This window comes from Cellulomonas fimi, from assembly GCF_012952065.1.
GTDB lineage: Bacteria > Actinomycetota > Actinomycetes > Actinomycetales > Cellulomonadaceae > Pengzhenrongella > Pengzhenrongella fimi_A.
On the sequence record NZ_JABCJJ010000012.1, the window covers coordinates 1 to 57,671 of the forward strand.

Genomic DNA, 57,671 nt, shown 5'->3' on the forward strand with positions numbered 1-57,671 from the left:
GGACAAGACCAAGCAGCGCGCCCTGACCCAACTCCGCCAGCTCGGCTACGACGTCACCCTCAACCCACTACCCGCCACCGGCTGACGCCCGTAGCGCCCGTGGCCTGGCAGCCATCTTCATGTCAGGGGGCGCTTCCGTCATGAGCAGTACCAGTCGCCTGCGCGGGCAGCCTGCGCGAAGGAGGCCGGGCCGGTTCGCCGTCTGCCCTGCCGCGTCCGGTCCGCCGTCTGACCACGAACGGACCGCAGCGTTGACCTACGCCACCGGACCAGATCGAGCGCCGAAGTGACTGACACGCCGCGCCTCGTGTCGCTATGGTCTGCCACACGGGTCACAGGCGCTACGACTTGCCTGGTCGACGGCATGGGTCTGGGGCGACGTCTCATCGAGCGTCACCCGGGACCGGATCTTCCTGCACCAGTTCCAGTACTGACAGCGCCCCGCACACCTGGAGGACATGCTCGTGAGCACCACGCCCAGGCGACCGGCAGGCCCGGTACGTCGACCGGTCGGTCGCTTGGCGGCGCTCGCTGCCGCAGCGCTTCTCGCGCTGACGGGCTGCTCCGACAACGGGGCCTCCGCCCCTGAGCCGACCGCCACGCTCGACGCGCGCCTGCTGGAATCCGCTCGAGAAGGTGGCGCCAGCGACGAGCAGCTCGCAGTCCTGCAGGGCGGGCAGGTCACGTTCCAGCAGTACCAGAAGGCGGTGAACCAGACCGTCACGTGCATGCGCGACGCCGGGATCGAGGTCATCGGCGACGCCGTCACCCAAGCGCGTGGCTTCCCTGAGATCTCGTACTCGTTCGGGAACTCCTCAGCCGGCCGCACCGCAGAACAGACGCTCGCGATCGCCGATGAGTGCATCGCGACGCACAGCATGTACGTCGAGCAGGCGTACCAGACGGCGCCCGGATCGCTCGAGCAGCAGGAGGCGGCGTTCGCGCCCTACCGTGACCCGATCGTGCAGTGCGTGCGCGAGAAGGGCGGCGACGTGCCTGGCGACGCCACGGCCGGTGAAATTCTCGTCGCCTCCGCGTCGGTCGAGGTGCAGACCGGCGTCAGTTGCACCAGCCAGGCCGGGTACGACGGCGGATGACGTCACGACGCCCGCGTGCACGCCGAGCGCTGGCCGTCTTCGGCGTCCTGACCCTCCTGGCCGCCGCATGCACTGGTGCGGGCTGGTGGGCTCAAGCTCGCACCGCCTCCCCGCTGACGTCCGACACCCCGGACGGCCCGCTGCTCGTACCGGTCATCGCCGCCGAACGTGTCGCCCGCTACGGCGTGGGCATCGCGGTCACCTACGCCGACGGTGCGCTCGTCACGGTGAACACCGGCGGAACGGTTACGGGCGTCGCCACCGGCCCCGGTGACGTGCTGGCCGTCGGCGACGAGATCGTCCGCGTGGACGACGCCCCCGTGCTGGCGTTCGTGGCCGACGCTCCCCTGTGGCGCGACCTGGCACCTGGGGCCGAAGGGGAGGACGTCGCGCGGCTGCAACGGTTCCTCACCGACGTCGGCGTGTACTCCGGGCGCGCCGACGGCAAGTTCGGCGAGCGCACCGCTGAGGCGGTCCGCCGGTTCAACACCGCCCACGGCCGCAAGGACGCTGGCACGACGTTCACCCTGGCGAGCGTGGCCTGGGTCGGCGCGGCACCGTTCACCGTCGCGACCGTGGAGGCCGCCACCGGCGCGATCCTGGTGCCTGGCAGTCCGGTCGTGCAAGGGCCGCGCCAGGCAGCCACCCTGACCGTCACCGAACCGGCTGGTGGTATCCCCGCGGGTGTCAGCTACGACCTGGCCGTGGCCGACACCGTGACCGCGTACACCCCCGGCAGTGGCACCATCGCTGACCCCGCGGCGATTGCAGCGATCGCCGCGTCCTTGGGGACCAGCGGTGAGGGTGCCGGTCAGGTCGTCACTGCCGACCCTGAACCGGCCGTGCGCGTCCCCGCATCAGCGGTCATCGTCGACGAAACCGGCATCTCGTGCGTGTACGACGACCCGGCCGGGACGCCGGTGCCGGTGACGATCCTGGGCGGCACGCTCGCCCACGCCGACCTGGCCGCCGACCTGAGCATCCAGCAGGTCCTGGTCAACCCGATGCAGGTGCTGGAGGAGCCCACATGCGGCTCGTCACCGACGCCCTGACGTTCGCGCATCCCGGCCACCCGACGTTGCTCGACGGAGTGCATCTGGACGTGCGGGTGGGCGAGTCGGTCGCCGTGGTCGGCCCGTCCGGGTCCGGCAAGACGACCCTCCTGGCCCTGCTCGGCGGGCTGCTGCGCCCCCAGAGCGGGCGAGTCGTCCTCGACCGCGGCGGCGAGGAGCTTCCCGTCGCCGAACACGTCTCCTGGGTGCTGCAGACCGTCAATGTGCTGGCCGACCGATCCGTCATCGACAACGTCCTCGTCGGGGCGTTCGCCGACGGACTGGACCGTGGAACCGCAGCCGCCCGGGCACGGACGGCGCTGGCTGCCGTCGGACTCGGGGGGACCGACGAACGCCCCGTGCGCACACTGTCCGGCGGGGAGGCTCAACGCATCGTCATCGCACGCGCGGCCGTCAGCGACCGACCTGTCCTGCTCGCGGACGAACCGACCGGGCAACTGGACCAGGACACGTCAGCTCACGTGATGGACGCGCTGCTGACCTCCGCCGCGGACAAGATCACCGTCGTGGTCACCCACGACACCGCGGTGGCGGCCCGGTGCAGCCGCGTGCTGGTCCTCGGCGCCGGTCACCTCGCGACGAGGACGCGATGACCAGGACGCGACCTCACGCGCGATGGAAGGTCTCGGTCGCTGTCGGCGAGGGGCTTCGCAACTGGCGTCACGGCCGGTGGCTGACCGTGCTCGCCACCGCCTTCACCGTTGCAGCCCTCGCCGCACCCACGATCGTCGACGGCCTCGGGATCGACCGGCTCGTCCAGGACGAACGCGCGTGGGAGCAGGCCGGCGGACGGGTGCTCGTGGTGAGCAACGACGAAGCCAACGGCATCGACCGTGCAGCGTGCGAATCGGCCGCGCGCATCGACGGTATCAACGCCGCGGCATCCCTGACCCGCCTACCCCAGCGCGCCGGGGCGGCTAACGCCCCCGACGCCGCGCTGCCGCTGGTCGCTGCCGGGGAAGGCATCGGTCCACTGCTCGGACTTCCCCCGGCGACCGGCCTCATCCTGCCTCCCGACATCGCCGACGGCCTCGGCGTACAGGCCGGCGACGACGTCCGGCTCACCGCGTCTACGGACCTGTCCGCCCCCGCCGCCGCGCTGCCCGTACCCGACGGCCCACTGCCTGTGGGCGCCGTCACCGAGACCACCGTGCTGGGTGAGCAGTACGCGTACGCCGTGCTGCTGCCCACCAGTGCATCAGGGAAGGCCAGCACGTGCATGGTCCGCGTCAAGGCCGGGTACCTCGACGCGGCACGCGACGCACTACCGGCCATGCTCGGCGACGCCGGCCAGGACGCCGTGGTCGCCGACCGACTCATCGGCGGCACGTACGCGCGCGACTTCTCCGCCGAGTACGCCCAGCGAGGACTCAAGCAAGCGCCGTGGCTGTCCGGAACGGCCGTCAGCCTGCTGTGGCTGTTGCTGGTGTGGATCCGACGCGGACGCGACGGGCTGTACGCCACGCTTGGAGCCGACCGCGCCACCCGCACGATCATCCGCACCACCGAAGGTCTGACCCTCACGCTCACCTCGGCCGTGGTCGCCACCGGTGTGGTCGCCGGCACGCTCGCCGCCATGACGACCAGCCCAGAGGCCGTCATCACCGACATCACGCGGCACCTGACGATCGCAACCGCCGTCAGCATGCTCGGCGTCCTGACCAGCACGCTGATCCCGCTGCGCTCCCCGCTGGCAGCACTCAAGGACCACTAGACGGTAGAGGAGTTGTGGCTTCACGCCGTGCGGCACGACGACGGCGCGGGTCGCGCCGACATGACATCCGTCATGCCTGATCGGTGAGGACCTCAGCCGAACCCGTGGCCGCTCGCACTGCCGCCGCTGCCGAACGGGCGGCAGCGTGGAGGTATGCCCTCACGCGACCCGCACCCCACCGACCCGCATCCCACCGACCCGCATCCCACCGACCCGGTCATCAGCGTCACCGGCCTGCGCCGTCAGTACCGTGCGGGCGTACAGGCGTTCGAGGCCGTGCGTGGCGTCGACCTGCACGTCCGCCGGGGCGAGCTGTTCGCGCTGCTCGGCACGAACGGTGCCGGCAAGACCTCGTTGCTCGAGGTCGTCGAGGGCCTCGCGCCCGCCACCGCAGGCGAGGTCCGTGTCCTCGGGCTGAACCCCTACCGCCGACGCGCCGACGTCCGGCCACGCATCGGGATCATGCTCCAGGAGGCCGGCTTCCCCGCGGACCTCACGACCCTCGAGACCGCCCGCATGTGGCACGGCACGCTCGGCGAGGCCCGGAGCGCGCAGGAGTCGATCGCCGTCGTCGGCCTCGCGGGCCGGGAGGACGTCCCGGTCGCCTCGCTCTCGGGCGGCGAGCGCCGTCGGCTCGACCTCGCCCTCGCCGTGATGGGCCGCCCCGAGGTGCTGTTCCTCGACGAGCCCACCACGGGTCTCGACCCGCAGTCCCGTCGCGCCGCCTGGGACCTGGTGCGCGGCCTGCTGGCCGACGGCGTCACGATCGTCCTCACGACCCACTACCTCGAGGAGGCGGCCGAGCTCGCGGACCGCATCGCGATCCTGCACGAGGGTCGCGTCGCCCGGACCGGCACGCTCGCGGAGATCGTGGCGAGCGAGCCGGCCAGCATCCGGTACCGCACGTCCACCGCGGCTCTCGCCGACCTCGACCTGCTCTCCGGGCTGCCCGCGCTGGCCGGGTGGCCCCGCTCCACCGGCGGGGCCGTCGAGCTCGAGAGCGTGGACCTACAGGTCACCCTGTCCGCCGTGCTGGTCCGCGCTCAGGACGCCGGTGCCGAGCTGACCGACCTCGACGCGAGTCCCGCGTCGCTCGAGCGGGCGTTCCTCGCGGTGGCAGCGGAGACGCTCCCGTGACCCGCACCCCCGCACCCCACCCCGAAAGGCCTCGACCCATGACCACCGTGCCGGCTCCGACCGCCCGTCCCCTCGCCGCGGGACGCCCCGCAGCTCGCGCCACGCGCGCCGCCCGCGTGCTCGCGCTCGTCCGCGCGGAGATGCTCCTCCTCCTGCGCAACCGCACGACCCTGCTGAGCGCCGTCGTCCTCACTCCGGTGGGGTCGGTCTTCCTCGCGGGGAACATCCTCGTCCCGCCGGACGGGGGCGCCCCCACCGGGGGTGGCGTGGCCACCGGGTCCGACCCGGCGCTCGGCTCCGCGGTCCTGATCATGCTCCTGATGTTCGCGCTGACGATCGTCGTCTACGCGAACATCACGACGACCCTCGTGAGCCGTCGCGAGGAGCTCGTGCTCAAGCGCCTCCTCAGCGGGCAGCCGTCCCGCGCCGAGATCATCGTCGCGTGCGCGTCTCCCGCGGTCCTCGTCCTGGTCGTCGAGCTCCTGCTCGGTGCCGTGGCCCTCGCCGTGTGGTTCGACCCGGTCCGGTTGCGCGACGCCGGGTCCCTGCTGCTCGGCGTCGTGGGCGGCGTCGTGCTGTTCGTGCTGCTCGCCGTCGCGAGCTCGGGCCTGACGCGAACCGTCGAGTCGGCGCAGCTGACCACGATGCCCATCATCCTGGTCGCGATCATGCTGTCGGGGGCTGTCGTGCCCCTCGAGGCGCTGCCGGACGTCGTGGGCCGGGTGGCGGCGTGGACGCCGATGCATCCCGTCGTGGCGCTCACGCAGCACGGGCTGGGGGTCACGGAAGCCGCAGGGGGCTGGTCGGACCTCGCGCAGCCGCTCGCCGCCCTCGCGCTGTGGCTCGCGATCGCCGCGTTCGGGGCCCTGCGGTGGATGCGCTGGGAGCCGCGGCGCTGAGGACCATCTGGCGCTTAGGACCACCTGGAAGAGTGGGTCCCCGTGAGCACCCCCGCGCGAGGCCGACGCCGCACCGACCCCGAGCGGTTCGACGCCTACACCCGCTGGTCGCTCTACCTGCTCGTGGCCTCCGCCGCCTTCGTCCCGCTCCTTGCGGTCGGCAGCGGGGCCGACCAGCGAGGTGGCGACTCGTCGTCGTCCCTGGCGATCTACGCGGCGGGCACCCTGGTCCAGATCGTCCTGGCGATCGGCGTCACCTCGAAGAGCATCACCCGGTACCTCGGTGGCCCGGAAGTCCCGCGGCGCTGGCTCGTGAGCCTGGCGGGGACGACCGCCGCGCTCACGACGGTCGCGATGGTCGCCCTCCCGGACGGCGATGGCCTGTCGGGTCGGGCCGGCGCCCTCGTCCTGACCCTGGGCCTCCCGGTCGTGGCACTCGCACCACTGCTGCCGCCGGCCGCGATCGCGCTCGCCTCGCTCGGCGTCTCAGGCATCACAGCCGCGGTGTCGGCGTCGGGCGGCTCCGCGCCACCGGGACCGCCCGCCGGCTAGCCGGCGGCGTTCGTCACGACCGCCGTCCTCGTCGGTGCCATGGCGGCCAGCTTCCGCGCGTCGGCCTGGACGCTCGGGGTGGTCTGGGAGCAGGACCGTGCGCGCACGGTGCACGCCCGGCTGGCCGTGGCCGAGGAGCGGCTGCGTTTCTCACGCGACCTGCACGACGTCGTCGGCCGCACGCTGTCGGCGATCGCCGTCAAGAGCGAGCTGGCCGCGGAGCTCTCCCGCCGCGGCCAGGACGGCGCGGTCGAGCACATGCAGGAGGTGCGGGCCCTCGCGCAGGACTCGCTCAGGGAGGTGCGCGGCGTGGTCGCCGGCCTGCGCACGGCGGACCTGGCCGCCGAGCTCGACGGCGCGCGTTCGGTGCTGCGGTCCGCGGGCGTCGAGACCCGGGTCATCGGCGACGGCGCGGCGCTGCCGGTCCCGGTGCAGGAGGCGCTCGGCTGGGTCGTGCGCGAGGCGGTCACCAACGTCGTGCGCCACGCCCACGCGCAGACCTGCACGATCGACCTGGACGTCCTCGACGGGAACCCTCCCGTCGCCCGGCTGACGATCACCAACGACGGCGTCGGGCACGCACCGCGTGGTCCTCGCGGCTCGGGGCTCGCCGGGCTGAGCGAGCGCCTCGCGGCGGTCGGGGGCGAGATCGAGGCGACCGCCGACGACGACCGGTTCGTCTTGCGCGCCACCGTCGCCCTCGACCGGCCCGGACCGGGCACCCTGGGTCCACGATGATCCGGATCCTGCTGGCCGACGACGAGACCCTCATCCGTGACGCCCTCGCCGGGCTGCTCGGGCTGGAGGATGACCTCGAGGTCGTCGCGACGGCGGCGTCGGGCCCGGAGGCCGTGGCCGCCGGGCGCAAGCACTCCCCCGACGTGGCCGTGCTCGACCTCCAGATGCCGGGCGGGCTCGACGGCATCGAGACGGCGCAGCAGCTCGCCCAGCACGTGCCGGGCTGCCGCGCCGTGATCGTCACCAGCCACGGCCGGCCCGGGTACCTCAAGAAGGCGCTCGCCGGGGGCGTCGCCGCCTTCCTGCCGAAGACGGTGTCCGCACGTGTGCTCGCCGACGTGGTCCGGCTGGTCCACGGAGGCGGTCGCTACGTCGACCCCGAGCTCGCGGCCGAGGCGATCAGCGCGGGCGAGTCCCCGCTGACGCCGCGCGAGTCCGACGTCCTCGAGCTCGCCGCCGACGGCGCGCCCGTCGAGGAGATCGCGGCGCGGGCCCACCTCAGCCCGGGCACGGTGCGGAACTACCTCTCCGCCGCGGCGGTGAAGCTCGGCGCGGCGAACCGGCACGAGGCCGTGCGCACCGCCCGCCGGCACGGCTGGATCTGAGCGCGCGCCCGCGCGTCACCGCGTGAGCTGGTGCGCCCCGGTGATGTCCGTGATGCTCAGGTGGCGGGTGCTCAGGTGGCGGGTGCTCAGGTGGCGGGTCGAGCCGACGACCACCAGACGGCAGCGCCCCTCGGGCTGACGAGTGCGCCGTCGGGCGGCGCTCGACCCGGTCGTCCGGACCTCTCCGCGGACGATGGCTGAACGACGACGGCGTGCCTGCTCAGCCGTTCTGCATGTCGACGAACCGCGAGTAGTGCCCCTGGAACGCGACCGTGATGACGTCGGTCGGGCCGTTACGGTGCTTGGCCACGATCAGGTCGGCCTCACCGGCGCGCGGCGACTCGCGCTCGTAGGCGTCCTCGCGGTGGAGCAGGATCACCATGTCGGCGTCCTGTTCGATGCTGTTGTGGACAGCGATCCCGTTGGCGATGAAGTTGTGCGTCCCGACGACCGTGGCGTCGAAGACCTCCTGCTGCCCCTCGTCGGTGATCTCGACAACCTCGTCCCAGAGCACGTCGTTCACCGCGAGCACCTCGAGGCTCTCCTCCCCGAGCAGCTCCGCGATGCGGCCGAGGCGCGCGCGCGAGGGTGCGTGCTTCCATACGGCGCTGCCGGAGAACTGGCTGCCCATCGCCTCCGCGAACTGACGGTGCGTCATGCCCTGCTGGGCGAGCACCCCGCGGACGTCCTGCCAGACCTGACGAGGGATCGTGTCGACGTTGGTGTTGGCCTTGGTCGCGCGCACGATGTCGAGCAGGCGCGCCGCCTGCACTCCGCGCGCGCCGTGCACCCCGATCTCCTGGAGGAAGCGGCGCTGGTCGTCGACCCCGGAGATGTCGAGCGTGTATCCCGGTCGGTACTGCGCCTGGGGCGGGGTCGTCCGCACTCGTGCGGAGATCCCGAACCGCAGCAGCAGGCGCGCAAGACCGTCGACCAGCGGGCGCGACGTCGACGCGTAGTACACACGACCCCCACGGCCGTTCTTGTTCACGGTGACCGAACCGTCGGTGGACCACAGGTGGTTGATGAAGAGGGCGATCTGTCGCTTCGGCAGATGGAAGACCGGCGTCGGGATGAACTTCTCGTGGCTCCGCCGGCCGAAGAGCCCCAGGTCGTCGAGCCACTCGGCGACCGGGTTCCGTCGACCGTGCGTGAGGTGATACGGAGCCGGGAGTCGCAGCGTGGCGCATCGGGCGGCCGCGTACTCGTCGCGCACCGCGGTAATCCCGAACGACGTCGCCGCCTCGCTCACGGCGGCGAGGTTCTGCTGGTCGATCGAGGCGTAGCGGATGGGCTGTCGCTTGACGAAGGACCCATCGCCGAGCAGGTGGGCCAGCATCACGACGCGCCGGTCGTCCCACTCGGCCAGCTGCTCCGGTCCTGGCACGTGCCGCGGCACCGCGATGCGAGACCCTGGGGCCAGCTCGCCGAGCGGCGTCCATCCCTCGTAGGTGAGGAACGGGTGGTTGGCCGTCGCCGTGATCTCCTTACCCGAGGCCAGGCGCATCCGGAACACCTGTTTGGTGCCCGTCGAGAAGACGTGGGTGAGGTGCCGCCGCACGTACATCAGTCGTTCGTCGAGCGCCCACACGGGCACGTCAGTCGCGCGGAGCGCGTAGAGCTCACCCATCGTCGTCTCGGCACCGGTGTCTGCGCGGAGGATCCGCGTGCCGGCGGTCAGGCAGCCGGACTCACGCAGGTCGCTCATCGCGGGTCGCTTGTCGGTCCGCTGCTCGGGGCCACGGTTCAGCTGGCTGATCGCGATCACCGGGACCTCGAGCTCCTTCGCGAGAAGCTTCAGCGCACGCGAGAACTCCGAGACCTCCTGCTGACGGGACTCGACGCGCTTGCCCGAGCTCATGAGCTGCAGGTAGTCGATGACCACGAGCTTGAGGTCGTGCTTCTGCTTGAGCCGCCGGCACTTGGCGCGGATCTCCATGAGCGACATGTTCGGCGAGTCGTCGATGAACAGCGGCGCCTCGGAGATCTTGCCCATGGTCCCGGCCAGCCGCTGCCAGTCGTCCTCGCCCATGGTGCCGTTACGCATCTTCTGCAGGTGGATGCGCGCCTCGGCCGAGAGCAGTCGCATCGTGATCTCGTTCCGGCTCATCTCCAGCGAGAAGACGACCGACGTCTGGTTGTGCTTGATTGAGGCAGAACGTGCAATATCTAGACCCAGGGTCGATTTGCCTATGGCCGGACGCGCCGCCAGGACGATCATCTGCCCCGGGTGCAACCCGTTCGTCAACTTGTCGAGGTCCACGAATCCCGTCGGCACACCGATCATGCCCTCGCCGCGGTGGCCGGCGGCCTCGATCTCGTCGACCGTCGACCCGATCACCTCGCCCAGGCGCAGGTAGTCCTCGGCGGTGCGGCGCTCGGTGACGGCGTAGACCTCGGCCTGGGCGTTGTTGACGATGTCGTCGACGTCGCCGCCCTCGGTCGCGTAGCCGAGCTGGACGATGCGCGTGCCCGCCTCGACGAGGCGGCGCAGCACGGCGCGCTCGCGCACGATCCGCGCGTAGTACCCCGCGTTGGCCGCGGTCGGGACCATCGAGATGAGCGTGTGGAGGTAGGGGGCGCCGCCGATGCGACCCATCTCCCCGCGCTTGGTCAGCTCGGCGGCCACCGTGACGGCGTCGGCGGGCTCGCCGCGTCCGTAGAGGTCGAGGACCGCGTCGTAGATCGCCTCGTGCGCCGGCCGGTAGAAGTCGGTGCCGCGCAGCTGCTCGACGACGTCGGCGATCGCGTCCTTGGAGATCATCATGCCGCCGAGCACGCTCTGCTCGGCGGCCACGTCCTGCGGGGGCGTCCGGTCGAACCCGCCGCGAGGACCCGCCGAGTACCCCTGCTCGAGCTCGTCGATCGACAACCGGCCCACCCCAGTGCTTCCTGCTAGACGTCGTACGTGTGTTCTACCGGAAGGGCCTGACACGACTGCGAGCGGCACCTGCGCCCGGCGCCTACGCGAGGTTATGGCCCCGCCACGCCCCGCCACAAAGAGCCCTGTGCGCGAGCCTGTGGGCGAGATGTGGACGCCCCGCCTGGCCGCTGTGCACAGGGAGTGGACATCCCTGTGGATACGCTGGCGGGCCGTGCGTGAACCCGGCTGTGAGCGGCGCGGACGTCGGACACAGGCTGTGGACGGGAGAAACTTTGGCGACGGATCCAAGGCGTGGACGTGACGCGCGCCTGCTGGACAGACGCATCCTCGCGCTCGCCGTCCCCGCCCTCGGTGCGCTCGTCGCCGAGCCCCTGTTCGTCCTCGTCGACTCGGCGATCGTGGGTCACCTCGGCACCGCCCAGCTCGCCGGGCTCGCGCTGGCGTCGACCGCGCTGGTCACCGTCGTCGGGCTCTGCGTCTTCCTCGCCTACGCCACCACCGCCGGTGTCGCGCGACGGCTCGGGGCCGGCGACCAGCGCGGCGCGATGACGCTCGGGGTCGACGGCATGTGGCTCGCCCTCGCGCTCGGCGTCGCGCTCGCCGCAGCCACGTGGCTCGCCGCGCCCGTCATCGCGTCCGCCCTCGGCGCCACGCCCGAGGTCGCCCCGCACGCCGTCGCCTACCTCCGCTGGTCCGCCCCCGGGCTGCCGGGGATGCTCGTCGTCCTGGCCGCCATGGGAGCCCTGCGCGGCCTGCAGGACACCCGGACACCGCTGTGGGTCGCGGCCGGGGGCGCCGTCGTCAACGCGGTCCTCAACGTGGTGCTGGTCTACGGGGTGGGGATGGGGATCGCCGGTTCGGGCCTGGGGACGGCAGTCGCCCAGGTGGGGATGGCCGCGGTGCTGACCCGCGTCGTCGTGCGCGGTGCGCGGGCCGCCGGGGCGTCGCTGGCGCCTGCGGTCGGCGGGCTGTGGTCGAGCGCGCGCGCCGGGGGGCCGCTGTTCGTGCGGACGCTCTCCCTACGGCTCGCGATCGTGCTGACGGTGGCCGTCGCCGCCGACCTCGGGGCCGTGCCGCTCGCCGCGCACCAGGTCGTCAACGCCGTCTGGGGGCTGATCGCCTTCGCGCTCGACGCGCTGGCCATCGCGGCGCAGGCGCTCGTCGGGCACTCGCTCGGCGCGGGCGACGTCGCGCGGACCCGCGCCGTGCTGCGCCGCACGCTCGCGTGGGGGGTGGGCGCCGGCGTCGTGCTCGGCGTCGTGGTGGCGGCGAGCGGGTGGTGGCTCGCGCCGCTCTTCACCGCCGACGCCGAGGTCCGGTCCGCCGTGGCGCTCACCCTCGTGGTGGTCGGGGTGCTGATGCCGCTGGCCGGCTGGGTGTTCGTGCTCGACGGCGTCCTCATCGGCGCGGGCGACGGTCGGTACCTGGCCGTGGTCGGGATGGTGACGCTCGCGGCGTACGTGCCGTGCGCGCTGGCGGTCCGGGCCTGGGCCCCCGACGGCGCGGCCGGGCTCGCATGGCTGTGGGTCGCGTTCGCGGGCGTGTTCATGGCGGCGCGCGCGGTGACGACGGGGCTGCGGGCGCGCGGCGGCACCTGGATGGTCACGGGCGCCTGACACCGGGTCGACGACGACGGTGGCGAGACAGCAACGTCCGCGAGTCAGCAACGTCCGCACTCCGTGGGGCCCTGACCCCACGGAGTGCGGACGTTACCGGTCAGGCGCCTGCGACTACCTGGAGGGCGATCGTCGCGGTGACCTCGGGGTGCAGGCGGACCTGGACCTTGTAGTCGCCGAGGGCCTTGATCGGCTGCCCGACCTCGACCTTGCGCTTGTCGACGGCGGGGGCGCCGGCGGCCTTGACCGCGTCGGCGATCTCGGCCGTGGTGACCGCGCCGAACAGGCGGCCGCCGTTGCCGGCCTTCGCCGTCACGACGACGGTCTTCGACTGCAGCGAGTCACGGATCGCCTTCGCCTCGTCGAGCGTCTCGATCTCGCGCGCCTTGCGCGCCTTGCGGATCGACGTGATCTGCTTCTCGGCGCCCTTGGACCAGGCGGTCGCCAGGCCGCGCGGCACGAGGTAGTTACGGGCGTACCCGTCCTTCACCTCGATGACGTCGCCCGGGGCACCGAGGCCGGTGACCTCGTGCGTCAGGATGAGCTTTGCCATGGGTCGACCTCCTTCTCAGCGTGCGGACGACGAGTACGGCAGGAGTGCCATCTCGCGCGCGTTCTTGACGGCGCGCGCGATCGCGCGCTGCTCCTGGACCGAGACACCGGTCACGCGGCGAGCGCGGATCTTCCCGCGGTCGGAGATGAACTTGCGCAGCAGCGCGGTGTCCTTGTAGTCGACGACGGTGATCTTCGCCGCCTTGAGCGGGTTGAGCTTCTTCTTGGGCTTGCGAACAACGGCCTTGGCCATCGTGGGGCTCCTTGTCGGTGCAACGTGCGGAGCCCGGGGCTTTGCCGTGCCCCGGGATGGGTGATGAACGGGCTGGCGCCCGGTGTGCTCAGGTCAGAAGTGACCCAGGTGCGAGCTGGCTCAGGTCTGAGGTGACTCGATCAGAACGGGGGCTCGTCGGAGAACCCGCCGGACGATCCGCCCTGGGCCGGCGTGGCCCACGGGTCGTCCTGCTGGCCGCCGCCACCGCCGCCACCGAAACCGCCACCGCCGCCGCCGGACGCGCCGCCGCCGAAGCCGCCACCACCGCCGCCACCGCTGCGCTGGGCGCGGGTGACCTTGGCGCTGGCGTAGCGCAGCGACGGACCGATCTCGTCGACCTGGAGCTCGACGACCGTGCGCTTCTCGCCCTCGCGGGTCTCGTAGGAGCGCTGGACGAGCCGGCCCTGGACGATGACGCGGGTGCCCTTCGTCAGGGACTCCGCGACGTTCTCGGCCGCCTCACGCCAGATCGAGCAGCGCATGAACAGCGTGTCGCCGTCCTTGAACTCGTTGCTCTGGCGGTCGAACGTCCGGGGCGTCGAGGCCACGGTGAAGTTGGCGACCGCCGCACCCGACGGGGTGAAGCGCAGCTCCGGGTCCCCGGTCAGGTTCCCGATCACCGTGATGATGGTCTCACCAGCCATGCCAGCTCCTCGATGTTCTCTGGTCTGTGTGAACTGAGTCGGTGTGAACGCGTCCGACGTCAGGCGTCGGCGCGCAGGACCTTCGTCCGCAGCACGACCTCGTTGAGGCCCAGCTGGCGGTCGAGCTCCTTGGCGGTCGCCGGGGTGGCCGTGAAGTCGACGACCGCGTAGATGCCCTCGGACTTCTTCTGGATCTCGTACGCAAGACGACGCTTGCCCCAGATGTCGACCTTGTCGACGCTGCCGCCGTCGTTCTTCACGACGGACAGGTACTTGTCGAGCGACGGAGCGACGGTGCGCTCCTCGACCTCGGGGTCGAGGATGATCATGAGCTCGTACTGACGCATGCGGTAACCCACCTCCTGTGGACTATGCGGTCACGGTCTCTCCGTGACAGGAGGGCTGTTGCGTCGCTGGGCCCGGCCCCCGTCGATCTGCGACCGGGGTTCGATGGGCACAGCAGCCCGCCACGATACCGGCACGCCGGTCGTGGCGGGAAATTGCGGTCCGCCTGTGGACGACGCCGGAGCCAGTCCGGTGCTAGCCGTTCCCCTGGCCGTCGCCCCGGCCCGGCGGCAGGACGATGCCGCCGGCGTTGCCGTTCCCGGGCGGCTCCTGCGCCGCACCCTCCGTCGGCGTCGGCGTCGGCGTCGGTACGGGGGGTGGGGTCGGCTGGGGCGCGGGTGGACCCGAGGACACGACGATCGACACCGTGGAACCGGCGGGGACCTCCGTGCCGCCGCCCGGGCTCGCGCTGATCACGCGCCCCTTCTCCACGCGGGCGTCGGCCTTCTGGGTCACCGCCGGGGTGAGACCCGCGTTCAGGACGGCGGCCTCGGCGTCGGCCTGACGCATGCCGGCGAGGCCGCCTGGCACCGCGACCGTGGTGGGCTCGGCCGGAGCGGTCTCCTCCGGCGTCGGCTCCTCGGTCGGCGTCGGGGTCGACGTCGCGGTGGGAGTGCGGCGGTTGACGTTCGCCCGCTCCGGGAACGCGACGACCTCGGCGTACTGCGGCAGCTCCAGGACGGGCTCCATGTACGTGGCCCACAGCTTGGCGGGCCACGTACCGCCGGTGACCTCCCGGACGTTGCCGAACGGCGTGATCGTGTCCTGGCCGGGGTTCGGCTGCTCGGCCGTCGCCGGCGTCGGCTGGTAGAGCGCGACGACCGTGGCGAGCTGCGGGGTGTAGCCCGCGAACCAGGCCGACTTGTTCTCGTTCGACGTCCCGGTCTTGCCGGCGATCGGCCGGCCCAGCGGCGCCACCCAGCGCTTGCCCGAGCCGTCCTCGACCACCTTGGTCAGGGCGTAGGTGGCGTCCGCCATCACGTCGGGCTGGAAGACCTGCTCGCGCGCGCCGGCGCCCTCGTACGCGACCGAGCCGTCCTTGAGGTAGGTGACCTGGCGCACGATGAACGGCTGGCTGAGGAAGCCCTGCGCGGCGAACGTGGCATACGACGACGCGAGGTCGATCGGGTGCACCGTGTCGGTGCCGAGCACGTTGGCGGGGTTCGTGCCGATCTCGGTCGTGATCCCGGCCCGCTTCGCGACCTCCGCCGTCTTCTCCGGCCCGACCTGCACGTTGAGCTGGGCGTAGATCGTGTTGACCGAGTTCGCGGTCGCGTCGACGAGATCGAGGTCGCCGAAGTCCTGCCCGCCGAAGTTGCCGACCGAGCCGCCCCAGCCGTCGATCTCCCTCGGGCTGCGCCCGTTGAACCGCTCGGACAGCGGAACCCCGTTCTCGAGAGCGGCCACGAGCGCGAAGGGCTTGAACGTCGAGCCGGCCTGCGCGGCGTCCTGCGTCACGGCGTTGCGGCTCTGCGTGATGAAGTCGGGTCCGCCGTAGAGGGCGACGATCGCGCCGTCGGCCGGGTCGATCGACGTGAGCGCGACCTTGGTCGCCTCGCTCGGGGGCTCACCGGCGAGGGTGCCGTCACGCAGGCTCGCCACGGCGGCCTCGGCCGCGGCCTGCGCCGGCTGCTGGATCGTCGTCACGACCTCGAGGCCCACGGTGTCGATCTGGTCGTCCGTCAACGACGCGCGGTCGCGCAGCTCGCGGCGCACCATGTCGAGCAGGTAGCCCTGCGGTCCGGCGTACGTCTGCGACGTCGCGACGGGGAGGGTCTCGGGGAACACCTGGGCGGCGCGGTCGGCCTCGCTGAGCCAGCCGCCGTCGACCATGTTGTCGAGGACGCGCTCCCAGCGCTGCTGCGTCTTCTCGGGGTCGACGGCGGGGTCCCAGTTCGACGGCGACGGGATGATCCCCGCGAGCATCGCGCCCTGCGAGACGGTCAGCTGCGCGGCCGGCACGCCGAAGTACGCCTGCGCGGCCGCCTCGATGCCGTACGTGCCGCGGCCGAAGTAGATGGTGTTGAGGTAGTTGCCGAGGACCTGGTCCTTGTCCTCGCTCTGCGCGATCTTGACGGCCATCAGCGCCTCGCGGAACTTGCCGACGTAGTCCGTCGTCGTCTGCCCCGCGTAGTACCGCTCGACGTACTGCTGGGTGATGGTCGAGCCACCCTGGGTCTCGCCGCCGCGGATGTTGTTGAGGAACGCGCGGGCCATCCCTCTGGGGGAGATGCCGGCGTTCTCGTAGAACGTCTCGTCCTCGGAGGCGACGACGGCCTGCCCCACGTGCGGCGGGATCGTCGCGGGGTCGACGATCTTGCGGTCCTGCTGCGCGAAGGTGCCCATGACGGGGCCTGGGGTGCCGTCGGGGTTGTTCGCGTAGCGCACGGTGGTGACCTGCGCCTGCGCGAACTGGTCGGGCTCCGGGATCTCGGTCGTCGCGTACGCGGCGACGACGAGGCCGAGGAGGAGGAACCCGAGCGTCAGGACGATGCCGAGGACGAGGCGCCAGGACGGGAGCCACCGGCGGAAGCCGGCCTTGCCGGCGCGGGGGTAGTCGATCAGCCGCTTCGAGCCCGAGCCCGAGCCCGAGCCCTGACCCGAGCCCTGCACCTGGCGACGGCCCTGCTGCGCCGTGGCTCGCGTCGTCGTGCCCGGGCCCGGGGCGGAGCCCGTGCGGGACGATGCCGAGCGACGTGCTGGTCGAGCCGGCTGGTTCGCGCCTGCCACGTGGTGCCTTCCGCTGACGAGTAACGCTGACGAGTTGCGCTGACGAGTTGCGCTGACGAGTGGACTGATCACTGTCGCAGCAGGGCCTCGCGCGGCGCGCGGCGGCTCCCGCTGCCCGGACAGTATGCGTGAGTCTCCCGTGCCGGCGCGGCCCGTCCTGCCCACCCGGCGAGACCTCCACACGATACCCACGAGGCCTCTACCCGCCGTCCGGTTGCGGCGGGTGCACCGGGCGACATAACCTCCCGATGTATCAACTCGATACATCGGGTGGAGTCCGGCGGCAGATCCGGCTCCGCCGAGACCCATCCGGCAGCGGAGGAGGACCCGTCGTGCGCGGACGTTCCGACGTGCTGGAGCCAGCGATCCTCGGCCTGCTGACCGAGGCCCCGATGCACGGGTACGAATTGCGCAAGCGGCTCAACCTGGTGCTGGGGTCGTTCCGGGCGCTGTCCTACGGCTCGCTGTACCCGTGCCTCAAGTCCCTGGTCGCCCGCGGCTGGATCGTCGGGTCCGAGTCGCCCGCGGCGCCCCCGCACGCCCTCTCGGGCAAGCGGGCCCGGATCGTCTACCAGCTGACGGCCGAGGGCAAGGAGCACTTCCAGCAGATCCTCGCCTCGTCGGGGCCGTCCACCTGGGAGGACGAGAACTTCGACGTCCGGTTCGCGCTCTTCGCGCAGACCGACGCCGAGACCCGGCTGCGGATCCTCGAGGGTCGTCGCAGCAGGTTGACCGAGCGGCTGGAGACGATCCGCCAGTCGTACAACCGGACCCGTGAGCGCATGGACGAGTACACGCTCGAGCTCCAGCGCCACGGGCTGGAGCAGGTCGAGCGTGAGGTCCGCTGGCTCGACGGCCTCATCGACAACGAGCGCAGCCCCCGCCGCGCTCGTCCTCAAGACACCGGTCGTCCGACCGATGCCATCCCCGCCGACGGCGTCACGCGTCGCGGCTCTGAGTTGAAGGAGCGAGGATGACCTCCATCCGCGTCGCCATCGTCGGCGTTGGCAACTGCGCCTCGTCGCTGGTCCAGGGCGTGCACTACTACGCGGACGCTGAGCCGAACAGCACCGTGCCGGGCCTCATGCACGTGCAGTTCGGTGAGTACCACGTCTCCAGCCTGGAGTTCGTCGCCGCGTTCGACGTCGACGCCAAGAAGGTCGGCTTCGACCTGTCCGAGGCGATCGGCGCGAGCGAGAACAACACCATCAAGATCGCGGACGTGCCGCCGACCGGCGTGCTCGTGCAGCGCGGCCCGACGCTCGACGGCCTGGGCAAGTACTACCTGGAGACGATCGAGGAGTCGGACGCCGAGCCGGTCGACGTCGTCGCCGCGCTCAAGGAGGCACGCGTCGACGTGCTCGTCTGCTACCTGCCCGTCGGGTCGGAGGCCGCCGCGAAGTTCTACGCGCAGGCCGCGATCGACGCCGGTGTGGCGTTCGTCAACGCGCTCCCCGTGTTCATCGCGTCCGACCCCGAGTGGGCCGCGAAGTTCGAGGCGGCCGGCGTGCCGATCGTCGGCGACGACATCAAGTCGCAGGTCGGCGCGACCATCACGCACCGCGTGCTGGCGAAGCTGTTCGAGGACCGCGGCGTCGTGCTGGACCGGACCTACCAGCTCAACGTCGGCGGCAACATGGACTTCAAGAACATGCTCGAGCGGGACCGTCTCGAGTCGAAGAAGATCTCGAAGACGCAGGCCGTCACCTCGAACCTCGAGCACGACCTCGGTGCGCGCAACGTGCACATCGGCCCGTCGGACTACGTCCAGTGGCTCGACGACCGCAAGTGGGCGTACGTGCGCCTCGAGGGCCGCGCGTTCGGCGAGGTTCCGCTGAGCCTCGAGTACAAGCTCGAGGTCTGGGACTCCCCCAACTCGGCGGGCATCATCATCGACGCCGTCCGCGCCGCGAAGATCGCGAAGGACCGTGGGGTCGGTGGCCCGATCCTGTCGGCGTCGACGTACTTCATGAAGTCGCCGCCGGTCCAGATGGAGGACACGGCGGGCCGGGCGCAGCTCGAGGCCTTCATCCGCGGGGACGTGGAGCGGTAGTCCGTAGTGCAGTGCAGGTGAAGGGCCCCGGCGGGCGCGTTCTCCGCCGGGGCCCTTCGCCGTAACGGAACGCAGGACTACCGCGACCAAGAGAAGCTCCAGTGGCTGCGCGACCTGTCAGACCCACCGCGCCCTCGACCGCGCGCAATGCCTGACACACCGGTAGTCGCTCGACCTGTCAGACCCACCGCGCCCCCACGCGCGCGCACCGTCTGACACACGGGTTCTCGCCGCGACCTGTCAGACCCACCGCGCCCTCGACCGCGCGCAATGCCTGACACACCGGTAGTCGCTCGACCTGTCAGACCCACCGGGCCTCCCCGGCTCACCCCTCGCGCCGCCAGGTCCCGCTGCGCCCGCCGGTCTTCTCCTCGACCCTGACCTCCCGGATGACCGCCGCCCGGTCCACCGCCTTGACCATGTCGACGAGCGTCAGCCCCGCGACCGCGACGCACGTCAACGCCTCCATCTCGACCCCGGTCCGGTCCGCCGTCCGCACCGTCGCGGCGATCCGCACGCCGTCGTCGACCACCTCGAGGTCGACGACGACCCCGTGGATCGCGATCGGGTGGCAGAGCGGGACCAGGTCGGGGGTCCGCTTGGCCGCCTGGATCCCGGCGATGCGCGCGACGGCGAGCGCATCCCCCTTCGGCACCCCGCTCCCGCGGAGCAGCGCGACCACCTCGCGCGTCGTCGCCACGAACCCGCTGGCGGTGGCCGTCCGGACCGTCACCTCCTTGGCGGTCACGTCGACCATCCGCGCGACCCCACGCTCGTCGACGTGCGTGAGGCGGTCGCGCCCGACGCTCTCCTGACCTTCGCCGGCACCCGCGCTCGTCATGGCGCGACCCTAGCTCCACCACGACGACCCGCCCCCAGGACGTCGCGGCGCGACTCGGCTCACACGCGCCTGTCCCGCCGGACCGGGCTCACCACGCGCTCCGCGTAGCCTGACCGGGTGCTGGCCGACCCCGAACTCCACGATCAGCGGCCGGTGACGCCGTGCAGGTGATCGCCGACCTCCGGGCGTTGCTCCGTCTCCCCGACTTCCGCAAGCTGTTCGCGGTCCGCCTCGTGAGCCAGACCGGTGACGGCCTGTTCCAGGTCGGCCTCGCGACCCTGTTCTTCTTCTCCCCCGAGAGCGCGAGCACCGCGACCGGCGTCGCCACCGCCTTCGCGGTGCTGCTGCTCCCCTTCACGATCGTCGGTCCCTGGGCCGGCGTGCTCCTCGACCGCTGGCGGCGTCGCCAGGTGCTGCTCTACGGCAACGTCGTCCGGGTCACGATCACGCTCGTCATCGCGGGGCTCCTGGTGACGACCGGGGTCGGTCCCGCCGTGTACGTGCTCGCGCTGGTGAACCTCTCCGTCAACCGCTTCCTGCTCTCGGCGCTCTCGGCGTCGCTGCCGCGCGTCGTCGACGGCCCGCTCCTGCTGACCGCCAACTCCGTGACGCCGACCCTCGGAGCGGCCGCGGCCGGCGTCGGCGGCGCCCTCGGGTTCGCGCTCGGCCTGCTGCTCGAGCCCGGCCGCGCGAAGGACGCCGTCGCGCTCACCGCCGCCGCGCTGGTGTTCGGAGCGGCCGCTGCGCTCGCGCTCCGCGTGGGCAAGGACCTCCTCGGACCCGAGGCCCGGGCCGACGCCGCCACGCTCGTCCGCGAGCTCCGTGCCCTGGGCCGTGGCCTGGTCGACGGCGCACGCCACCTCCGCGAGCGCGGCACCCCTGCCCGCGCCCTCACCGTGATGGCCACGCACCGGTTCCTGTACGGGATGGTGTTCATCGCGAGCATCCTCATCTCGCGGAACCTGCTCGAGGACCCGGCCGACGCGTCGGCCGGTCTCGCGACGTTCGGCGCAGTGCTCGCGGCGTCCGCGGTGGGGTTCGCGCTCGCCGTCGTGCTGACGCCCGTGCTGAGCCCGCGCACCGGCCCGCACCGCTGGATCGTCGTGTGCCTGCTGCTCGCGGCGGCGAGCCAGCTGCTGCTCACGCTGACGATCACGCGCTGGGCGCTCCTCGCGGGAGCGGTCGTGCTGGGCCTCGCGGCGCAGGGGGCGAAGATCGCGGTCGACACGATCGTGCAGCGGGACACCGACGACGCCTATCGCGGGCGTGCGTTCGCGCTCTACGACGTGCTGTACAACGCGGCGTTCGTCGGTGCGGCGGCGCTCGCCGCGCTCGTCCTTCCCGACTCGGGGTACTCGCCGCTGGTGTTCGGCGGTCTCGGTGCCGCCTACCTCGTGGCCGCGCTCGTGTACCGGGCGAGGTCCGCCCGCGCGTCACCGGTCACGACGGCGGCCTGACGCCGCCGGTCTCCCCCGGCGCCGCACCGGTGGCGGAGGCCGCCACGACCTCCCAGTCGGCGACCGGCCCGGGCACGACGACGAACAACGGCCCGGCCTCGGGCACCGTCACCTCCTGCCAGCGCGCGAGCACGTCGGGGCTGCGCAGCGCGAGCTTCGCGCGCAGGTGGGCCCACTCGTAGGCGAGCTGCCCCGTCGTGACCTCGAGGTGCAGCTCCGGGTCGAGCGGCCCCTCGATCTTGGCCGCGTCGAAGGTGTACCCCCGCGCCGTCGCCTCGGCGAGCACCGCATGCAGGTACGCCCAGACGGCCGGCCCGGCGACGTCGTCGGGCACGACGTCGAGGACCTCACCCCGGGTGGTGGCGGGGGTGGTTGCGGAGGCGGCGACGCCGACCGGGTCTCCGTCCGCCCGTGGCGCGCGCGGCACGCCCGCGGCCCGGAACCGCTGCAGCTGCGGGTGGTTGCGATAGCCCTTCGTCCCGCCGGCGAGCACCTTCTGCGCGAGCAGGCCCTCACGCCAGCTCGCCGTGAGGCCCTGCCGGTCGAGGTACCGCGGATGCACCGACCAGAGCCTCATCGGGCCGACCACCACTCCAGGAGCGCGGCGCGCGCCTCCTCCTCGGCGAGCGGGCCGCGGTCCAGGCGCAGCTCGAGCAGGTGACGGTACGCCTGCCCCACCACCGGGCCTGGCGGGATGTCGAGGATCTCCATGATCTGCGCGCCGTCGAGGTCCGGCCGGATCGCCGCGAGCTCCTCCTTCTCGCGCAGCTCGGCGATCCGGGTCTCGAGGTCGTCGTACGCGGCGGAGAGCCGCCCGGCCTTGCGGCGGTTGCGTGTCGTCGAGTCCGAGCGCGTGAGGCGGTGGAGCCGCTCGAGCAGCGGGCCGGCGTCGGTCACGTAACGACGCACCGCCGAGTCGGTCCAGCTGCCCTCGCCGTACCCGTGGAACCGCAGGTGCAGCTCCGTGAGGCGCGCGACCGCCTGCACCGTCTCCTTGTCGAACCGCAGCGCCCTGAGCCGGCGCGCGACCAGCTTGGCCCCGACCACCTCGTGGTGGTGGAAGCTCACGCCGCCGCCCGGCTCGAAGCGGCGGGTCGCCGGCTTGCCCACGTCGTGCAGCAGCGCGGCGAGCCGCAGCCACAGGTCGGGAGCGGGCACCGGCCCGTCGGGCCCGGTCTCGAGCGCGATCGCCTGCTCGAGCACGGTGAGCGAGTGCTGGTAGACGTCCTTGTGCCGGTGGTGCTCGTCGACCTCGAGCCGCAGCGCGGGCAGCTCGGGGAGCACGTGATCCGCGAGCCCTGTCTCGACCAGCACCTCGAGCCCGCGGCGAGGGCGGTCGGAGAGGAGCAGCTTGCTGAGCTCGTCGCGCACCCGCTCGGCCGAGACGATCGTGATGCGCTCGTTCATCTCCGTGATCGCGGCCCGCACCTCGGCGTCGACGTCGAACCCCAGCTGCGACGCGAACCGGGCGGCCCGCATCATGCGCAGCGGGTCGTCGTCGAACGACTGGCGCGCCGTGACCGGAGTGCGGAGCGTCCGCCGCGCGAGGTCGGCGAGGCCGCCGAACGGGTCGACGAACGCGAGCTCCGGCAGCCTGACGGCCATGGCGTTGACGGTGAAGTCGCGCCGCGAGAGGTCCCCCTCGAGGGTCTCCCCGAACACGACCTCGGGCTTGCGCGACGACGCCTCGTACGCGTCGGTCCGGTACGTGGTCACCTCCACGACGACCTGCGCCCCGCCCCGCCGACGCGACGCACCGATCGTGCCGAACGCCTTGCCGATGTCCCAGTGGGTGTCCCCCCACCGGGCCAGGATCGCCTGGGTCTGGTCCGGCGTCGCGGAGGTCGCGAAGTCCAGGTCGGCGCTGACGCGGCCGAGGAACGCGTCACGCACCGGTCCGCCGACGAGCGCGAGCTCGTGCCCGGCGCGCGCGAATGCCTCACCGAGCTCGCGCGCCGCGGGGGTCAGCTCCGCGAGGACGCCGATCGCCCGGCGCTGCAGCGCGACGAGCGTCGGCGCTCCGGGCTCGGGCGTGTTCATGGGGTCAGGCACGACGTCCAAGCGTGCCAGATGCGGGTCGCGGGTGGAGCGTCGAACCCGTGACGGGCTGTCCACACGGTGACCACGCGGTGTCCGGCGGGGGACGAAGGGCAGGTGAGCGTGTCGTTACAGTGGCCGCATGCCCAGCGCTGCGCCACACCCACGCCTCCCCGGCGTGCCCGCGCCGCCCGGGGGGCACGCGCTCAGGATCGACCCCTCGGCGGCGCGCGGCGTCGCACCCGCGCTCCCCGTGGTGGACGAGACATCGGCCGGCGGGCTGGTCGTCGCCGTGATCGACGGCGTGCACCACGCCGCCGTCATCGCGCGCCGCAACCGGGCCGGCAGGCTCGAGTGGTGCCTGCCGAAGGGACACCTCGAGGGCGACGAGACGCCCGAGCAGGCGGCCGTGCGCGAGATCGCCGAGGAGACCGGGATCCACGGGGAGGTCGTCCGGGCCATCGGCACCATCGACTACTGGTTCACGGGTGACGACCGCCGGGTGCACAAGGTCGTCCACCACTTCCTCCTCGACGCCCTCGGCGGCACGCTGACCGTCGAGGGTGACCCGGACGGTGAGGCGGAGGACGCCGAGTGGGTGCCGCTGAGCGAGCTGACGAACCGGCTCGCCTACCCCAACGAACGACGGCTCGCCGTGGCGGCACACGTGGTGCTCGTCCGCGAGGCATGAGCGCCCGCGCGACCCGGACCGCCGTCGGCCCCGTTCTCCGGGACGCCCTGCCGGCCCGCCCGCTGCGCACGACCCGTGCTCGAGCGGGCCGGCTGGCTCGAGCGGGCCGGCTGGCTCGAGCGGGCCGGCTGGCTCGAGCGGGCCGCCTCGTCGTCGCGCTCCTCGCCCTGGCCCTGCTCGGCGGGGCACCGGCCGCGAGCGCCGCGAGCAGCCCGAGCCCCACGTCCAGTCCCAGCCAGACGCCCAGCCCCAGCGCCTCGGGCACCGCCGGATCGGCCGACGACGGCGCGGCCGCGTCCCCGCGTGCGAAGGTCGAGGTCACGGCCGTCACGCCGCAGGTGCTGCGCCCCGACGACGAGCTCGTCGTCCGCGCGACCCTCCGCAACACGGGCGAGCGCGACCTCGCCGAGCCCCGCGCCGTACTCAGGATCAGCCGGTTCCTCCTCTCGACCCGCAGCACCCTCGACCAGTGGGCTGACGCCGACACCGACGCCGCTGCCGGCACGTCGGTCGGTCAGCCCGTCGCACTCCCCGGACCGCTCGTCCCGGGAGCGGAGGCCGAGGTCGAGCTGCGCGTCCCGGCGTCCGCACTCCGCCTCTCGGGGGCGGCCGAGGCGTGGGGCCCGCGCGGAATCTCGGTCGAGCTGACCGATGCCGGGCGCCGCCAGGGCCTCGACCGGACCTTCGTGCTCTGGCTCCCGACGGAGCAGGTCACCTCGACGCGCGTGAGCGTCGCCGTGCCCTTCACCGGGTCGACGGTCGGTCCCGCACAGGCGGCCGCCGCGAGCGCCGGCGTCCTCGCGGCCGGCGCGACAGGGACGCCGTCGGCGGGCGGGACCGACGGTGCGCAGGGGGCCCCGGACGGGAACACGACCGGTGACACGACCGGTGACACGGCACAGGCCACACCGGGGGGCGACGGCTCGGTCGGCCCCGGCGGCACCCCCGCGACCGACCGAGCCGTCACCGCACTCTCCCCGGGCACCGTCGACCGGCTCGACCGCCTCGTGCGGGCCACGGGCGACCGTCCCGAGGTCGCCTGGGTCGTCGACCCGGCGGTCCTCGCAGCCCTCGCAGGGGCCACGCAGCCGGGCACCGGCACGGGCACCCCCGGCGGCGCGGAGCCGACGCAGCCGCCCGAGGACACGGACACCGCGCGGGAGCAGCCCGTCGACGTCGCGCGCGCCCGCGCGCTCGCCCTGGGCCTGTCGATCGCCGCACCCGGGCGGGACGTGTTCGCGCTCCCGTACCTCGACCCGGACCTCGCCGCCCTCGCGCACGCCGAGGCGCTCGACGTGACGGCGACCGCGACGACCCTGGCGGCGACGACCCCGATGCCGCTGCTGGGCACCACGCCACGCACCGACCTCGCGTGGCCGGCCGACCCGGTGCCCGACAAGGCCACGGTGGCGCTCGGCGCCCTGGTGGGCCGCGGCGTCGTCGTCGTGGGCGGCGACGGGCTCGCGCCGCAGGACCTGAGCTACACGCCGACCGGCCGCGCGACCGTCCCGACCACGGCGGGTCCGGTCGCCGCCCTCGTCGCCGAGCCGACCCTGACGGGCCTGCTCGTCGATCCCGTCGCCGCGACCCCGGCGACGGCGGCGCAGCGGATGCTCGCGGAGACCGCGGTCGTGACCAAGGAGCGGCCCAACGACACCCGGCACGTGCTGCTCGCGCCCGGGCGCGGCTGGGACCCCGACGTGGCCTTCGCCCGCGCGCAGCTCGAGGCCCTGGCGAACGCGCCGTGGGTCGCGATGACGCCCGTGTCGACGCTGATCGGGTCGGTCGACCCGGGGGTGGACCGCACCTCGCTGCCCGCCCGGTCGGTCGACGAGCGCGAGCTCGCGCCCGGTGCGATCACGGACCTGCGGACCGCCCGCGCCCGGCTCGCGAGCCTCTCCTCCGCGGTCCCAGACCCTGCGGCCCTGATCGGCGACGCGGACGTCCGGGTGCTCAGCCCGCTCGCGGTGGCGTGGCGGAGCGAGCCGGCCGGGCGGGCGGACGTCGTCCGCGAGGTGGTCGACGCGCTCGGCTCCCGGCAGGGTGCGGTCTCGGTGCTGCCCGGCAGCCAGCTCAACGTGATCAGCGAGCAGGGCACGTTCCCGATCGGCCTGCGCAACGACCTCGACCAGGACGTCACCGTGCAGGTGGCGCTTGCGCCCGAGAGCCGGCTCCTCGTCGTCGACGGCACCCGGACCGTGACGGTACCGGCGGAGTCCGAGATCCAGGCGCGGATCCCGTACGAGGCGATCGGGAGCGCGGACGTGCGGGTCGAGGTGACGCTGCTGGCGCCCGACGGCGCGCCGCTCACCGCGCCGTCGGCGTTCACCGTGCGGGTGAACGCCGACTGGGAGAACGTCGGGACGGCCGTGCTCGCCGGCCTGCTCGGCGTGCTGCTCGTGATCGGGATCATCCGCACGATCAGGCGCGGGCAGACGGCACGGCGCGGTGCCAGCGCGGAGGAGCTCGCCGAGCTGGCCGAAGCGCCCGAGGACGCGGCGCCCCACGAACGAGCACCGGAGGAGACGCGATGAGCGCGCCGCCACCCGCGGACGGGACCGCACCCGAGGACGCGACGTCGGCGCGCGGCGCCCTGCCCGACGACGCGACCCCCACCGACGCCACACCGGCCGGCACCTCCGCCGCCCAGCGCGACGCCGTCGGGCGCCACGCGTCGATCATGGCGGCCGGGACCGCGGTGTCCCGCGTGCTGGGCTTCGTGCGCGGCGCGCTGCTCGTGTACGCGATCGGCGTGACGGGGAACGCGGCCGACGCGTTCGCGCTCGGCAACAAGGTGCCGAACATCCTGTACCTGCTGATCGCCGGCGGGGTGCTGAACGCCGTCCTGGTCCCGGCGGTCGTGCGCGCGTACCGGCGACCCGACGGGCACGAGTACGTCAACCGGCTCCTCACGTTCGGCACCGCCCTGCTCGCCGCGCTCGCCGCCGTCCTCACGCTCGCCGCGCCCGTGCTCGTGGAGCTCTACTCGAACTTCCGGCCGTCGGTGACCGCGCTGGCCGTCCTCTTCGCCTACTGGTGCCTTCCCCAGGTGCTCTTCTACGGCATCTACACGCTCGTCGGCCAGGTGCTCAACGCTCGCGGCAGCTTCGGCCCGTTCATGTGGGCACCGGTCGTCAACAACGTCATCGCGATCGCCGGGCTCGGGGCGTTCCTCGCGGTGAACGGCACCTACGAGCAGAACGGGGGCGGGATCGACGACCCCACCGCGTGGACCGGTGCCCAGGTCGCGCTGCTCGCGGGCACCGCGACGCTCGGCGTCGTCGCGCAGGCGCTGGTCCTCTTCGTGCCGTTGTACCGCATGGGCTTTCGCTACCGCCCGCGCTGGGGACTGCGTGGCATGGGGCTCCGGACGACCGGCCGGGTCGCAGGGTGGACGTTCGCGGGCCTCGTCGTCGGGCAGCTCGGTGTCCTCGTCGTGACGCGCGTGGCCACAGCGGTCAGGGACGCGGGCGGCGACGCGGCGGGCCTCGCGGGCAACGCGGTCTACGACTACGCGTTCCTGATCTTCATGCTGCCGCACTCGCTGGTCACGGTCTCGCTGCTGACGGCGCTCTTCACCGGGCTGTCCGCGCGCGCTGCTGCCGACGACGACGCCGGGGTGCGCGGCGACCTGTCGTTCGGGCTGCGCACGGTCGGGATCTTCACGGTGTTCGCGGCGTCGGTGATCATGGTGCTGGCCTTCCCGCTGGTCCGCGTGCTGCAGCCGGGCGCCTCGGCGCAGGACGTCTCGGCGATCGTGCCGGTCGTCGTCGCCATGCTCGTCGGCCTGCCCGCGTTCGGCGCGTGGTCGATGGCCCAGCGCGTGTTCTACGCGTACGAGGACGCCAAGAGCATGGTCCCGATCCAGGTCGGCATGGCGCTCGTGGTCGTCGCCGGCGCGCTCCTCTCCCAGGCCGTGCTCGCGCCGCGGTACTGGGTCGCGGGCGCGGGTCTGTCGATGTCGGTGTCGTACCTGCTGGGAGCGGTCGTCGCGCTCGCGTTGCTCCGACGCCGGATCGGTGGGGTCGACGGCGCGCGGGTCCTGCGGCTGCACGCGCGCGCGGTGGTGGCGGCCGGGGTCGCGGCCGCGGCCGGGTGGGCGGTGGTCCACGCGATCGGCGGCCTGCACGACGCCGGGCCGGCCCGGTCGCTCGTGGTGGCCGCCGTCGTGGGGGTGCTGATGACCGGGCTGTACGTCGGCCTGCTGAGGCTGATGCGGGTCAGCGAGCTGACCGATCTCGCGCGCCCGCTCCTCCGGCGGATCCGGCGCGCCGCGTAGCATGGCCCGACCGGCGTTCGCCGGTGCCCGGGCCGCGGGTCCGGATCACGTGACCCAGACCTACGCGCGAGCGTGACGAGCGATCGGGAGGCCCGGTGGAGACCGTCGTGGGACGAGGCACGCTGCTGGCCGGACGGTACCGGATGCTCCAGCCCACGCCCTCGGACCTGCGCGGATCCACCTCGTGGGACGCCACCGACCAGATCCTGGACCGTCCCGTGCGCGTCACGGTCCTCGCCGAGGGCGACGTTCCCCAGGCGCTCGACGCCGCGCGGCGCGCGGCGCTCGTGACCGACGCCCGCCTCGTCCGCGTGCTCGACGTCGGCGAGCACGAGACCGTCGCCTACGTCGTCACCGAGCAGGTCACCGGACCCTCCCTCGCCCAGCTCGTCGCACGCAACGGCCCGCTTCCCGCTGACCAGGCGCGCGCCGTCGTCGGCGAGGCGGCTGCTGCGCTCGAAGCCGCCCGGCGGCGGGGCGTCCACCACCTCGCGCTCCGGCCGTCGGTGCTGCACCTCACGCCCGACGACCGCGTACGCCTCACCGGTCTGGCCGTCGACGCCGCGCTCCTCGGGCAGCACACCGGGGACGCCCGAGCCACGACCCGCGCCGACACCGTCGGACTCGTCGCGCTGCTCTACGCCGCGCTGACCGGACGATGGCCCGAGGGGGTCGCCGGCCTGGGTGGGGGCGGCGGCGGGGCTGGCGGTGCAGGTGGCGGCGGGGGGACCGCAACGGCGGGTGACGGCGCGCACGCGGTGGACCTGCTCCCCGCGGCGCCCGTGCTCGAGGGCGGACCGGTCGCGCCCGCGGAGCTCGTCTCCGGCATCCCGAACGACCTCGACACGCTCTGCGCGGTCACGCTCGGAGCGCACGACGACGGGCCGCACAGCCCGGCCGAGCTCGTGCGCGAGCTCGAGCCGTGGGGTGCCATCCGGGCCGTGGACCTGCTGGCGGCGAGCCCGTCCGGTGGTGCGCGCGACGGCAGGACCGCGGCGCTGACCGCCGCCGGCGCTGCGACGCAGGTCGCCGCCGAGCCGACCGGACCCGGAACCGGAGCCCGAGCAGAAGCCGGAGCAGAAGCCGCGGAAGGAGGAGGAGCAGAGGCAGGAGCGGTCACCGGGGCGGGCTCCGCGACTCCCGGCGTGGTCCAGCGCCAGTCCGTCCGGTCCGTCTTCTCCTCCCAGCCGGCCGCCGACCCTCGGCCCGGCACCCCGCCACCGGCGATCCCGCCGCGACAGAGCGCGTTCGGCGCCGGCACGGGAGTCGGCACGGGAGTCGGCACGGGAGTCGGCACGGACGTCGGCACGGCAGCGGCCGTGGCCGCGACCGCGGGTGCGGGGGCGGCGCCTGGCTCCCGAGGGACCGAGCCGCAGGTGCAGCGCGGCGAGACCTCGGTGTCGGAGACGACCCCCCGCGTCCCGACCGCCCGGACGCAGCCCGCGGGACCGCCCGCGCGGGCCGCCGCCCCGCCGCCTCCCCCGGCGCAGGAGACGTCACCGTTCCGTCCCGACGAGGCGCGGCCGACAGGCGCCTCCCCGGCAGGGCGCGGCTCCGGCGGGTCCGGATCCGGCGGGCCGGGCTCCGGCGGGCCAGGCTCCGGCGGGCCAGGCAGCCAGGGCCGCGGCTTCGACGAGCTGGTGGCCGCCCGTGAGGCGATCACCACCAAGCGGTTCGACCCCACGCGGCTGGTGCTCGCCGTCGTCGTCGTCGCGCTGCTCGTCGGGTTCTTCCTGGCCTTCCGTGCGCTCACCAGCCCTCCGGACGGCAGCCCCGCTCCGGCGGCCGACCCGAACCCCAACGCGAGCGCACCGGCGGAGCAGCCGGCGGACGAACCGACGGAGGACGAGGTCCCGGCGCAGGAGCCGGAGTCCTCGCCCGATCCGGGCGCGGCACCGCTCATCGCCTCCGGGCAGCAGCTCGACCCGCCGCCAGACGGCGACGAGAACGAGCACCCCGAGGCCGTCGCGCTCGCGATCGACGGCGACCCCGGCACGGTCTGGTACACCCGGACGTACAAGAACGCCGACTTCGGCGGGCTCAAGGAGGGCGTGGGCTACGCCGTCACGCTGACCCAGCCCGCCGTCGTCAACCAGGTGACGCTGCAGGTCAGGGGCACGGGAGGTCGGGTCGAGCTGCGCGCGACGGACCCCGCCACCCCGACGGCTGGACCCGTTCTCGCGGAGGCCGAGCTCGGCCCGGACACCGTCCTCGCCCTCCCCGAGCCGACCGAGACGCAGCAGCTCGTGCTCTGGTTCACCGCGCTGCCGACGGCCGACGACGGCGGCAACCGGATCGAGCTGGCGGAGGTCACCGTCTCCTGACGCGCTCGTGCATGGACAGGACGCCGCCGGGCCCCGGGGGCTGGCACACTGCGCGGAGGAACAGATCCGTCCGGGCGATCGTTCTTGTGGACGGTCGCCCACGGGCCACCCGCCCGGGCCACTACCCAGCGAAGGACTGTCGTGAACGAGCAGACCACTGCCCCGCGTGACCTGATCATCGTCGGGTCCGGACCCGCCGGCTACACCGCCGCCCTCTACGCGGCGCGTGCCGGGATCGCCCCGCTCGTCATCGCGGGATCGGTGACCGCCGGTGGCGCGCTGATGAACACGACGGACGTCGAGAACTTCCCCGGCTTCCCCGACGGCATCCTGGGGCCCGAGCTCATGGAGTCGATGCAGAAGCAGGCCGAGAAGTTCGGCGCGGAGATCCTGTGGGACGACGCGACGGAGCTCGAGCTGACCGGTCCGGTCAAGAGGGTCCGCACGGGCAACGGCGAGGAGTACACCGCCTATGCCGTGATCCTGGCCACGGGCTCCGCCTACCGCGAGCTCGGTCTGGAGGACGAGAAGCGCCTCTCGGGACGCGGCGTGTCGTGGTGCGCGACCTGCGACGGGTTCTTCTTCCGCGACCAGCACATCATGGTCGTGGGCGGCGGCGACTCGGCCGTCGAGGAGGCGACGTTCCTGACCCGCTTCGGCTCCAAGGTGACGATGGTCCACCGCCGCGACGAGCTGCGCGCCTCGAAGATCATGGCCGACCGCGCGAAGGCCAACCCCAAGATCGAGTTCGCCTGGAACAGCGAGGTCGCGGCGATCCACGGCGACGCGAAGGTCACGGGGGTGACGCTGCGCGACACGGTCACGGGCGAGGAGCGCGAGGTCGCCGCCGGGGGGCTGTTCGTCGCGATCGGCCACGTGCCGCGCACCGAGCTCGTCGTCGGGCAGGTCGACCTCGACGAGAACGGCTACATCCAGGTCGAGGGCCGCACCACCCGCACCAACCTCCCGGGGGTGTTCGCGTGCGGCGACGCCGTCGACCACACCTACCGCCAGGCCATCACCGCCGCAGGCACCGGCTGCTCGGCGGCCCTCGATGCCCAGAACTACCTCGCCGAGCTCGCGCACGTCGACCCGGCGTCCCCGTCCGACATCCCCGCCGCCCTGGAGGAAGCACTGTGAGCACCCCCGTCCACGCGACCGACGCCACGTACCGGACCGAGGTCCTCGAATCCGACATCCCCGTGGTGGTGGACTTCTGGGCGCCGTGGTGCGGACCGTGCCGTCAGGTCGCGCCGATCCTCGACGAGCTGGCCGCCCAGTACGCCGGCAAGGTCAAGGTCGTGAAGCTCAACACGGACGAGAACCCGCAGGTCACGGCCGACTACGGCATCGTGTCGATCCCGACGATGCACTTCGTCAAGGATGGCGAGATCGTCTCGACCCTCATCGGTGCGCGGCCCAAGCCGGTGCTCGTCGGCGAGATCGAGAAGGCGCTCGCGCTGGCCTGAGGCTCCGCGCCGGAACAGGACCTCGGGGGCCGTCGCCCCCGCGCTCGTCTTCGGCCCGCACCGTGGTCCGCGCGACACGGGCGGGTCGAGGGATGGTCCTGGGCGCGAGCACCGGTCCGCTGCGTGGGACACTCGCGGGATGACTCCCCAGACGCCCGGGGCGGGTGCGCAGCCTCCCCACGAGGCAGCCGCCGACCCTGTCGTCCTCCCGACCTCGCGCAGCGACCGGCCCGAGGCCGGGCACGGCACGCGGCTCGATCCCTGGCTCGGCTCGTACGCCGAGCGCGCGCACGGGATGCGCGCCTCCGAGATCCGTGCGCTGTTCGCGGTCGCCAACCGTCCCGAGGTCGTCTCGCTCGCGGGTGGCATGCCGTACCTCGAGGGCCTCCCCCTGGACGCGCTCGCCGAGATGACGCAGCACGTCATCGCCACGCGCGGCACGACGGCGCTCCAGTACGGCTCGGGGCAGGGCGACGAGACTCTGCGCGAGCAGATCCTCGAGGTCATGCGCCTCGAGGGGATCGACGCCCATCCCGATGACGTGGTCGTCACGACCGGCTCGCAACAAGCCCTCGACCTTGTGACGCGGATCTTCATCAATCCGGGCGACGTCATCGTCGCGGAGGCGCCGAGCTATGTCGGCGCGCTCGGTGTGTTCCGGGCGTACGAGGCGGACGTCGTGCACGTCCCGCTCGACGAGCACGGGCTGATCCCGGCCGCGCTCGAGGAGTCGCTCGCCGCGCTGACGCGCGAGGGCCGCCGCGTCAAGCTCCTCTACACGGTCCCGAACTTCCACAACCCCGCCGGCGTCACGCTGTCGGCCGAGCGGCGGCCCCAGATCCTCGAGATCGCGCGGCGCTACGGCGTGCTGGTGCTCGAGGACAACCCCTACGGGCTCCTCGGGTTCGAGGGCGAGCCGCTCCGGGCCCTCCGCGCGCTCGACGACGACGGCGTCATCTACCTCGGCTCGTTCTCCAAGACCTTCGCCCCCGGCTACCGCGTGGGATGGGCCGTCGCCCCGCACGCGGTCCGCGAGAAGCTGGTCCTCGCGAGCGAGTCGGCGATCCTGTGCCCGTCCAACGCGTCGCAGCTCGCCATCTCGGCGTACCTCTCGACCTGCGACTGGAAGGGTCAGGTCAAGGCCTTCCGTGAGCTCTACCGTGAGCGGCGCGACGCGATGGTGTCGGCCCTCGCCGAGCACCTCCCCGGCGCGTCCTGGACCGTGCCCGACGGCGGTTTCTACACGTGGGTCAAGCTGCCCGAGGGGCTCGACGCCAAGGCGATGCTTCCCCGCGCGGTGACCGCGCGCGTGGCGTACGTGCCGGGCACGGCGTTCTACGCAGACGGTCAAGGCAGCGACCACATGCGGCTGTCGTTCTGCTACCCGACCCCCGACCGGATCCGTGAGGGCGTGCGCAGGCTCGCCGGCGTCGTCTCCGGCGAGAGCGAGCTGGTCTCGCTCTTCGGTGCCACGGTCGCCCCCCGGCGCGACGACGTCCAGCAGCCCGGACCGGACGTCACCTGAGGACCCGGTCGTCATGGTCCACGCGGACGCCAGCCCCCGACGACCCCGGGCCCTGGTGACGATGCCCCCCACCCGGCCGCGTGCGCCGCACCGTCGCGACCTCTCCCCGACCTCTCCCAGACCCGCCCTGAGCCGACCCCGTCCCGAGTGAGGAACGAACCTCGTGAACACCGTCTCGCCCGAGCCCGCCGCTTCGGGCGCCTCCCCCCGCGTCGTCGTCCTCGCTGGAGGGATATCGCACGAGCGTGACGTCTCGCTCCGCTCCGGTCGGCGCGTGGCGGAGGCGCTCCGGTCGGCCGGTATGGAGGTCACCGTCCACGACGTCGACGCCGACCTGATCCCTGCCCTCACGGATACGCACCCCGACGTCGTCTGGCCCGTGCTCCACGGCGCGACCGGCGAGGACGGATCGGTCCGGGACGTGGTCGAGCTGCTCGGCCTGCGCTACGTGGGGACCGGGCCGCGAGGAAGTCGTGTCGCCTGGAGCAAACCGATCGCCAAGACGGTGGTGTCCCGAGCCGGGCTCAGCACGCCCGACTTCGTGACCCTGCCGCAGAGCCTGTTCCGTGAGCTGGGCGCGGGCCGCGTGCTGGAGGCGGTCGTCGCGCGTCTCGGGCTCCCGCTGGTGGTCAAGCCGTCACGCGGTGGTTCCGCACTGGGGGTCACCCTCGTGCGCGACGCCGCGGCACTCCCCCGCGCGATGGTCGACGCCTTCGCGTACGGCGACACCGCGCTCGTTGAGCGCGCTGTGACCGGTCGCGAGCTGGCCGTGAGCGTCATCGAGGAGACGGACGGTCCGCGTGCGCTCCCGGCCGTCGAGATCGTCACGGACGGTCCCTACGACTACGACGCGCGCTACAACCCGGGTCGGACGGAGTACTTCGCGCCCGCTCGGCTCACCGAGCCGGAGACCGCGGCGGTCATGAGTGCGGCGGTGGAGGCGCACCGTGCGCTCGGGCTCCGTCACCTGTCGCGGACAGACCTCATCCTGGACGAGGCCGGCGTACCGCAGTTCCTCGAGGTCAACGTCGCGCCAGGCATGACCGAGACGTCCCTCTTCCCGCAGGCCGCCGTCGCGGGCGGCCTGGATCTCCCTTCGCTGTACCGCGGACTGGTGACGCGCGCGCTCGCCTGATACGTCGCGCTGCGGGGTTTCACGTGGAACACCGGGTCGCCGGCTCACCTGCCGGCTGACGCGTGGTCCTCCGCCTCAATCCCTGAGGAGGCCCGGATCCTCGGGCGAGAGCGTGCTCAGGATGCGGTTGAGGTCGTGGACCGACGCGAACTCCACGGTGAGGCGGCCCTTGCTCCGCCCGAGCGCGATCTTCACGCGTGTCTCGAACCGGTCCGAGAGCCGCGACGCCAGGTCGTCGAGCGCGGCGTTGCGCTCACCGGCTCGCGGTCGCCGTACGGCCGCCACGGCCGGCTCGGCGTCCCCGCCGAGGGACACGATCTCCTCCGTCGCGCGCACCGACAACCCCTCCGCCACGATGCGCTGCGCGAGCCGTTCGATCGCGGCACCGTCCGCGAGCCCGAGCAGGGCGCGGGCGTGTCCGGCAGAGAGCACACCCGCGGCGAGCCTGCGCTGGACCAGCGGCGGCAGCCGAAGAAGCCGCAGGGTGTTCGAGATCTGCGGTCGGGAGCGGAAGACGCGGGCGGCGAGCTCCTCGTGCGTGCAGCCGAAGTCGTCGAGGAGCTGCTGGTACGCAGCCGCTTCCTCGAGCGGGTTCAACTGGCTCCGGTGCAGGTTCTCGAGCAGCGCATCCCGCAGGAGATCGCTGTCGTCGGTCTCCCGCACGATGGCCGGGATCGTCGTGAGCCCGGCCTTCTGCGTCGCCCGCCACCGCCGTTCGCCCATGATGAGCTCGTACTCGGCGATGCCCCCGTCGTCGTCGTCGGCGACCGGCCGGACCACGACCGGCTGGAGCACGCCGATCTCGCTGATGGACTCGACCAGCTCTGCCATCGCGTCCTCGTCGAAAACCGTGCGCGGCTGACGGGGGTTCGGCCGGATCGAGCCGACGGGGAGCTCCGCGAAGCGCGCGCCCGGGACGGGCAACAGGCCGGTGATCGGCTCGTCGGTCCGCTCCGCCGACTCTGCCGACGATCCGTCGGGCGCGGCGGCGCTCCGGTGATCACCCCACCCGTTCCCGGCGGGCTTCCCCGTGGTCACCGTGGCGGCAACGCCGCTCCCGGTCGCCCAAGACCCTCCGTTCGAGCTGGCGTCAGCAGCGTCCCCGCCTGCTTCTTCCCTGTCGACGCCGGCCGGCCGGGCAGGGGGTGTCGACAGGATCGTGTCGGTCGACTGCTCGGTGCTGCCGCCGTCGGCGTCGGAGACCGCGCCGTCGCCCGGGGCAACGGCACCCGCGTCCGGGTTCACGGGGTCACTCCCCTGCGTCCCGGTCGACAGCTGTGCGTCCGACACCGGAGCGTCTGCCACCCGAGCGTCTGTCACCGCCGCGTCCGTGACCGCCGCGTCCACCGACGGCGCGTCTGCCGGCGGGAAGAACACGTCGACCGGTCGGCGCGCATCCGTCCCGGTGGGGATCAGTGCGCCCAGCCCACGTCCGAGGCCGCGCCGCCTGTCGCTCATCTGTTCTCCTCCGTGCTGCTGTTGCGTGGGAAGTCGTGCCCGACGTTCGCATGGCTCTCTTCGTGGCCGTCGACACGGTATCCGCCGCCGGAGTGGGCGACCGGACTCGGCTGGCTCTCGTGGGCGCCGGCGGTCGCCTGGCCGTCATGAGCACCGTGAGGGTCGTGGAGCTCCGTGCCCTCAGCGGCCTCCTTGGACGCCGTCTCCCCGTCGGCACGCCCGGCCGCGCCGGAACCCCTCCCGTCGGGACCGGTCGTGTCAGGACCAGCCGGGCCGGAACCGGCCGTGTGGGAACCGGTCGCACCAGAGCCCGCCGTGTAGGAACCAGCCATGCCGGAACCAGCCATGCCGGAACCAGCCGTGCCGGAGCCAGTCGTGCCCGCGCCCCGCTCGGCGATCTCACGGGCGGCCTCCAGGTACGCCAGCGCGCCGCTCGAGCTCGCGTCGTGCGTCATGACTGTCTGGCCGAAGCTCGGTGCCTCGGAGATGCGCACCGAGCGAGGAACCGTCGTGCGGAGCGTGAGCTCGGGGAAGTGTTCGCGCACCTCGCCCACGACCTGTTGCGCGAGGTTTGTTCGACCGTCGAACATCGTCAGAAGAATCGTCGAGACGTGAAGCCCGGGATTGAGGTGCGCCTGGATGAGCTGGATCGTCTTGAGGAGCTGGCTCAACCCTTCGAGCGCGTAGTACTCGCACTGGATCGGGATCAGCACCTCGCGCGCCACCACGAAGGCGTTCACGGTGAGCAGCCCGAGGCTGGGCGGACAGTCGACGAAGACGTAGTCGATGCGCTCCTCGCCACGAGTGGAGCGTTCCTCCAGGTAGGCGTCGAGCGCATGGCGGAGCCGTGTTTCACGTGCAACCAGCGACACGAGCTCGATCTCGGCGCCTGAGAGGTCGATCGTCGCCGGAACGCACAGTAGCCGCGGGATGTCGGGGCACTGTTGAACCGCCTCGCCGAGTGGCGCGCCTTCGACGAGCACCTCGTAGATCGACGGGGTCCCGGAGCGGTGATCGATGCCGAGCGCCGTCGAGGCGTTCCCCTGCGGGTCGTTGTCGATCACGAGGACGTTCAGCCCGGCCTGCGCGAGCGCCGCAGCCAGGTTGACCGCAGTCGTGGTCTTGCCGACGCCACCCTTCTGGTTTGCCACCGTCAAGATTCGCGTCTCCGCGGGTTTCGGGAAGCGTCGCCCGCGCAGCTCGATCCGGCGGCGCGAGTCGAGGGCGAGCTGGGCCAGTAGCGGGGAGTCCGACTCGCCGACCTCCGGGAGGCTCCTGACCAGCGCGGCCCGACGCTCCTCGTCGGAGTCCTCGCGCGCAGAGGGCATCGGGGCGGCCATGGAGGCGCTCATCGCTCCTGTTCCACGTGAAACACCGGCGTCATCCGGACCGCTCCCGTCATGGCTCTCCTCGATCACCCAAAGCTCCTGTCAATACTGCTCATCGTGACGCGCGTGCGGTGGGACGCCGCCCGGCACGTCTGTTTGCCGTCGTCATACGAGAGCCGCACTCGTCGCCCGCACCGCCCGTCGCCGCGCCCGTGGTACTCGCCCGGCCGGCGGATCGACCCGCAGACGTCCCGTCGACCACGGCACACTGCATGCCGCGGTGGTCGCGGCCGGCTCAACCCCGCACAGTCTCTCGCACGACGCGCACCACCGTGGTCGCGTCCACACCGTCGATGGTCCGTGCGTCGTGCACCTCGGCGGTGTCGGCCCCGAACTTTCTGAGCACCTTGCGGGCGTTCGCGACCTCGTCTTGTGCCTGTCGGCCCTTGAGTGCGACCAGCACGCCGCCCCGGACCAGCAGCGGGAGCGTCCACCGCGCCAGCCGGTCCATCGGGGCGACCGCCCTCGCGGTGATGGCCTCCGCTTCCAGCTCCCCACGCACCTCCTCGGCGCGGGCGCGCCGTACCGTCACGTTGTCGAGCACGAGGGTGGCCACGACCTCGTCGAGCCACTCGCACCGACGCTCCATGGGCTCCAGGAGCGTGACGTGGACGCCCGGAAGCATCGTGGCGAGGACGACGCCGGGTAGTCCCGCGCCCGAGCCGACATCGATGAGCCGGCCGCTGGTCGGGAGGAACTGCGCCACGGCGGCCGAGTTGAGGAGGTGCCGCTCCCAGAGTCTCGACAGCTCGCGGGGGCCCACGAGCCCGCGGAGCACTCCCTGATCGACCAGCAGGCGCCGGAAGTGCTCGACCGGCTCATACGCCGCCCCGAGGTAGCTGCTCACCCGGGGATCGCCGCTCAGCGGATCCGTGGCGTCGATCGGATTCCCGTCGGCCCTCGGCCCAGGCGCCGTCCGTGGAGCTTCCGCCTCGGCGCGCGCCGAATGCGGAGCGTCGGCCTGCTCGTCATCCATGTCGAATCTCCTCCTCCAAGCCACTCTCGCGGGCGCGGCGCCCTAACGTGAGGCACCTCTGTGTCCCGTCGTCCCCCGGTCGGGCCACGCCGGCGTCGGGAGCGCGGGTGTTCCACGTGAAACGACCGACCCTCTCACGCGACTCTGCCGGACGTTCGCGGGTGCCCGCGGCGATCGGTCGTCGAGCCGGCACCGGCGAGCGGCCAGACCTGGTGTTCCACGTGAAACACGACAGCACCCGCCGGATCGCCGTGTTGTTCCACGTGAAACAAGGAGCCATCACGCGTGCGCGCGACGGAGGTTTGGCACCCACGCGAGCACCTCGTCAGAGTGCACCTCCGCGAGGGACCGAACACGACTCCGCGTTCGCGACCTGACCACAAGAGGCGTGTCGACCGAGGCGTGTCAACCGAGGCGTGTCGACCAAGGCGCGGCGCCCTCCGAGCAGCTTCCTCCAGTGCCCTCCGACTCAGTGCCCTCCACCCACAGGTGCCCTCCAGCGCCGTACTGAGTCCGCGAGGTGCTGGTCCACCTCCGGCCTCCGAGCGGGCGCGGCCGCAGCCTCAGGGCTCGAGAGCGATCACGCCTGCCGCACCACGACGTGCCGGGCGGGCTCGACGCCCTCGGAGTCGCTGACGAGCCCCGCCTCGGCAACCGCGTCGTGCACGACCTTTCGCTCGAAGGGGTTCATCGGCTCCAGCGCGAGCGGCTGCCCGCTGCTCCGGACCTTGTCGATGGCCTCGGCGGCGACCTTGACCAACTCCGCGCGTCGACCCGCGCGATATCCGGCGACGTCGAGCATCAGCCGGCTCCGGTCTCCCGTCTTCGCCTGGACCGCCAGCCTGGTGAGCTCCTGGAGCGCATCCAGCACCTCGCCGTCCGTACCCGCGAGCCGACGCAGCGACCGAACGGCGTCCGGCTCGCCGACGATCTCGACGGCCGCGCGTCCGTGGTCGACGTCGATCTCGATGTCTCCGTCGAGGTCGACGATGTCCAGAAGTTCTTCGAGGTAGTCGGCGGCGATCTCACCCTCTTCCTCGAGGCGTTTGGTCGCTACGGGCTCGACCGTGTTCTCTTGATCAACCTGTCTGGTCATGACGGCTCCTCATCACGCACGGGTAGGTCGGCCTCGCCGACGAAGGTCACTTCCTGGGCTTCCGGGTCGACGTCGTCGACGGCTTGGCCTGGTCGGCATCCGTCGCCGAAGGCGCGGGGGTGCCGGCACCAGGAGCGCCCGCGGCGTCGCTGCCCGGCCCAGCAGCACCAGGCGCAGCACCTGCGGAGGGGGTGGTCGTCGATTCCCCCGGATCCGATCGAGGGGCGGGGCGACGCTTCGATCCACTGCCGGCGTCGCGCTTCGATCCGCCCCCGGCGTCGCGCTTCCCACGGCCCCCGGCCGCGGAGCTCGCGCCACTCGCACCGCCGCCCACGGAACCCGACGTCCCTTCGGCAGCACCGGGATGACCCGCACCGGTTCCGCCGGACGAAGTCCCGCCACCCTGTGGCCCGCCACTTTGCGCCCCGCCAGGCTGTGCCCCACCAGCCTGTGGCGGCTTCGTCTTCGCCCGCTGCTTGCGCACCGGCTGCTGGCGCTGCCCCTTCGGTTGCGGCGCCTCGATGACGAGGCTTCCGGTGCCGGCGTCCGGGTTCTCCCCCCGGGCGCGCGCCTTGCGCTCCTTGCGCTCCTTCATGATGCGCTCGGCCTCGGAACCTGGCGCCGGCATGCGACGGATCGTGTAGAACTGCTGGCCCATCGACCAGATGTTGGTGGTTGTCCAGTAGAGGAGCACACCGATCGGGAAGTTGACTCCCGAGAAGGCGAAGATCAGCGGCAGCACGTAGAGAAGCACCTTCTGCTGCTGGGCCATCGGGCCCTGAAGGGCAGCCGGCGGCATGTTCTTCATGGTCAGCTGGCGCTGGGTGAGGAAGGTCGTGGCAGACATCGCGATGATGAGCAGCACGGTCACGATGCGCGTGCTGCCGGCAGCGCCCCCCTCGGCCGCTGCCTGCATGAACGTCGACGAGAGGGGCGCGCCGAGAATCGTGGAGCGCTCCGCCTGCGCCGCGACCTCGCGTCCGATCGGCCCGATCGCCGGCTGCGTACCCGCACCGATCTCGTCGAGAGAGTTCAGCACCCGGAACAGCGCGAAGAAGATCGGTGACTGCGCGAGGATCGGCAGGCAGGACGCGAACGGGTTGGTCCCGTGCCTCCGGTAGAGCTCCATCGTCTCGCGGCTCATGGCCTCGCGGGACGCCGGATCCGTCTTGCCCTTGTACTTCTTCTGGATCGCCTGCATCTCCGGCGCCAGCAGTTGCATCCCACGCGACGCGCGGATCTGCTTGAAGAACAGCGGGATCAGCAAGATACGGATCACGATGACGAGCCCGACGATCGACAGGCCCCACGCCGCGCCCGACGCCGGGTCCAGCCCCAGCGCGGTCAGCGCCGAGTGAGCCAGGTACATGATCCAGGCCACGACCCACTCGATCGGAGCGAGGATCTTGAAGAAGTCCATCGGTGCTGTTCCCTCGTCAGTCAGAAGGTCGTGTGGCCCGCGTGGGCTCGGTGGTCGAAGAGTTCGGTGTCAAGCGGTTCGGCGGGCGAGAGGCTGAGTAGTCCGAGGCTGAGTGGTCCCGGTGCGCGTGCTCGCGGGGTGGCGGGACGTCGTCGACCCCGCCAGGGTTCCATGGATTGCACCGGAGCAACCGCCACGCCGCCAGCCGTCCGCCTCGAAGGACGCCGTGACGCTGTACCGCCACCACCGCGTACTGGGAGCACGAGGGGTAGAACCGGCAGGTCGGACCGTAGAGCGGCGAGACGAGTCGCTGGTAGAGGCGTAGCGCGGCCACCACGGCCCGCGCGGGCAGAGAACTCATGGGATGAATCACCGGCACCGACGACGGCACGATGGGATCACTGACCCGGTCGTGCATCGGAGGTCTCCGCGCCGTGCACATCGGCCGCGCCCGCCGCACACCCCGGCACGTGTCGGGTGCTCCGACCTGTCCTTGCGAGCCGGCGTCGCGCCGTTGCGAACGCTCCTTCGAAGTCTCGCGCGAGCTCCGCGGAGCCTGCCTCCCCGGATCCCGGGAGAGCACGAACGACCAGCCGCCCACCGCTGGGCAGCTGGTCGATGCGATGACTCACCACGGCACGCAACCTCCGCTTGACGCGATTCCGCACGACGGCGTTCCCCACGGCCTTCGACACCACGAGGCCCACCAGCGGGGTACCGCCCTCGACCGGGTCGTCCGCGACGTGGACGACCAGCGAGCCCCTCCCGCCACGTGCACCACGACGCACCGCGCGCTCGAAGTCGGCGGCGCGACGCATCCGGTGCCGAGCGGGAAGCACCCGCGCGGATCAGGCGGAGAGCTCGGCGCGCCCCTTGCGGCGACGACCCGCGAGGATCGCCCGACCCGCACGGGTACGCATGCGCAGACGGAAACCGTGGGTCTTCGCCCGGCGCCGGTTGTTCGGCTGGAACGTCCGCTTGCTCACGACATCTCTCCAAGGACTTCGGGAAGGCACCGGCCACGAGCGGACGATGCGGGTCTGCTGCCTTCCTCGACGGCTCGGTGCTCTCACCGGGCACCCTGCGCTCTCGTGACACCCTCGGTGGCACGGCACAGGAGCCGTCGACAACGGCTGGGCCACGTTACGCTGCCCCTTCGGCTCGGTCAAACCATCCCGCGCGTGACCCGCTCCGATCGCCTGTCACACCCGCAGGTGATGACGAGTCACAGGTTGTGGACAACTATGTGGATCAGTATCGGCGTGGGAGACTTCCCCGCGGGCCAGCGATCACAGGACGTACCAGTCGGTCGCCGGCGGGAGCGATCACCGGCAGCGAAGGAACCACGTGTCAGGACAGGACGAGCGCGTGCACGGGGTCTGGGAACGGGCGGTCGCGGAGATCGAGCAGAGCCCCGACGTGACGCCCCGGCAGCTCGCGTTCGTGAAGCTCGCGACGCCGCTCGGGCTCCTCGACGACACCTTCCTCCTCGCCGTCGGGAACGACCTCACCAAGGACTACCTCGAGTCGCGCGTCAGGACGGAGGTGACCGAGGCGCTGTCCCGGGCCCTCGGCCGCGAGGCGCGGTTCGCCATCACGGTGGACGCCGAACTCGAGACGACCACCGACCCGACGGCAGCCACGACGCTGCGCATCGTGCCGTCGACGGCGCCCCCGCTCGCCGCCGACTCGGTCGACTTCACCGACGACGGCTACACCGACGAGCCGCTCCAGCCGGCGTACACGGGTCAGCGGACGAACCACGCCAAGAGGCCCGCCGGCGAGCCGGCCAGGCTCAATCCCAAGTACCTCTTCGAGACCTTCGTCATCGGCGCGTCGAACCGGTTCGCGCACGCCGCTGCGGTCGCCGTCGCCGAGGCACCTGCCAAGGCCTACAACCCGCTGTTCATCTACGGCGACTCGGGGCTCGGCAAGACGCACCTGCTGCACGCGATCGGGCACTACGCCCACAACCTCTATCCCGGGGTCCGCGTGCGGTACGTGAACTCGGAGGAGTTCACCAACGACTTCATCAACTCCATCCGCGACGACAAGGCAGGCGCGTTCCAGCGCCGCTACCGGGACGTGGACGTCCTCCTGGTCGACGACATCCAGTTCCTGCAGGGCAAGGAACAGACGATGGAGGAGTTCTTCCACACGTTCAACACCCTGCACAACGCCAACAAGCAGGTCGTGATCACGTCCGACCTGCCCCCCAAGCAGCTGAATGGCTTCGAGGACCGGATGCGCTCCCGCTTCGAGTGGGGCCTCATCACCGACGTCCAGCCCCCGGACCTCGAGACCCGCATCGCCATCCTCCGCAAGAAGGCGGGGAACGAGCGGCTCAAGGCGCCCGACGACGTCCTCGAGTACATCGCCTCGAAGATCTCGACGAACATCCGCGAGCTCGAGGGCGCCCTGATCCGGGTCACCGCGTTCGCGAACCTCAACCGGCAGCAGGTCGACAAGTCGCTCGCGGAGATCGTCCTCAAGGACCTGATCACCGACGAGAACGCCGAGGAGATCACCGCCGCGACGGTGATCGGGCAGACGGCTGCGTATTTCGGCCTCTCGATCGAGGACCTGTGCGGAGCGTCGCGCTCACGCGTCCTGGTGACAGCTCGCCAGATCGCGATGTACCTGTGCCGCGAGCTCACCGACATGTCGCTGCCGAAGATCGGCCAGGCGTTCGGGAATCGCGACCACACGACCGTCATGCACGCCAATCGCAAGATTCGCGAGCAGATGGCGGAACGCCGCTCGACCTACAACCAGGTCACCGAGCTCACCAGCCGGATCAAGCAGCAGCGCCGCGGCTGACCGCACCCCGGACCGGTCACCCGCGGACGGTCAGCGTGAATTCCCCCGCCTTCCGTTGGCAGAAGATCGACGGCGAACCAATGTGCACACCTGTGCATATCTCTGTGGATGGCGGTGGACGACGCGCTCGACCGGTGTGGACGGCGAATGACAGATCCGTGGACGCGAGATGACGTCCGGCGCCGCGTCCACCGGACGACCTGGTCGTCCACGCCGACGTCCCACCTTCGGTCCACACCGCCCATGGCGTCCTGACCTGCTCCCGGACGCGTCCTCCACAAGGTGCACAGAGGCGATGACCACGATGAACCAGTTCTTCCCCGGGGATCCACAACGCCTTCATGGGGACGAGCGGCCCGTCCCGTCAGGGCAGCTCGAGCACCTACCCCGGCCTCGGCCGTCTGCGTCCCCCGACTCCTGCGATCCTCGGTTCCGACACCCAACAGCACTCGCGTAGTGTTCGCTCGAGCCGCCGACGACAGCGGGCGCAGTCATGCGGGCGAGAGGGTGTGGGATGAAGTTCCGGGTCGAGCGCGATGTCCTGGCCGATGCCGTCACGTGGATCGCGCGATCGCTGCCCACGCGGCCACCCGTCCCCGTCCTGGCGGGAGTCCGGATCGAGGCCGACGCGAGCGGCGTCCTCCACCTCTCGAGCTTCGACTACGAGGTCTCGGCCCGCTCGGAGATCGCCGCGGAGGTCAGCGAGCCGGGCGTCGTCCTCGTCTCGGGCCGCCTGCTCGCCGAGATCTCCCGTGCGCTGCCTGCCAAGCCGGTCGACGTCGTCCTGGACGGCACCAAGGTCACGGTCACGTGCGGCGCCAGCCGGTTCACCCTCCTGACCATGCCGGTCGAGGACTACCCCGCCCTGCCGGCCATGCCGGCGATCAGCGGCACGGTCGACGGCGACCAGCTGACGCAGGCCGTCGCGCAGGTCACGGTCGCCGCGAGCCGTGACGACACGCTGCCGCTGCTCACGGGCGTCCGGATGGAGATCGAGGGCGAGCGGATCACGCTCCTCGCGACCGACCGCTACCGCCTCGCTCTCCGTGAGCTCACCTGGCACCCGTCCTCGCCGGACATCTCGAACGTCGCGCTCGTGCGCGCTCGCACGCTGTCCGACGCCGCGAAGTCCCTCGGCAGCTCCGCCCAGGTGAACGTCGCCCTCGCGACGGGCACCGGCGTCGACCTCATCGGCTTCGAGGCGGGCGGCCGCCACACGACGTCCCTCCTGGTCGACGGCGACTACCCCGCCGTCCGCCGGCTGTTCCCGGACGAGACGCCGATCCACGCGGTGGTCGGCACCCAGGTCCTGTCCGACGCCGCCAAGCGGGTCGCGCTCGTCGCGGAGCGCAACACCCCGATCCGGTTGTCGTTCTCCGAGAGCCAGGTCGTGCTCGACGCAGGTCAGGGCGACGACGCCCAGGCGTCCGAGGCGCTCGAGGCGTCGCTGGTCGGCGACGACATCTCTGTCGCGTTCAACCCGCAGTTCCTGCTCGACGGCCTCGGGGCGCTCACCACCGACTTCGTCCGGCTCTCCTTCACCCACCCGAACAAGCCGGTCGAGTTCACCGGGCAGGCCTCGCTCGAGGGTGATGACATCAAGGAGTACAGGTACCTCCTGGTGCCGATCCGCTTCGCGAGCTGAGAGAGGGCGGCGTCATGCACCTCGGTCTGGTGGGACTCGGAAAGATGGGCGCGAACATGCGCGAGCGGCTGCGCCGCGCGGGCATCGACGTCACGGGCTACGACCGGAACCGCGAGGTCACCGACGTCGCGTCGCTCGAGACGCTGGTCGCCGCGCTCCCCGAGGGCCGGCGGTTCGTCTGGGTCATGGTCCCGTCGGGTGGACCGACACGAGCGACGGTCGAGGAGCTCGGCGCGCTCCTCAGCCCCGGCGACGTCGTGATCGAGGGCGGCAACTCGCACTACAAGGACGACGTCGAGCACGCGGCGTCGCTCGCGGAGCGCGGGATCGGCTACCTCGACGTCGGCGTCTCGGGCGGCGTCTGGGGGCTCGAGAACGGCTACGGCCTCATGGTCGGCGGTGACCCCGAGCTCGTCGAGGCCGCCCTGCCGATCTTCGACGCCCTCCGTCCCGAGGGTCCGCGCGAGGAGGGCTTCGTCCACGCGGGCGCCGTCGGCGCAGGTCACTACGCCAAGATGGTCCACAACGGCATCGAGTACGGGCTCATGCAGGCCTACGGCGAGGGCTTCGAGCTGCTCATGGCCAAGGACATCGTCACCGACGTGCCGGGCACGCTCAAGGCGTGGACTCGCGGCACCGTCGTGCGGTCGTGGCTGCTCGACCTGCTGGTCAAGGCCCTCGAGTCAGACCCGCAGCTGGGCTCGATCGACGACTGGGTCGAGGACTCGGGCGAGGGTCGGTGGACCGTCGACGAGGCGATCGACGCGGCGGTGCCGCTGCCGGTCATCTCGGCGGCGCTCTTCGCCAGGTTCGCGTCGCGGCAGGAGCCGTCGCCCGCGATGCAGGCGGTCGCTGCGCTCCGGCAGCAGTTCGGCGGTCACGCGGTGCGCCAGGGCGGGGTGGTGCCACCGCCGGCGGGCACGGGCGAGCCGCCCACCGGCTCAGCCGGGTGACGACACCCGCCGTGGCTCTCCACCGCGCGACCGGGACAGGCCCGCGTCACGCATCTCGCCTCGACCCCGGACCATCGTGTACGTCTCTCACCTCTCCCTGACCGACTACCGGTCGTACGCCGGCGTCGACCTGGAGCTCGAACCGGGCGTGACCGCGCTGGTCGGTCCCAACGGCCAGGGCAAAACCAACCTCGTCGAGGCGCTCGGGTACGTCGCCACCCTCGGCAGCCACCGCGTGCCGTCGGACGCCGCGCTCATCCGCGCCGGTGCGTCGCGCGCCGTCGTGCGGGCCCGGGTCGTGCGTGACGAGCGGGCGAGCGTCGTCGAGATCGAGATCACGGCAGGCAAGGCGAACCGGGCGCGCGTCAACCGCTCGCCCGTGCCGCGCGTCCGCGACGTGCTCGGGATCCTGCGGACCGTGCTGTTCGCCCCGGAGGACCTCGCGCTCGTCAAGGGTGACCCCGAGGGCCGTCGTCGCTTCCTCGATGAGCTCGCCGTGCTGGTCACCCCTCGGATGGCGGGCGTCCTGGGCGACTACGACCGCGTGCTGCGGCAGCGCAGCGCCCTGCTCAAGTCGGCCGGTGCCGCGATGCGCGGGTCGCGCGGCGGCGCGGACCTGCGGACGCTCGACATCTGGGACGCGAAGCTCGCCGAGGCCGGCGCGCAGATCATCGCGGCGCGGCTGGCCCTGATCGGCGTGCTGCACCCGCACGTGGCCGCGGCGTACGAGCAGGTCAGCGCGGGTCAGGGGGTCGCGCACCTCAGCTACCGGTCCTCGCTCGAGTCCTCCCTCGGGCCCGACGACGTCGCGCGCCTGGGAGCGGCCGTCCTCGTCGACGCGGGGGCGGCCCCCGGGCACGACGGCGCGCGGACGGCGGGCCAGGCTGCGGCGTCGTCGGGCGCCGGCGACCGCCGCGTGAGCGCCGACCTGATCGAGGCACAGCTCATGGAGGCGATGGGAAGGCTGCGCAGCAAGGAGATCGAGCGCGGGGTGTGCCTCGTCGGGCCGCACCGCGACGACCTCGTGCTCGAGCTCGGCGGGCTGCCCGCCAAGGGGTACGCGAGCCACGGGGAGTCGTGGTCGTTCGCGCTCGCGCTGCGGCTCGCGTCGTACCGGTTGCTGACGCAGGCGGACGGGCCGGAGTGGGTGACGGACTGGGGGGCCGACGGCGAGCCGGTGCTCGTGCTCGACGACGTGTTCGCGGAGCTCGACACCCGGCGGCGCGACCGGCTCGCGGAGCTGGTGTCGGGCGCGGGCCAGGTGCTGGTGACCGCGGCCGTCGCGAGCGACGTGCCGGAGCAGCTCGAGGGGGCACGGATCGACGTCATGGAGGGGCGGGTCACGCGTGTCCTCTGACGCGGCGCCACGTGACACGGCACCAGGTGACGCGGCGCCAGGTGCCGGACCGGGTGAGGACCTGCCGATCGGCCGTCGGGTCGAGCTCACCCCGGCCGGCGAGGTCGCGCGCGCGGCGCTCAATCGGGCGCGTGCCGCGGCGTCAGCCCGGGGTCTTCGGCCAGGTCAGGAGGCCAGGCGACGCAGCCCCCTCGAGGCCCCGCTCCGCGGGTCGCCCGGCAAGGACGGCCGTGACCCGAGGCTCGTGGTGGACACGCTCGCCGCCCTGCTGCGGGAGCGCGGCTGGACCGACGAGGTCGCGGTGGGGGGCGTCATCGGCCGCTGGCGTGACGTCGTCGGCGACGAGGTGGCCGACCACTGCACGCCGGAGACGTTCGAGGACGGCGTGCTGGTGGTCCGCGCGGACTCGACCAGCTGGGCGACGAACCTCCGGATCCTCGTGCCCCAGCTCCTGCGGCGGTTGGGCGACGACGTCGGCGAGGACGTCGTGCGCGAGGTGAAGGTGCTGGGACCCGCGGGACCGGGGTTCAAGCGTGGGCCGCGCTCCGTCCCCGGGCGGGGGCCCAGAGACACCTGGGGATGACGCCCGTCGAATGGGGGTCTCAGCGGCATCGCCAGGTAGACTGCAAAGGTCATTCCTGGCGCGTTTGCGCCCGGAACTTCAGCACCCGAGTGTGATCCGGACCCCCGGCCGGGTTCGCGCGCGTGTGCGAGAGCTTTGAGGAGCAACCCTGCCCGTGGCCGACTCGAGCACCACCACAGGTTCGCCGGCGACGACGGAGGGCACCTACAACGCGAGCGCGATCACCGTCCTCGAGGGGCTCGAGGCGGTCCGCAAGCGTCCCGGCATGTACATCGGCTCGACCGGGGAGCGCGGGCTGCACCACCTGGTCTACGAGGTGGTGGACAACTCGGTGGACGAGGCGCTCGCGGGGTACTGCGACCACATCGACGTCCGCCTGCTCGCGGACGGCGGAGTGCGGGTCGTGGACAACGGGCGCGGCATCCCGGTCGACATCGTCGAGAGCGAGGGCAAGCCGGCTGTCGAGGTGGTGCTCACCGTGCTGCACGCGGGCGGCAAGTTCGGCGGCACCGGGTACGCGGTCTCGGGTGGCCTCCACGGCGTCGGCGTGTCGGTCGTCAACGCGTTGAGCACACGGCTCGAGGTCGAGGTCCGGCGCGGTGGGGGCGTGCACCGGCAGACCTACCGCGACGGGGTGCCCCAGGCGCCTCTCGAGCGTGGCGAGGACACCGAGGTGTCCGGCACCACCGTCACGTTCTGGCCGAGCGACGTCATCTTCGAGACGACCGAGTTCGACTTCGAGACGCTGCGGGCACGGTTCCAGCAGATGGCGTTCCTCAACAAGGGTCTGCGCATCACGCTCACCGACGAGCGCCCGGCGCACACCGGCACGGACGACGAGGTGACCGGCGCCGACGGGGGGGCCGCCGAGAGCACCGACGACGACACCCACACCGCGCGCACCGTGAGCTACCGCTACGAGGGCGGGCTCGTCGACTACGTGAAGCACCTGAACACGGCCAAGAAGGCCGAGCTGGTCCACCCCGAGGTCATCGACTTCGAGTCCGAGGACACCGAGCGCCGGCTGTCGCTCGAGATCGCGATGCAGTGGACAGGGGCGTACACCGAGTCGGTGCACACGTACGCGAACACCATCGCGACGACCGAGGGCGGCACCCACGAGGAGGGCTTCCGCGCCGCGATGACCTCGCTCGTCAACCGCTACGCGCGCGACAAGAGCCTGCTCAAGGAGAAGGACGAGAACCTCTCGGGCGACGACATCCGGGAGGGCCTCACCGCCGTCATCTCGATCAAGCTCGGCGAGCCGCAGTTCGAGGGCCAGACCAAGACGAAGCTCGGCAACACCGAGGCGAAGACCTTCGTGCAGCGCGTCGTGAACGACCAGCTCGGCGACTGGCTCGAGCGTCACCCGACCGAGGCGCGCGACGTCATCCGCAAGTCGATCCAGGCGTCGGCCGCGCGCATGGCCGCCCGCAAGGCCCGCGAGGCCACTCGACGCAAGGGCCTCCTCGAGTCCGGCGGCATGCCGGGCAAGCTGCGCGACTGCCAGTCGAACAAGCCCGAGGAGTCGGAGATCTTCATCGTCGAGGGCGACTCGGCCGGCGGCTCGGCCGTGCGCGGCCGCAACCCCCGGACGCAGGCGATCCTCCCGATCCGCGGGAAGATCCTCAACGTCGAGCGCGCTCGCCTCGACCGTGCGCTCGGCAACCAGGAGGTCCAGGCGCTGATCACGGCCTTCGGGACGGGAATCGGCGAGGACTTCGACCTCGCGAAGCTGCGGTACCACAAGATCATCCTGATGGCCGACGCCGACGTCGACGGCCAGCACATCGCGACCCTGCTGCTCACGCTGCTCTTCCGGTACATGCGGCCCCTCATCGAGCACGGGCACGTGTATCTCGCCCAGCCGCCGCTGTACCGGCTCAAGTGGTCGAACGCGGAGGACGACTACGTGTACTCGGACCGCGAGCGCGACGCGTTCCTGGCGGCGGGTCAGGCCGCGGGCAAGCGGATGCCCAAGGACGCGGGCATCCAGCGCTACAAGGGCCTCGGAGAGATGGACTACTCCGAGCTGTGGGCCACCACGATGAACCCCGAGCAGCGCACGTTGCTCCAGGTCACGTTGGACGACGCGGCCGCGGCGGACGAGATCTTCGCGGTGCTCATGGGCGAGGACGTCGAGTCTCGCCGGTCCTTCATCCAGCACAACGCCAAGGACGTCCGGTTCCTGGACATCTGAGGGCAGCGCTGCTCGTGCCGGCACGGACCAGCGGCGCGCACCAGGGCTCCACCACCGCGGTGGTCCACGGCCGGCGAGCATCCGCTCCGGCCGGGGCCCCGCCCGAAAGACGAGGTAGACGGTGACCGACGAGACTCCCGGATCCGGCAACGGCGTGGGCGGGATCGCCCCGGGCGACGCGGTGGCGCTGGCCGCTGCGGCCCTGGCGCAGCACGGACGCATCGAGCAGGTGGACCTTCAGCTCGAGATGCAGCGGTCGTACCTGGACTACGCGATGAGCGTGATCGTCGGGCGGGCGCTGCCCGACGTGCGCGACGGCCTCAAGCCCGTCCACAAGCGCGTCCTCTACGCGATGTACGACGGCGGCTACCGCCCCGACCGCGGGTACAACAAGTGCTCGCGCGTCGTCGGCGACGTCATGGGCAAGTACCACCCGCACGGCGACACCTCGATCTACGACGCCCTGGTGCGCCTGGTCCAGGACTGGAACATGCGGTACCCGCTCGTGGCGGGCCAGGGGAACTTCGGCTCCCCCGGCAACGACCCGGCCGCCGCACCCCGGTACACCGAGTGCAAGATGGCGCCGCTCGCCATGGAGATGGTGCGCGACATCGACGAGGAGACCGTCGACTTCCGCGACAACTACGACGGCAAGAACCAGGAGCCGATCGTCCTGCCGTCGCGGTTCCCCAACCTGCTCGCGAACGGCAGCGCCGGCATCGCGGTCGGCATGGCGACCAACATCCCGCCGCACAACCTGCGCGAGCTGGCCGCGGGCGTGCAGTGGCACCTCGACCACCCCGAGGCCACGCGGGAGGAGCTGCTCACGGCCCTGATGGAGCGCATCAAGGGCCCCGACTTCCCGACCGGCGCGACGATCCTCGGCAGGCGCGGCATCGAGGACGCCTACCGCACGGGTCGCGGCTCGATCACGCAGCGGGCGGTCGTGACCGTCGAGGAGATCCAGAACCGGACCTGCCTCGTCATCACGGAGCTCCCCTACCAGGTCAACCCTGACAACCTCGCGCAGAAGATCGCCGAGCACGTCAAGGACGGCCGCATGCAGGGCATCGCGGACATCCGCGACGAGACCTCGGGTCGCACGGGTCAGCGCCTCGTCGTCGTGCTCAAGCGCGACGCCGTCGCCAAGGTCGTGCTCAACAACCTCTACAAGCAGACCCAGCTGCAGGAGAACTTCTCCGCGAACATGCTGGCGCTGGTCGACGACGTCCCACGCACCCTGAGCCTCGACGCCTTCATCCGCCACTGGGTCACGCACCAGCTCGACGTCATCGTGCGGCGGACGACGTTCCGCCTGCGCAAGGCGGAGGAGCAGGCCCACATCCTGCTCGGCTACCTCAAGGCGCTCGACCAGCTCGACGAGGTCATCGCGCTGATCCGCCGCTCCCCCACCGTGGAGGAGGCGCGCGTCGGCCTCAGGGCGCTGCTCGAGGTCGACGAGGACCAGGCCAACGCCATCCTCAACCTCCAGCTGCGCCGGCTCGCGGCCCTCGAGCGGCAGAAGATCACCGACGACTACGACGAGCTCCAGCGCAAGATCGCGGACTTCCGCGCGATCCTCGCGTCGCCGCAGCGCCAGCGCGACATCGTCGGCGCCGAGCTGCAGGAGATCGTCGACAGGCACGGGGACGACCGGCGGACGACGATCCTCCCGTACGGCGGCGAGGTGTCGATGGAAGACCTCATCGCCGAGGAGGACGTGGTCGTCACGATCACGCGCGGGGGCTACGCGAAGCGCACCCGGGTCGACAGCTACCGCCAGCAGAAGCGCGGCGGCAAGGGGGTGCGCGGCGCCCAGCTGCGCGAGGACGACATCGTCGACCACTTCGGGATCACGACGACGCACCACTGGATCCTGTTCTTCACGAACCTCGGCAGGGTGTACCGCGCCAAGGCGTACGAGCTGCCCGAGGGCGGACGCGACTCGAAGGGCCAGCACGTCGCCAACCTCCTGGCGTTCCAGCCGGGCGAGCGTATCGCCGCGGTGCGGTCCATCCGGGACTACGACGAGGCGGAGTACCTCGTCCTGGCGACCCGGCGTGGGCTCGTCAAGAAGACGCGACTGTCGGAGTACGACTCGAGCCGCACCGGCGGGATCATCGCGATCAACCTCCGTGAGGACGACGAGGGGCTGCCCGACGAGCTCGTCGCCGCGAAGATCGTGGACTCCACGGACGACCTGATCCTCGTCTCCCGCAAGGGGCAGTCCATCCGGTTCACCGCGAGCGACGCCGCGATGCGGCCGATGGGCCGCGCGACGTCGGGGGTCACCGGCATGAAGTTCCGCACCGGCGACGAGCTCCTCACGATGGACGTCGTCACGGAGGGTGCGCACCTGTTCGTGGTGACCGAGGGCGGGTTCGCGAAGCGGACGTCCGTCGACGAGTACCGCGTCCAGGGACGCGGCGGGCTCGGGATCAAGGTGGCGAACCTCGTGGAGGCGCGCGGCGACCTGGTCGGGGCGCTGGTGACCGACGAGGACGACGAGGTGCTCGTCATCATGGAGCGCGGCAAGATCGTGCGTTCGGCCGTCAACGAGGTCACGGCGACGGGGCGCAACACGCAGGGCGTCACGTTCGCGAAGCCCGACAAGGGCGACCGGATCATCGCCATCGCGCGGAACAACGAGCGACAGCTCGAGCAGGATGCGGCTACCGTTGACGACGAGACAGGTTTGGAGCCGACTGATGCGACGGTATCCACCGACGCCACGGAGACGGCCGACGCAGTCGATCGAGCCGACGTGCCGGCGACCGTGAGCGAGGGAGACGAATGAGCAGCGATCGACCGGCCCCGCCGTCCATCCCGCCGCGCAACCGCACCGGCGCACCCGCCGTCCGCCCTGCGGGTGGACGCCTCCCGGGCCAGCCGGACCTCCCGCAGCCGCCGCCACCCTCCGCGACGCCGGCTCCTGCGTCGGGGGCCGGACCGGTCGCGACCCAGGCGTCGGCTACCGCGCCGGCCGCGACCCAGGCGTCGTCCGCCGGCGGAGCGGCGCGCGCGACGGGCCCGCGCGACTCCGCTTCCCCGCCCGCGCCGGCGCCCGCCGGGGGCGGCGTCACCACGGCCGTGAAGCGGGCGCTGAAGAGCGCCTCGTCGGCGGTCGTCGAGGCGTCCGCCGCCGTGACGAGCGAGCTCCGGGGCTCCACCCGATCGACCACCACCGAGGACGACGAGACCTCGACCTCCGGCTCCACGAAGGCGGCACCGACCATGACGGCCACCGAGACCCCGGCCGCTGCGGCGCCGCGCGCGCGCACAGCGACCGGCGCGTCGAGCGCGCGCACCGGGACCGCCACGGGGAACCAGGCGACCAGGTCCACCACGCCGACACCGGCGAAGGACGGCGCGCCGCGGCGGGTCCGGCTCTCGGTGTCGCGCGTGGACCCGTGGTCCGTGATGAAGCTGTCGTTCCTGCTGTCGGTGGCGATCGGCATCATGCTCGTCGTGGCGGCGGCCGTCGTCTGGATGGTGCTCGACGGCCTTGCCGTGTTCACCGAGATCAACACGATGATCACCGAGATCGTCGGCGAGGAGTCGACGATCAGCTTCCTCGACTACGTCCAGTTCGACCGGGTCGTCTCCGGCGCCGTGGTGATCGCGGTCGTGGACGTCGTGCTGCTCACGGCGCTGTCGACGATCGGCGCATTCCTCTACAACATCACGGCCGCCCTCGTCGGAGGGGTCACGCTCACGCTCACGGACGAGTGAACGAGGAGTCGTGACGCCCGCTCGCCCGCTGCTCGCCCGCCGATTGGGTCGCTCGCGCGGGCTGCGGTAGTCTCGTCCGGCGCCTGGGGGAACCCGGGCACGAGTGCGGGCCTATAGCTCAGACGGTTAGAGCGCTTCCCTGATAAGGAAGAGGTCACAGGTTCAAGTCCTGTTAGGCCCACTACCTCAGACCCCACGTGGAGGGTTCGATGAAGAAGCTCCTGCTGATTCTGAGCGTCGCGGTCGGCGGCTACCTGCTCTGGCGCCGGATCGAGGACCGTGACGAGCGCGACCTGTGGGCCGAGGTCACCGACACGTTCGAGTGAGGACTCACCTGAGGTGAGAGACGGTCGCCCGAGCACGGTCGGCACGTCACGCACCACCGGGGGCCATGGCGCAATTGGTAGCGCACCTGCTTTGCAAGCAGGGGGTTAGGGGTTCGAGTCCCCTTGGCTCCACCGCAGGTCACAGGCCCTCTCCGGCTCCCGGGGAGGGCCTGTGCCGTGTCGCGTGGGCACGCAGTGCCTGCTCGGGCGTGATCATCCGTCGTGGTGCGGCGGTACCGAGCTGCGCTGCCCTGTTCGTCGGCTTCTGCGCCGGACGAGCCCCTGGAACGAGAAGGCCCCGACCAGGCGGTCGGGGCCTTCTCGGAGGGCGTCGCGCCTCAGCCGCGGCTGCTCGCGTCCCCGGGCGGCTCGGGGTCGGTGCCGCCCGTGGTACCGGTCGTGCCGAGCGGGTCCGGCGCCGTGAGCGGCCCTGTGCTGCTCAGCGGCGGGGCGGCGGGGGAGTCGGAGTCGTCCGTCTCGGCCGGCACCTCGTCGGACGCGTCGGCAGATCCGGCGTCCGACCCGGCGTCCGACCCGGCCCGACGGCGCGACGCGGCCTTGCGGGTCGCCTCGCGCGCCTCGGCCATGCGCTCGGTGACGTCCTCGCGCAGCTCGGCCGCGCGGTCGGCGGCCTTCTTGGAGGCCTCTCGCCCGAGTGCGACGGTGGCCCCGGCAGCCTCACCGACCGCCTCGGCCGCGTCGCCCACCACGGTCTCCGCGGTCCGGCTCGGCGTGCCGGCCGGCTCCCACGGCTCGGCCCACGGGTCCGTCGTCGGCTGCGTCCGCTTCCAGGCCGCGAAGGCACCGGCGACCGCCGCGAGGAGCGCGAAGAACCAGAACACCTTGCGCCCCGTGTGCTTCTTCTCGGCCGCGGCGGCAGCAGCAGCAGCAGCGGCCGCGGCCTCGGCGGCCTTCTTCGAGCCAGAGCCCGCCCGCTCTGCAGCGTCGTTCACGGCCGCGACGAGACGGGGGATGAACTCGTCGACGATCTTGTCGTGCGCCTGGTCGATGGCGGGCGTCGCCTTGTCGGCGGCCTTCGCGACCTGCGGCGCGGCGGCCCTGACGCTCTCCTGCCAGGCCTTCTCGACGCGGGGGATCAGCCAGTCGACGCCGGCCTCGAGGCGCGGCGACGACCACTCCTTGGCGTGGCCCGCGGCGTCCTTGGCGTGGCCCGCGGCCTCCGCTGCGGCGGCCTTGGCGAGGAGGGCCGCCTCCTTGGCTTCCTTGGCGAGGTGCGCGGCGGTCTGGCTGGCGGAGCCGCTCGCGTCGGCGAGCGTGGCTCCGAGGCGTTCCTTCAGCCCGGCGGCCTCGACGATCTCGACGGTCGGACTGGCAGAACGGCGGATCCGGTCGAACATGTCCACTCCCGTTGGGTCGGCGGCGCGTGCAGTCGAGAGGACCACTCTGCCACCGACGGGCGCGACGCGCTGCGGCACCTGCGGCCCGTGGAACAATGGGCGCCATGTTCGCGACTCTGCACACCTCTGCCGGTGACATCCGCCTCGAGCTCTTCCCGAACCACGCGCCGAAGACGGTGGCCAACTTCACGGGCCTCGCCACGGGCACCACGACCTGGACGGACCCGCGCACCGGCGCGGAGAGCAACGCCCCCCTCTACGACGGCGTGATCTTCCACCGCGTGATCGACGGCTTCATGATCCAGACCGGCGACCCGCTGGGGAAGGGCACCGGCGGCCCGGGCTACGAGTTCGACGACGAGATCCACCCCGAGCTGGGCTTCACCGAGCCGTACCTCCTGGCGATGGCGAACGCCGGCCAGCGCCGCAACCCGGTGACCGGCAAGGTCGGTGGCACCAACGGCTCGCAGTTCTTCATCTCCGTCGCCCCGACCACCTGGCTCACCGGCAAGCACACGATCTTCGGCAAGGTCGTCGACGACGCGAGCAAGGCCGTCGTCGACGCGATCGCCTCGGCGACGACCCAACCGGGCGACCGGCCGGTCGAGGACATCGTCATCCAGTCGGTCACGGTCGAGGACTGATCACGCTGCCAGGCGCGCGTCGTCCTGACGGCCACCATGTCGGTTGACGGGCCCGCGGGGTCGGCACCGCCCGAGGCTCCCCCGGTCTGCCCGCGTCACCCGGACCGGGTCTCCTACGTGCGCTGCCAGCGGTGCGGTCGGCCGGCGTGCCCGGAGTGCCAGCGCCCCGCGGCGGTCGGCATCCAGTGCGTCGACTGCGTGCGCGACGCCGCGCGCGCCATGCCCGCGACCCGCACCGCGCTCGGGGGCCGGGTCCGGGAGGGCAAGCCCGTCGTCACGCTGACGATCATCGGGCTGGCCGTCGTGAGCTACGTCGCCCAGCTCGTGGTGCCGGGCTTCACGCAGCAGTGGGCCTTCTCGCCGGCGGCGGGCGAGGTGGAGCCCGTGCGCTTCGTCTCCGCCGCGTTCCTGCACTCGCCCGGCAGCCTGTTCCACATCCTGTTCAACATGTACGCGCTCTGGCTCGTGGGGCCCTACCTCGAGGCGACCCTCGGGCGGTGGCGCTACGCGGCGCTCTACCTGCTCTCGGCGGTCGGCGGCTCCGTGGGCGTGCTCCTGCTGGCGTCGCCCGTCGTCACGCAGGTCGACACGTCGTGGTACGACGGCGTGGTGGGGGCCTCGGGGGCGGTGTTCGGGCTCTTCGGCGCGATCCTCGTGGTGCTGCGCCGGCTCGGGCGCGACGCCCGGCAGATCCTCGTGTTCCTGGGGATCAACGCCGTGATCGGGTTCGTGCTGCCCAACATCGCCTGGCAGGCGCACCTCGGCGGGCTCGTCACCGGCGTCGCGCTCGGTGCGGCGTTCGCCTTCGCACCGCGGAGCCGACGCCTGCTGGTGGGCGTCGTCGCGACGGCAGGGGTCGCCGTCGTGCTCGTGGTGCTCGCTCTCGTCAAGTACGCAGGCGCCTGAAGTACGCAGGCGCGTGACCGCGAGCGCGAGACGACCGTCCCCAGAGTTCCTCACACCTGTGGAACTACACCGCTGTAGTTATCCACAGCCCTATGCACCCCTGGGGACAAGAACGCAACGTCCGCACTCCGTGGGGCC

50 protein-coding genes and 2 tRNA genes are annotated in these 57,671 nt (G+C 72.2%); 34 read left to right on the top strand and 18 right to left on the bottom strand.

What is annotated here, in order from left to right; translation table 11 throughout:
• Positions 1-464 precede the first annotated feature (464 nt).
• The 9 genes from HIR71_RS09235 (at position 465) to HIR71_RS09275 (ending at position 7,815) form a co-directional block, all read left to right on the top strand.
• The gene (locus HIR71_RS09235) at positions 465-1,097 is read left to right on the top strand and encodes a hypothetical protein (RefSeq protein ID WP_169324776.1); all 633 of its coding nucleotides are present in this window, start codon (positions 465-467) and stop codon (positions 1,095-1,097) included.
• On the top strand, positions 1,094-2,149 hold the full coding sequence (locus HIR71_RS09240; RefSeq protein ID WP_169324777.1) for a peptidoglycan-binding domain-containing protein: 1,056 nt from the start codon (positions 1,094-1,096) through the stop codon (positions 2,147-2,149). Before HIR71_RS09235 ends, HIR71_RS09240 begins: the two co-directional genes overlap by 4 nt.
• Positions 2,125-2,763 carry an ATP-binding cassette domain-containing protein gene (locus HIR71_RS09245; protein ID WP_169324778.1) on the top strand — a complete coding sequence of 213 codons (639 nt, stop codon included), beginning with the start codon at positions 2,125-2,127 and terminating at the stop codon, positions 2,761-2,763. The genes HIR71_RS09240 and HIR71_RS09245 overlap by 25 nt, the downstream gene beginning before the upstream one ends.
• Positions 2,764-2,963: 200 nt before the next feature.
• Positions 2,964-3,884 carry a hypothetical protein gene (locus tag HIR71_RS09250; protein WP_169324779.1) on the top strand — a complete coding sequence of 307 codons (921 nt, stop codon included), beginning with the start codon at positions 2,964-2,966 and terminating at the stop codon, positions 3,882-3,884.
• Positions 3,885-4,037: 153 nt separating this feature from the next.
• On the top strand, positions 4,038-5,021 hold the full coding sequence (locus tag HIR71_RS09255; RefSeq protein WP_169324780.1) for an ABC transporter ATP-binding protein: 984 nt from the start codon (positions 4,038-4,040) through the stop codon (positions 5,019-5,021).
• A gap of 38 nt (positions 5,022-5,059) precedes the next feature.
• On the top strand, positions 5,060-5,920 hold the full coding sequence (locus HIR71_RS09260) for an ABC transporter permease (protein WP_169324781.1): 861 nt from the start codon (positions 5,060-5,062) through the stop codon (positions 5,918-5,920).
• Positions 5,921-5,962: 42 nt separating this feature from the next.
• On the top strand, positions 5,963-6,472 hold the full coding sequence (locus HIR71_RS09265; RefSeq protein ID WP_169324782.1) for a hypothetical protein: 510 nt from the start codon (positions 5,963-5,965) through the stop codon (positions 6,470-6,472).
• Positions 6,473-6,511: 39 nt separating this feature from the next.
• Positions 6,512-7,210 (top strand): sensor histidine kinase, encoded by a 699-nt coding sequence (locus HIR71_RS09270; protein WP_169324783.1) that lies wholly within the window; start codon positions 6,512-6,514, stop codon positions 7,208-7,210.
• Positions 7,207-7,815, top strand: coding sequence for a response regulator transcription factor (locus tag HIR71_RS09275; RefSeq protein ID WP_169324784.1), 609 nt, complete (start codon positions 7,207-7,209; stop codon positions 7,813-7,815). The genes HIR71_RS09270 and HIR71_RS09275 overlap by 4 nt, the downstream gene beginning before the upstream one ends.
• Positions 7,816-8,035: 220 nt before the next feature.
• Here HIR71_RS09275 and HIR71_RS09280 read toward each other — a convergent pair whose 3' ends face one another.
• Positions 8,036-10,687, bottom strand: coding sequence for a replicative DNA helicase (locus tag HIR71_RS09280; protein WP_169324853.1), 2,652 nt, complete (start codon positions 10,685-10,687; stop codon positions 8,036-8,038).
• A gap of 284 nt (positions 10,688-10,971) precedes the next feature.
• On the opposite strand from HIR71_RS09280, the gene HIR71_RS09285 reads away from it, so the two are divergent.
• On the top strand, positions 10,972-12,315 hold the full coding sequence (locus tag HIR71_RS09285) for an MATE family efflux transporter (protein ID WP_169324785.1): 1,344 nt from the start codon (positions 10,972-10,974) through the stop codon (positions 12,313-12,315).
• Positions 12,316-12,415: 100 nt separating this feature from the next.
• Here the strand turns inward: HIR71_RS09285 and rplI are convergent, their stop codons facing one another.
• From rplI to HIR71_RS09310, 5 genes are all read right to left on the bottom strand, one after another.
• A complete protein-coding gene (rplI, locus tag HIR71_RS09290) occupies positions 12,416-12,868 on the bottom strand; it encodes a 50S ribosomal protein L9 (protein ID WP_169324786.1) in 453 nt (150 codons plus the stop codon).
• Positions 12,869-12,883: 15 nt separating this feature from the next.
• Positions 12,884-13,120, bottom strand: coding sequence for a 30S ribosomal protein S18 (rpsR, locus tag HIR71_RS09295; protein ID WP_169324787.1), 237 nt, complete (start codon positions 13,118-13,120; stop codon positions 12,884-12,886).
• Positions 13,121-13,260: 140 nt separating this feature from the next.
• Positions 13,261-13,785, bottom strand: coding sequence for a single-stranded DNA-binding protein (locus HIR71_RS09300; RefSeq protein ID WP_169324788.1), 525 nt, complete (start codon positions 13,783-13,785; stop codon positions 13,261-13,263).
• Between the two features lie 59 nt (positions 13,786-13,844).
• Positions 13,845-14,132 carry a 30S ribosomal protein S6 gene (rpsF, locus tag HIR71_RS09305; protein WP_169324789.1) on the bottom strand — a complete coding sequence of 96 codons (288 nt, stop codon included), beginning with the start codon at positions 14,130-14,132 and terminating at the stop codon, positions 13,845-13,847.
• Between the two features lie 193 nt (positions 14,133-14,325).
• Positions 14,326-16,860 (bottom strand): transglycosylase domain-containing protein, encoded by a 2,535-nt coding sequence (locus tag HIR71_RS09310; RefSeq protein ID WP_169324790.1) that lies wholly within the window; start codon positions 16,858-16,860, stop codon positions 14,326-14,328.
• A 332-nt stretch (positions 16,861-17,192) separates the two neighbouring features.
• Between HIR71_RS09310 and HIR71_RS09315 the strand changes: the two genes are divergently transcribed.
• Together HIR71_RS09315 and HIR71_RS09320 are read left to right on the top strand one after the other, a co-directional pair.
• The gene (locus HIR71_RS09315) at positions 17,193-17,837 is read left to right on the top strand and encodes a PadR family transcriptional regulator (RefSeq protein WP_169324791.1); all 645 of its coding nucleotides are present in this window, start codon (positions 17,193-17,195) and stop codon (positions 17,835-17,837) included.
• Complete coding sequence (locus tag HIR71_RS09320) at positions 17,834-18,913, top strand: inositol-3-phosphate synthase (RefSeq protein ID WP_169324792.1); 1,080 nt, start codon at positions 17,834-17,836, stop codon at positions 18,911-18,913. The genes HIR71_RS09315 and HIR71_RS09320 overlap by 4 nt, the downstream gene beginning before the upstream one ends.
• A gap of 325 nt (positions 18,914-19,238) precedes the next feature.
• Here HIR71_RS09320 and moaC read toward each other — a convergent pair whose 3' ends face one another.
• On the bottom strand, positions 19,239-19,754 hold the full coding sequence (moaC, locus tag HIR71_RS09325) for a cyclic pyranopterin monophosphate synthase MoaC (protein ID WP_169324793.1): 516 nt from the start codon (positions 19,752-19,754) through the stop codon (positions 19,239-19,241).
• A gap of 161 nt (positions 19,755-19,915) precedes the next feature.
• On the opposite strand from moaC, the gene HIR71_RS09330 reads away from it, so the two are divergent.
• A complete protein-coding gene (locus tag HIR71_RS09330) occupies positions 19,916-21,211 on the top strand; it encodes an MFS transporter (protein WP_169324794.1) in 1,296 nt (431 codons plus the stop codon).
• On the opposite strand, the gene HIR71_RS09335 is transcribed toward HIR71_RS09330, so the two are convergent.
• Together HIR71_RS09335 and HIR71_RS09340 are read right to left on the bottom strand one after the other, a co-directional pair.
• The gene (locus tag HIR71_RS09335) at positions 21,195-21,788 is read right to left on the bottom strand and encodes a pyrimidine dimer DNA glycosylase/endonuclease V (RefSeq protein ID WP_169324795.1); all 594 of its coding nucleotides are present in this window, start codon (positions 21,786-21,788) and stop codon (positions 21,195-21,197) included. The two genes, HIR71_RS09330 and HIR71_RS09335, sit on opposite strands and share 17 nt — an antisense overlap.
• Positions 21,785-23,251 (bottom strand): CCA tRNA nucleotidyltransferase, encoded by a 1,467-nt coding sequence (locus tag HIR71_RS09340; RefSeq protein ID WP_169324854.1) that lies wholly within the window; start codon positions 23,249-23,251, stop codon positions 21,785-21,787. Before HIR71_RS09340 ends, HIR71_RS09335 begins: the two co-directional genes overlap by 4 nt.
• Before the next feature lie 139 nt (positions 23,252-23,390).
• Between HIR71_RS09340 and HIR71_RS09345 the strand changes: the two genes are divergently transcribed.
• The 8 genes from HIR71_RS09345 (at position 23,391) to HIR71_RS09380 (ending at position 34,671) form a co-directional block, all read left to right on the top strand.
• A complete protein-coding gene (locus HIR71_RS09345; protein ID WP_169324796.1) occupies positions 23,391-23,939 on the top strand; it encodes an NUDIX hydrolase in 549 nt (182 codons plus the stop codon).
• The gene (locus HIR71_RS09350) at positions 23,936-26,473 is read left to right on the top strand and encodes a DUF6049 family protein (RefSeq protein WP_169324797.1); all 2,538 of its coding nucleotides are present in this window, start codon (positions 23,936-23,938) and stop codon (positions 26,471-26,473) included. The genes HIR71_RS09345 and HIR71_RS09350 overlap by 4 nt, the downstream gene beginning before the upstream one ends.
• Complete coding sequence (gene murJ / locus HIR71_RS09355; RefSeq protein ID WP_169324798.1) at positions 26,470-28,218, top strand: murein biosynthesis integral membrane protein MurJ; 1,749 nt, start codon at positions 26,470-26,472, stop codon at positions 28,216-28,218. Before HIR71_RS09350 ends, murJ begins: the two co-directional genes overlap by 4 nt.
• 107 nt (positions 28,219-28,325) lie before the next feature.
• Positions 28,326-30,542 carry a protein kinase family protein gene (locus tag HIR71_RS09360; protein WP_169324799.1) on the top strand — a complete coding sequence of 739 codons (2,217 nt, stop codon included), beginning with the start codon at positions 28,326-28,328 and terminating at the stop codon, positions 30,540-30,542.
• A gap of 141 nt (positions 30,543-30,683) precedes the next feature.
• Positions 30,684-31,682, top strand: a complete 999-nt coding sequence (trxB, locus tag HIR71_RS09365) for a thioredoxin-disulfide reductase (RefSeq protein ID WP_169324800.1) — start codon at positions 30,684-30,686, stop codon at positions 31,680-31,682.
• Positions 31,679-32,011 carry a thioredoxin gene (gene trxA, locus HIR71_RS09370; protein WP_169324801.1) on the top strand — a complete coding sequence of 111 codons (333 nt, stop codon included), beginning with the start codon at positions 31,679-31,681 and terminating at the stop codon, positions 32,009-32,011. The genes trxB and trxA overlap by 4 nt, the downstream gene beginning before the upstream one ends.
• Before the next feature lie 139 nt (positions 32,012-32,150).
• Positions 32,151-33,536 (top strand): aminotransferase-like domain-containing protein, encoded by a 1,386-nt coding sequence (locus HIR71_RS09375; RefSeq protein WP_169324802.1) that lies wholly within the window; start codon positions 32,151-32,153, stop codon positions 33,534-33,536.
• Positions 33,537-33,699: 163 nt separating this feature from the next.
• Entirely contained in the window at positions 33,700-34,671 is a 972-nt protein-coding gene (locus HIR71_RS09380) for a D-alanine--D-alanine ligase family protein (protein WP_169324803.1), read from the top strand.
• A 75-nt stretch (positions 34,672-34,746) separates the two neighbouring features.
• Here the strand turns inward: HIR71_RS09380 and HIR71_RS09385 are convergent, their stop codons facing one another.
• The 8 genes from HIR71_RS09385 to rpmH form a co-directional block, all read right to left on the bottom strand.
• On the bottom strand, positions 34,747-36,129 hold the full coding sequence (locus tag HIR71_RS09385) for a ParB/RepB/Spo0J family partition protein (RefSeq protein ID WP_169324804.1): 1,383 nt from the start codon (positions 36,127-36,129) through the stop codon (positions 34,747-34,749).
• On the bottom strand, positions 36,126-37,481 hold the full coding sequence (locus HIR71_RS09390; RefSeq protein ID WP_396031317.1) for an AAA family ATPase: 1,356 nt from the start codon (positions 37,479-37,481) through the stop codon (positions 36,126-36,128). Before HIR71_RS09390 ends, HIR71_RS09385 begins: the two co-directional genes overlap by 4 nt.
• 271 nt (positions 37,482-37,752) lie before the next feature.
• A complete protein-coding gene (gene rsmG / locus HIR71_RS09395) occupies positions 37,753-38,493 on the bottom strand; it encodes a 16S rRNA (guanine(527)-N(7))-methyltransferase RsmG (protein WP_169324805.1) in 741 nt (246 codons plus the stop codon).
• Positions 38,494-39,073: 580 nt separating this feature from the next.
• The gene (locus HIR71_RS09400; protein ID WP_169324806.1) at positions 39,074-39,589 is read right to left on the bottom strand and encodes a Jag family protein; all 516 of its coding nucleotides are present in this window, start codon (positions 39,587-39,589) and stop codon (positions 39,074-39,076) included.
• Positions 39,590-39,635: 46 nt separating this feature from the next.
• Entirely contained in the window at positions 39,636-41,009 is a 1,374-nt protein-coding gene (yidC, locus tag HIR71_RS09405) for a membrane protein insertase YidC (protein ID WP_169324807.1), read from the bottom strand.
• A gap of 16 nt (positions 41,010-41,025) precedes the next feature.
• Positions 41,026-41,451 carry a membrane protein insertion efficiency factor YidD gene (yidD, locus tag HIR71_RS09410; protein WP_311836197.1) on the bottom strand — a complete coding sequence of 142 codons (426 nt, stop codon included), beginning with the start codon at positions 41,449-41,451 and terminating at the stop codon, positions 41,026-41,028.
• Positions 41,408-41,848 carry a ribonuclease P protein component gene (gene rnpA, locus HIR71_RS09415; protein WP_169324808.1) on the bottom strand — a complete coding sequence of 147 codons (441 nt, stop codon included), beginning with the start codon at positions 41,846-41,848 and terminating at the stop codon, positions 41,408-41,410. The genes yidD and rnpA overlap by 44 nt, the downstream gene beginning before the upstream one ends.
• A 9-nt stretch (positions 41,849-41,857) precedes the next feature.
• Complete coding sequence (gene rpmH, locus HIR71_RS09420; RefSeq protein WP_028051105.1) at positions 41,858-41,995, bottom strand: 50S ribosomal protein L34; 138 nt, start codon at positions 41,993-41,995, stop codon at positions 41,858-41,860.
• Positions 41,996-42,356: 361 nt separating this feature from the next.
• On the opposite strand from rpmH, the gene dnaA reads away from it, so the two are divergent.
• The 11 genes from dnaA (at position 42,357) to HIR71_RS09470 (ending at position 54,757) form a co-directional block, all read left to right on the top strand.
• A complete protein-coding gene (gene dnaA, locus HIR71_RS09425) occupies positions 42,357-43,829 on the top strand; it encodes a chromosomal replication initiator protein DnaA (RefSeq protein WP_169324809.1) in 1,473 nt (490 codons plus the stop codon).
• Positions 43,830-44,343: 514 nt separating this feature from the next.
• Positions 44,344-45,474, top strand: coding sequence for a DNA polymerase III subunit beta (dnaN, locus tag HIR71_RS09430; RefSeq protein ID WP_169324810.1), 1,131 nt, complete (start codon positions 44,344-44,346; stop codon positions 45,472-45,474).
• Between the two features lie 14 nt (positions 45,475-45,488).
• Positions 45,489-46,427: a phosphogluconate dehydrogenase (NAD(+)-dependent, decarboxylating) gene (gene gnd / locus HIR71_RS09435; RefSeq protein ID WP_169324811.1), complete on the top strand. Its 939-nt coding sequence runs from the start codon at positions 45,489-45,491 to the stop codon at positions 46,425-46,427.
• Between the two features lie 76 nt (positions 46,428-46,503).
• Positions 46,504-47,784 carry a DNA replication/repair protein RecF gene (gene recF, locus HIR71_RS09440; RefSeq protein ID WP_169324812.1) on the top strand — a complete coding sequence of 427 codons (1,281 nt, stop codon included), beginning with the start codon at positions 46,504-46,506 and terminating at the stop codon, positions 47,782-47,784.
• Positions 47,774-48,367, top strand: a complete 594-nt coding sequence (locus tag HIR71_RS09445) for a DciA family protein (protein ID WP_169324813.1) — start codon at positions 47,774-47,776, stop codon at positions 48,365-48,367. The genes recF and HIR71_RS09445 overlap by 11 nt, the downstream gene beginning before the upstream one ends.
• A gap of 154 nt (positions 48,368-48,521) precedes the next feature.
• Complete coding sequence (gene gyrB, locus HIR71_RS09450) at positions 48,522-50,567, top strand: DNA topoisomerase (ATP-hydrolyzing) subunit B (protein ID WP_311836198.1); 2,046 nt, start codon at positions 48,522-48,524, stop codon at positions 50,565-50,567.
• Positions 50,568-50,730: 163 nt separating this feature from the next.
• Entirely contained in the window at positions 50,731-53,364 is a 2,634-nt protein-coding gene (gyrA, locus tag HIR71_RS09455; protein ID WP_472595091.1) for a DNA gyrase subunit A, read from the top strand.
• The gene (locus HIR71_RS16860) at positions 53,361-54,299 is read left to right on the top strand and encodes a DUF3566 domain-containing protein (RefSeq protein WP_249051728.1); all 939 of its coding nucleotides are present in this window, start codon (positions 53,361-53,363) and stop codon (positions 54,297-54,299) included. The genes gyrA and HIR71_RS16860 overlap by 4 nt, the downstream gene beginning before the upstream one ends.
• A 107-nt stretch (positions 54,300-54,406) precedes the next feature.
• Positions 54,407-54,480: transfer RNA gene (locus HIR71_RS09465), tRNA-Ile, on the top strand.
• 28 nt (positions 54,481-54,508) lie between these two features.
• Entirely contained in the window at positions 54,509-54,625 is a 117-nt protein-coding gene (locus tag HIR71_RS16450) for a DLW-39 family protein (protein WP_211373996.1), read from the top strand.
• A gap of 59 nt (positions 54,626-54,684) precedes the next feature.
• Positions 54,685-54,757, top strand: a tRNA-Ala gene (locus HIR71_RS09470).
• A 206-nt stretch (positions 54,758-54,963) separates the two neighbouring features.
• Here HIR71_RS09470 and HIR71_RS09475 read toward each other — a convergent pair.
• A complete protein-coding gene (locus HIR71_RS09475; protein ID WP_169324814.1) occupies positions 54,964-55,983 on the bottom strand; it encodes a hypothetical protein in 1,020 nt (339 codons plus the stop codon).
• A gap of 104 nt (positions 55,984-56,087) precedes the next feature.
• Here HIR71_RS09475 and HIR71_RS09480 point away from each other — a divergent pair, with 104 nt between their 5' ends.
• Both HIR71_RS09480 and HIR71_RS09485 read left to right on the top strand, forming a co-directional pair.
• Positions 56,088-56,627: a peptidylprolyl isomerase gene (locus tag HIR71_RS09480; protein WP_169324815.1), complete on the top strand. Its 540-nt coding sequence runs from the start codon at positions 56,088-56,090 to the stop codon at positions 56,625-56,627.
• A 198-nt stretch (positions 56,628-56,825) separates the two neighbouring features.
• Complete coding sequence (locus HIR71_RS09485) at positions 56,826-57,533, top strand: rhomboid family intramembrane serine protease (protein ID WP_396031324.1); 708 nt, start codon at positions 56,826-56,828, stop codon at positions 57,531-57,533.
• Positions 57,534-57,671: the final 138 nt, after the last annotated feature.

Bases quoted from the DNA above. Each gene is read 5' to 3' on its own strand.
- HIR71_RS09240 (WP_169324777.1), top strand. From the start codon at position 1,094: ATGACGTCACGACGCCCGCGTGCACGCCGAGCGCTGGCCGTCTTCGGC.
- HIR71_RS09245 (WP_169324778.1), top strand. From the start codon at position 2,125: ATGCGGCTCGTCACCGACGCCCTGACGTTCGCGCATCCCGGCCACCCG.
- HIR71_RS09255 (WP_169324780.1), top strand. From the start codon at position 4,038: ATGCCCTCACGCGACCCGCACCCCACCGACCCGCATCCCACCGACCCG.
- HIR71_RS09260 (WP_169324781.1), top strand. From the start codon at position 5,060: ATGACCACCGTGCCGGCTCCGACCGCCCGTCCCCTCGCCGCGGGACGC.
- HIR71_RS09270 (WP_169324783.1), top strand. From the start codon at position 6,512: ATGGCGGCCAGCTTCCGCGCGTCGGCCTGGACGCTCGGGGTGGTCTGG.
- HIR71_RS09275 (WP_169324784.1), top strand. From the start codon at position 7,207: ATGATCCGGATCCTGCTGGCCGACGACGAGACCCTCATCCGTGACGCC.
- rplI (WP_169324786.1), bottom strand. From the start codon at position 12,868: ATGGCAAAGCTCATCCTGACGCACGAGGTCACCGGCCTCGGTGCCCCG.
- rpsR (WP_169324787.1), bottom strand. From the start codon at position 13,120: ATGGCCAAGGCCGTTGTTCGCAAGCCCAAGAAGAAGCTCAACCCGCTC.
- HIR71_RS09300 (WP_169324788.1), bottom strand. From the start codon at position 13,785: ATGGCTGGTGAGACCATCATCACGGTGATCGGGAACCTGACCGGGGAC.
- rpsF (WP_169324789.1), bottom strand. From the start codon at position 14,132: ATGCGTCAGTACGAGCTCATGATCATCCTCGACCCCGAGGTCGAGGAG.
- HIR71_RS09320 (WP_169324792.1), top strand. From the start codon at position 17,834: ATGACCTCCATCCGCGTCGCCATCGTCGGCGTTGGCAACTGCGCCTCG.
- moaC (WP_169324793.1), bottom strand. From the start codon at position 19,754: ATGACGAGCGCGGGTGCCGGCGAAGGTCAGGAGAGCGTCGGGCGCGAC.
- HIR71_RS09335 (WP_169324795.1), bottom strand. From the start codon at position 21,788: ATGAGGCTCTGGTCGGTGCATCCGCGGTACCTCGACCGGCAGGGCCTC.
- HIR71_RS09340 (WP_169324854.1), bottom strand. From the start codon at position 23,251: ATGAACACGCCCGAGCCCGGAGCGCCGACGCTCGTCGCGCTGCAGCGC.
- HIR71_RS09345 (WP_169324796.1), top strand. From the start codon at position 23,391: ATGCCCAGCGCTGCGCCACACCCACGCCTCCCCGGCGTGCCCGCGCCG.
- HIR71_RS09350 (WP_169324797.1), top strand. From the start codon at position 23,936: ATGAGCGCCCGCGCGACCCGGACCGCCGTCGGCCCCGTTCTCCGGGAC.
- murJ (WP_169324798.1), top strand. From the start codon at position 26,470: ATGAGCGCGCCGCCACCCGCGGACGGGACCGCACCCGAGGACGCGACG.
- HIR71_RS09375 (WP_169324802.1), top strand. From the start codon at position 32,151: ATGACTCCCCAGACGCCCGGGGCGGGTGCGCAGCCTCCCCACGAGGCA.
- HIR71_RS09385 (WP_169324804.1), bottom strand. From the start codon at position 36,129: ATGAGCGACAGGCGGCGCGGCCTCGGACGTGGGCTGGGCGCACTGATC.
- HIR71_RS09390 (WP_396031317.1), bottom strand. From the start codon at position 37,481: ATGAGCGCCTCCATGGCCGCCCCGATGCCCTCTGCGCGCGAGGACTCC.
- rsmG (WP_169324805.1), bottom strand. From the start codon at position 38,493: ATGGATGACGAGCAGGCCGACGCTCCGCATTCGGCGCGCGCCGAGGCG.
- HIR71_RS09400 (WP_169324806.1), bottom strand. From the start codon at position 39,589: ATGACCAGACAGGTTGATCAAGAGAACACGGTCGAGCCCGTAGCGACC.
- yidC (WP_169324807.1), bottom strand. From the start codon at position 41,009: ATGGACTTCTTCAAGATCCTCGCTCCGATCGAGTGGGTCGTGGCCTGG.
- yidD (WP_311836197.1), bottom strand. From the start codon at position 41,451: ATGTGCACGGCGCGGAGACCTCCGATGCACGACCGGGTCAGTGATCCC.
- dnaN (WP_169324810.1), top strand. From the start codon at position 44,344: ATGAAGTTCCGGGTCGAGCGCGATGTCCTGGCCGATGCCGTCACGTGG.
- gnd (WP_169324811.1), top strand. From the start codon at position 45,489: ATGCACCTCGGTCTGGTGGGACTCGGAAAGATGGGCGCGAACATGCGC.
- HIR71_RS16860 (WP_249051728.1), top strand. From the start codon at position 53,361: ATGAGCAGCGATCGACCGGCCCCGCCGTCCATCCCGCCGCGCAACCGC.
- HIR71_RS16450 (WP_211373996.1), top strand. From the start codon at position 54,509: ATGAAGAAGCTCCTGCTGATTCTGAGCGTCGCGGTCGGCGGCTACCTG.
- HIR71_RS09475 (WP_169324814.1), bottom strand. From the start codon at position 55,983: ATGTTCGACCGGATCCGCCGTTCTGCCAGTCCGACCGTCGAGATCGTC.
- HIR71_RS09480 (WP_169324815.1), top strand. From the start codon at position 56,088: ATGTTCGCGACTCTGCACACCTCTGCCGGTGACATCCGCCTCGAGCTC.